Source organism: Micromonospora humidisoli (assembly GCF_016900955.1).
Taxonomy (GTDB): Bacteria; Actinomycetota; Actinomycetes; order Mycobacteriales; family Micromonosporaceae; genus Micromonospora; species Micromonospora wenchangensis.
In genome coordinates this window covers 459,840-516,618 of the sequence record NZ_JAFEUO010000004.1, presented here as the reverse complement: position 1 = coordinate 516,618, position 56,779 = coordinate 459,840, and the positions used below count along the sequence as shown (strand labels likewise).

Below are 56,779 nucleotides of genomic sequence, written 5' to 3'. Positions count from 1 at the left end.
GGGCGTGGGTGCGGGTGGACGGGTGCGCCCGTCACCCCGGGCGCCTGGGCGCCGCCGAGTGTCTGCGACTCAGGCGGCGGCGTGCGTACGCAGCAGCTCGGCGACCGTGGTGCCGGTGGTCACCGGGTCGAGCGGGTGCATCAGCACGCCGTCGACCTGCGCGTACGAGGCGAGCCATCGGTCGGCGGCCCGGGCGATGACCACGCACGTGGGCGGTGCGTCGTCCCGGTCGTCCTTGATCTGGCGGGCGATGCCGATGCCGCCGCCGGGGCTGGCCTCGCCGTCGAGCAGCATCAGGTCGATCTCGTAGTCGTCGACCAGCCGGACGCAGCCGAAGTAGTCGGACGCCTCGACGAACTCGATCTGGATGCCCGGCGCGGGACGGGTGCCGACGGCCAGCCGCATCCGGTCGCGGACCTGCTGGTCGTCGCTGTAGAGCAGGACGGTGCAGAGACGCTCGCTCATGCCGACACTCCGCTTCGCTCCGTGCCGTGATGAGGCACCGTCGCACTGAGCCTGACTCGCTCGCTGCGCTCACTCATGGGCTGTACTCCTCGTTGCTGCCCGTTGATCGTACCGGGCGGTGTGGCGTACCCGACATCCCGCCTGCCGGCCCCCGGCGGACCGGGTGTCCCGGCAGCTCAGGACGGGGTTCCGGGGGCCGTGGCGGGGGTGGCGGGCGGACCTGCGGGGGCGGTGGTCACGGCGTCGGAGGCGGGGACAGCGGTGGCCGCGGCGGCGCGGTCGCGGGCCTCCTGCCGGTCCAGTTCGCGGTCCACCCGGCGGGCCTCCCGCTCGGACTGCTTGATCCACTGGACCACCAGCACGGCGATCATCGTCACGCTGACGAACTCGCCACCGGCCCACAGGATGCCGCCGGCGACCACCTGGTCGTTCCACGGGTCCGACCAGGCCAGGCCCAGCGAGGGGTACCAGTCGCCGCCGAACAGCGTGGTGCTCTGCATGATGGTGAGCCCGAGCACGGTGTGGAACGGCACCGACAGCAGCATCAGCAGCGCCCGCGCCGGGTACGGCCAGCGGCCGGGCAGCGGGTCGAGCCCGAGCAGCGGCCAGAAGAACACGCAGCCGGTCATGATGAAGTGCGCGTGCACCAGCTCGTGCGCCCAGGCGTGTTCGAGGGTGTAGCGGTACAGGTCGGTGAAGTAGAGCGCGAACGGGTTGACCACGAAGATGGCGAACGCCACCAGCGGGAAGCCGTAGATCCGGGCGATCCGGCTGTGCACGACCGCCAGCAGCCGCTTGCGCGGGCCGACCGGCAGGGTGCGCAGCGCCAGGGTGACCGGCGCACCCAGGGCCAGGAAGATCGGGGAGATCATCGACAGCACCATGTGCTGCACCATGTGCACCGAGAGCAGGGCGGTGTCGTAGGCGTGCAGGCCGCTGACCGTGACCGCGGCGATGCCGCCCAGCCCCGGCCCGAGGAAGCAGACGGTACGGATGACCGGCCAGCGGTCGCCGCGCAGCCGTAGCCGGTGCACCCCGTAGAGGTAGAGGCCGGCGGCGAGGACCAGGCCCAGGGCGAGCCAGCTGTCCAGCCGGGTCTCGGTGAAGACCCGGGTGATGTCGAACGGCGGCGGTACCTCGACGCCGCCCGCCGCGAGGCTGATGGGCGGGGCCGTCGAGGTGGCGGCGAAGATCGAATCGACGTGCAGCACGCTTTTCAGGCTAGGCCAGGCGAACCGGACCGCCACGATCGGGCCATCCCTCACCCGGGTTTGGCCCCCCGCTGATCGCCCGCCCCGGTCAAGGGCAATAATGACCGCGTGACTGCGGCCCCAGCCATTGACAAGAGCCGGATCCACTCTCTGACGCGGCCCAACATGGTCAGCGTCGGGACGATCGTGTGGCTCTCCAGCGAACTCATGTTCTTCGCGGCGCTGTTCGCGATGTACTTCTCGATCCGCGCGGCGGCGCCGGAGCAGTGGGAGAAGCACACCGAGGTCCTCAACATCCCCTATGCGACCACCTTCACGGTGATCCTGGTGCTGTCCTCGGTGACCTGCCAGCTCGGTGTGTTCGCGGCCGAGAAGGGTGACGTGCACGCCCTGCGGCGCTGGTTCACTGTCACCTTCGTGATGGGCCTGATCTTCGTGCTCGGCCAGGCGAACGAGTACCTGACCCTGGTGCACGAGGGCGTGAAGATCAACGAAGACGGTTACGGGTCGATGTTCTACCTGACCACCGGCTTCCACGGCCTGCACGTGACCGGCGGTCTCATCGCCTTCATCATCTTCATGATCCGCACCACCATGGGCCGGTTCACCCCGGCCCAGGCCACGTCGGCGATCGTCGTGTCGTACTACTGGCACTTCGTCGACGTCGTGTGGATCGGGCTGTACGGCATGATCTACTGGCTTCAGTGATCTTGGCGTGTCACGTTCCGCGCCGCTGCTCCGTCCCCTGAGACAAGGTCCAACCGGTTAAGGACACAGGTCATGACTTCTGACAACGACCGCCGACGCGGTCTGCTCGCGCGCCTGCGCGGGCGGCCCGCGGCGCGCAGCAGGGGCCGCCGCCGGCTGGGCGCGGCGTTCCGGCTGATCGCCGCGTTGACGCTGGCCGGCGGCGCCTACACCGTCTTCGCCCCGGGCGTGCAGGCGCAGGAAAACCCGCCGCTGACCGGTGCCGCAGCCGAGGGTCGGGCGCTGTTCGACGTGAGCTGCGTGACCTGCCACGGCCGCAACGCCCAGGGCGTCGAGGGTCGGGGCCCGAGCCTGATCGGGGTCGGTGCCGCGTCGGTCGAGTTCCAGGTCGGCAGCGGTCGGATGCCGATGGCCCGGCAGGAGGCGCAGGCCATGCGCAAGCCGCCGGTCTTCACCGACGAGCAGGTGCGTCAGCTCGGTCAGTACATCCAGGAGCTCGGCGGGGGCCCGCAGGTCCCGCAGGGCAACCTCCGCGAGGGGGCCAACCTGGCCACCGGTGGCGAGCTGTTCCGGATCAACTGCTCGCAGTGCCACGCGTTCGGCGGTGGCGGCGGCGCGCTCTCCTCCGGCAAGTACGCCCCGAGCCTGAACCCGGCCAGCGACGCGCAGATCTACGCCGCGATGCTCAGCGGCCCGCAGAACATGCCGGTGTTCGGCGACAACCAGATCACCCCGGAGCAGAAGGCGGACATCATCGCCTACATCCAGGAGACCCTGAAGGCCGACCAGGACCAGGGCGGCTTCAACCTCGGCCGGTACGGCCCCTCCACCGAGGGCCTGGCGATCTTCCTGGTGGGCATCGTCGCGCTGGTCTTCGCGAGCCTGTGGATTGCGGGCAAGTCGTGACCGGGCGGATCGTCAACACCATTGCCGTGGTGCCGTGCGTCGGCACCGCCCGTAGCGAGGTGACGGCATGAGCACCACGACCGAGCAGCACGCCCCGCAGGACCGGGAGCCGCTCGACGTCCACGACCCCCGGCTGTCCCGGTTCGACATCGTCACCGAGGGTGCCCGCCGGGACGACATCGAGATCGTCCACTACGAGGAGCAGGTCGTCCCGGGCAGCAAGGCCGAGCGCCGGCTGACCCGTACGGTCGCGGCGATGTTCCTGCTCACCGGCCTGGCCGCCACCGCGTTCCTGGTGGTCTACATCTGGTGGCCCTGGGAGTACGAGCCGGGTCGCGGTGGCGACAAGTGGTACACCCCGCTGCTCGGCCTCACCCTGGGCGTCGCCCTGCTCGGCATCGGCTTCGGCATCCTCACCTGGGGCAAGAAGCTGCTGCCCAAGGAGGTCTCGATCCAGGACCGGCACGACGGTCCCGGGTCGGCGGAGGACCGGAAGATCACCGGCGAGACCATGCTCTACCTCGCCGACGAGATGGGGGTACGGCGTCGTCCGCTGCTCGGCGTCTCGCTGGTCGCCGGCCTGCTGCCGGTCGGCGCGGTCGCCGCGGCCCCGCTGGTCGGCGGGCTGATCTCCAACCCGCACAAGAACAACCAGATGTTCACCACCGGCTTCGCCCCGCAGGACGGCAAGAAGATCCGGCTGGTCCGCGAGGACGGCCGGCCGATCCGCCCGGCCGACGTCAGCGCCGGCGGCCAGCTCACCGTGTTCCCGGGCATCGAGCACGGGGTGAGCAACAAGCACGCCGACTCGCCGACCCTGCTGATCCACCTGCGGGAGACCGACGCGGAGAAGTCCCGGCAGGCCAACTCGCGGGTCGGCCACGGTGACTACATGTGGGGCAACTACGCGGCGTACTCCAAGATCTGCACCCACGCCGGTTGCCCGGCGAGCCTGTACGAGCAGCAGACCAACCGGCTGCTCTGCCCGTGTCACCAGAGCCAGTTCCTGATCACCGACAACGCCCGGCCGGTCTTCGGCCCGGCGAGCCGGCGGCTGCCCCAGCTGCCGATCGAGGTGGACGAGGAAGGCTTCTTCGTGGCGAAGTCCGACTACACCGAAACCGTCGGCCCCGACTTCTGGGAGCGGCCATGAAGCGCCGAAAGTTTGACGTAGCAGCGGTGCCGGGCAAGGCCGCCGGGGGAGTGGACGACCGCTTCCAGGTCGCCACCCCGCTGCGCAAGCTGCTGAACAAGGTCTTCCCGGACCACTGGTCGTTCCTGCTCGGCGAGATCGCGCTCTTCTCGTTCGTCGTGTTGCTGCTCACCGGGGTCTTCCTGACCTTCTTCTACGAGCCGGCGATGACCGAGGTGGTCTACAACGGCAGCTACGCCCCGCTGCGGGGCACCCCGATGTCCGCCGCGTACGCCTCCAGCCTGGACATCTCGTTCGATGTCCGGGGTGGCCTGATCATGCGGCAGATGCACCACTGGTCCGCGCTGCTGTTCATGGCCGCGATCGTGGTGCACATGATGCGGGTCTTCTTCACCGGCGCGTTCCGCAAGCCGCGGGAGACCAACTGGATCATCGGCTCGCTGCTGTTCTGGGTCGGCTTCCTGGCCGGCTTCACCGGCTACTCGCTGCCGGACGACGGCCTGTCCGGCACCGGCCTGCGGATCGCCTCCGGCATCATGCTGTCGATCCCGGTGATCGGCTCCTGGGTCACCTCGTCGGTCTTCGGCGGCGAGTTCCCCGGTGAGATCATCATCAGCCGGTTCTTCATCGCCCACGTGCTGCTGATCCCGGGTCTGCTGGTCGCGCTGATCAGCGCCCACCTGGGCCTGGTGTTCAAGCAGAAGCACACCCAGTGGCCCGGCCCCGGCCGGACCAACGACAACGTGGTCGGCGAGCGGATGTTCCCGCGCTACGCGCTCAAGCAGGGCGGCTTCTTCATGGTCGTCTTCGGCGTGATCGCGCTGATGGGCGGCCTGTTCCAGATCAACCCGATCTGGTACTTCGGCCCGTACGAGGCGTGGGTGGTCTCGGCCGCGAGCCAGCCCGACTGGTACGTCATGTTCCTCGACGGTTCGACCCGCCTGATGCCCGCCTGGGAGATCAACATCCCGATCGGCAACGGGTACGTCATCCCGCCGCTGTTCTGGCCGACGGTCGTGCTGCCCGGCATCCTGGTCGGCCTCTCCACGCTCTACCCGTTCGTGGAGGCGCGGCAGCTCAAGGACTACCGGCACCACAACCTGCTGCAACGCCCCCGGGACGTGCCGGCCCGGACCGCGGTGGGCGCGATGGCCGTCGCCTTCTACATCGTGCTGACCCTCTCCGGGGCCAACGACGTGATCGCCGACAAGTTCCACATCAGCCTGAACGCGATGACCTGGGCGGGCCGGATCGGTCTGCTGTTCGTCCCGCCGCTGGCGTACTACGTCACGTACCGGATCTGCCTCGGTCTGCAGCAGCACGACCGGGAGGTGCTGGCCCACGGCGTGGAGACCGGCATCATCAGGCGGCTGCCCGACGGCCGGTTCGAGGAGGTCCACCAGCCGCTCAGCGCCGGTGACGGCCACGGGCACGGCGAACTGGACTACGTCGGCTGGGTGGTGCCGAAGAAGATGAACCGGCTCGGGGCGCTCGGCCCGGCGATCCGGGGCTTCTTCTACCCGATCGAGAAGCCGGTCGAGGCGCCGGTCTCGCCGGGGCACCCGCCGGTGGAACCCCGCCCCGAGCGGGAGGAGATCGGCAGCGGGGATTCCCGCCGCTGACCTGCCCGTACCACTGCGCCGAAGCGCCCGCCGGAGTCCTCGGCGGGCGCTTCGTCCGTTCCGGCGGCTGCCCGCCCGGCGGTCGGTGGTGGCGTGACCGGCCACCAACGGGTGGAAAGCACAGGAATAACCCGCGCCAGCCGGGTATCCGTGCGGTCCAACGAAAACGGGGAGGGAACATGGTGGGTATCAAACGCCTGGGACTGCTGGCCACGCTGGTGGTGGTCGGCCTGGCTCCCGCGGCTGCCGCGCAGGCCGCCGCGCAGCCGTCGGCGCAGGACACCCAGTATCTGCAGGCGGTACACCAGGTCAACCTGGCGGAGATCGTCACCGGCAACCTGGCCCAGAAGAAGGGGCAGAACGAGCAGGTCAAGCAGCTGGGGCAGCAGTTCGTCACCGATCACACCCAGCTCGACCAGACGGTGAAGAGCACCGCCCAGCAGCTGAACGTGACCCTGCCGAACGCGCCGACGGCCGACCAGCAGAAGGTGATCGACAAGCTCAACGGTCTCAACGGTGCCGCGTTCGACAAGGCCTGGGTGACCGCTGAGCTGGCCGGTCACGTGCAGGCCATCCAGGCCACCCAGACCGAGATCTCGCAGGGCTCCGAGCAGTCGGTGGTCCAGCTCGCGCAGGACGCGCTGCCGGTGTTGCAGGCGCACTACGACGCGCTGGTCGCCCTGGCCCAGGAGTTGGGCGTTCCGGTCCCGCAGACCAGCGCCAGCGGCACCGCGAGCCCCGGTAACGGCACGCCGGCTCCGGGCGGCACGACCGAGTCCCCGGCCCCGGGCGGCACCACGGAGTCGCCGGAACCGGGTGGCACCACCGAGACGCCGGTGCCGGGTAACAGCTGACGTCCCGTACCACCTGACGGTGGCCGGTCCCCGACGGGGCCGGCCACCGTCGCCTGTCGGGCGTCGGTCAGTCGGCGCTGGCCAGGCCGATCGCGAACGCCTCCTCCAGGTCGTGCTGGGAGTAGGCGCGGAAGGCGATGTGCGACTCGGTGTTGAGCACCCCGGGGACCTTGGAGATGCTGCCGGCGATGACCTTGGCGATCTGCTCGAACTCCCGCACCCGGACGATGGCGATCAGGTCGACGTGCCCGGCCACCGAGTAGACCTCGCTGACCCCGGGCAGGTTGGCCAGGTTCTCGGCCACCTCGGGGATCGAGTCGGTGGCGCAGTCGATCAGGACGATCGCGGTGATCACTTGACGATTCTCCGTTCGTCGTGCCCGGCGCGACGCCGGCCTGGTGTCGTCGACCATGCTAGTGCCGCACGACGTCGGTCAGAGCAGCATGGTGCGGGGGTCGGCGGCCATGGCGCGCAGCCAGCCGGCCGCCTCGGCCGCTCCCGGGCAGCGGGCGGTGTCCAGCGCGGCGGCCAGGGCGTACATCTCGGGCGGCGGGATGAGCAGGCTCTCCCTGCTGCGCAGCCCCAGCTTGACCGTGCCGGTGTCGGTGGTGACGGTGAGCACCGGGGTCCGGGTGACCGCTCCGGTGGCGACCAGCGAACCGTCGCTGGAGACGCCCGTGTGCGCGACGGCCGCCGCGTGCAACGACACCGACCGGGCGGCCCGCAGATCGACGCTCCTCGTCGTCAGCCCGACCACGGTGAGCCGGGTGCCCTCCAGCCAGGCACCGGCGCGCACGATGCTGGTCACCAGCAGGCCGACCAGGAGCATGACCAGCGCGGCCGACAGCAGCGCGACGAGCGCCGGCACCGCCGGGTTGCCGTCACCGGCCGCCGCGTTCAGGCCGGTGCCGAGGAACGCGCCGACACAACCGCAGGCGACCGTCAGGATGACACCCAGCACCAGCAACGAGACGACCCGGCCGGTACGGCCCGATTGGTAGCCGACCGACAGGGGGATTCGGGGCGCGGAGGGCTGCATGCCGGTGATTCTGACACCGGTGATCAACCTTTGCCTGGTGAGGCGGCCACGGTGAGCCCGTCGTCGGCCCGGATCGCGTCGCACAGCCGTTCGCCCGGGGCGACCGTCGCGCCGGGCCAGACCACCACGCGTTCCACGTCACCGCGTACCACCGCACCCGCGCCGACCACCGCGTGCCGGGCGTGGCCGGTGACGGTGGCGTCCGGGGCGACCAGCGTGCCGTCGCCTGCGGCGTGCAGGTTGGCCGCCAGGTAGTCGGCGGGCGTGCCGGTGTCGAAGAACGTGCCCGGGTACGGCACCACGGTCAGCTCACCGGCCGCCTCCGCCGGCCGCCACACCGTGCGGACCAGGTCACCGAAGCTGGCCGGCAGCTCCCGCACCCGGTGCCAGGGCAACAGCGAGAAACCGGTGAAGACGTGCCCGTCGAAGGTGCCGGGGGCGTGCGGGTCGGGTGCCGGCCGCCCCAGCAGGCGTACGGACCGGAAGTCCCAGCCGGCCAGCAACGCCGCGACGTCCGGGCCGGGGTCGACACCCGGATCGGCCAGGTACGCGTCGGCGTTGCCGACCAGCACCCCCCGGCCGGCGATCCAGTCCCGCAGGTTGCCCAACCCGCCGGCGGTGCCCAACGGGTCACCCGGCTCCACCGACAGGTGTGCCCGGTCGCCGACGTGCGTCACCACCTGGTCGGCCAGGTAACAGGCGTTCACCGCGACCCGGTCCGGCCCGGTCAGGCCCAGGCCGGCGAGCCGGTGCAGGGCCCGGTCCAGCAGCGGCACGTTACCGACCGGGCAGAGCGCCTTGGGTACCCGGGCGGTCAGCGGACGCAGCCGGGTGCCCTCACCGGCGGCCAGCACCACCGCGCACAGGCCGTCCGGGGCGGTCACGTCGTCGGCCGGCCGGCCTGCGGCCCGATGCCGTAGTGGCCGAGCAGGTTGGCGGTGGCCCGGCTGAGCCGGGGCAGGTCGTCCAGCGGGTGCCAGGCCGCCTCGAAGACCTCCGCGCCGTCCACCTTCAGGGTGGTGGTGTCGGCGGGCACCTCCGCCTCGAAGACCATGTCCACCCAGCCCCGGGCGTGCACCACGGCGTTCGGCACGGCCGGGCGGAGCTGCTCCGGGGCGAGCCGGACGCCGGATTCCTCGTACAGCTCGCGGGCCGCGCCGACGACCGGGGCCTCACCGCGCTGGAGCAGGCCGGCGGGCAGCGTCCAGCTGTGCCCGGGGGGCTGGCGCAGCAGCAGGAGCCGGCCGGCCCCGGCGGCCCCGCTGTCCCGGACCAGGGCCACCGCGCCGACGACGTACTTCGGGCCGGCGAGCCGGACCAGGCGGCGACGCACCGAGACCGGCAGCCGGTAGAAGACCTTGTACGCGACGGCCCGGCCGGTGGCGCGGGAACGGAGGATCATGGCCTCCAGGCTAGGCCGTCGGCGCGGCGTGGTGGGGTGCGGGGCGACCGGTCACCCGGCCAGGGCTCACTGTCGATGGTCGACCAGGTCGATGAGCTGGCGGACCACGGTGTCCGGTTCGACGGCCCGGTCGAAGACCGCGACCAGCAGGGTCTCCAGGTCGGGATAGCCGAGTTCCTCCGACAGCCGCAGCAGCGGCAGGTCGCTGGCCAGGCCCCGGTCGTGCTTGCGCAGCGCCAGGCCGATGGTGGCCCGCCCGAGGCGGACCTTGTCGGCGATGGAGATGCCGGGCTCGGTGTGCTCGGTGAACCAGCGGCTGATCTGCATCTGCGCGTGCGGCGACTTGACGAAGTCGAGCCACTCGCGGCGGGGGCCCCGGGGAGCGACGTCAGCCTCGAGGCCGCTCTCGACGCTGCTCTCCGAGTAGATCTCCACCACGTCGCCCTCGTCCAGTTCGGACGCCAGCGGGGCGAGCCGGCCGTTGATCCGCGCGGCGAGGCAGTGGTCGCCCCGCTCGGTGCCCAGCTCGTAGGCCAGGTCGACCGGGGTGGCCCCGGCCGGGAGCACCACCTGCCGGCCGTCGGCGACCACCTGGATCTGCGCCTCGGCCAGGTCGCACCGCAGCGACTGGAGGAACTGGGCCGGGTCGGGGGCCTCCTGCTCCCAGTCGAGCACCCGACGCAGCCAGGAGAGCTGGTCGGTGTTGCTGGCCCCGGTGGCGGCCCCGGGGAAGCGGAAGTCGGCGGCCACGCCGTACTCGGCGCAGCGGTGCATCTCCCGGGTCCGGATCAGCACCTCGACGGTGCGGTCCTGCGGGCCGCAGACGCTGGTGTGCAGGGAGCGGTAGAGGTTGTTCTTGGGGGAGGCGATGAAGTCCTTGAACCGGCCGGGGACCGGCCGCCAGCGGCCGTGCACCGCGCCGAGGGCGGCGTAACAGTCGGTCGCCGGGCCGTCCACCACGATCACGATCCGGGGCAGGTCGTACGGCTGGGCGTGCCCGCCGGCCACGGTGTCCTTCCAGATCGAGTAGAGGTGCCGGGGCCGGGCGCTCACCTCGGCGTCGACCCGGCTGCGCCGCAGCGCCACCTTGGCCTGGGCCACCACGTCGTCGAGGTAGGCGTCCCAGCCGGGCCGGTCGTGCACGTGGCGGGCCAGCCGGGCGTGCTCGTCGGGTTCCAGGTGCAGCAGCACCACGTCGTCCAGGTCACGCTTGAGGGTCTGGATGCCGAGCCGGTCGCAGAGCGGGACCAGGACCTCCTGGGTCTTGCGGGCGATCCGCTCCCGGGAGGCGGCCGAGCGGACCCCGAGGGTACGCATGTTGTGCAGCCGGTCGGCCAGCTTGATGATCAGCACCCGGACGTCCTTGCCGGCCGCGATGATCATCTTGCGGATCGTCTCCGCCTCGGCGGCCTTGCCGTAGAACGCCTTGTCGAACTTCGTCACCCCGTCGACCAGGTGCGCCACCTCGTGGCCGAAGTCCTCGCTGAGCGCCTGGAGGGTGTAGCGGGTGTCCTCCACCGTGTCGTGCAGCAGCGCCGCGACCAGGGTGGTGGTGTCCATCCCGAGGTCGGCGCAGATCTGGGCGACCGCCAGCGGGTGGGTGATGTACGGCTCGCCGCTCTTGCGGAACTGCCCGCGGTGCATGTTCTCGGCGATCGTGTACGCCCGGCGCAGCACCGAGGCGTCCGCGCTCGAATGGATGCCCCGGTGGGTACGCACCAACTGGGTCACCGGGTCGGCATCGTTGGCCGGCCAACTCAACAGGGACCGTAGCCGACGGGCCAGGGGAAGCTCACCCGGCTGGGCCGGGAGCGCACCCCCCAGGGCGGCGCCGTGTCCGGCGTCGACGTCCACGAGGGACACCTCCTCACCCCGGCTCCTCGGTCACCGTCGCCGGCAACCGGAAGCAGGCCCACGAAACGGGCAGGACTGCACTCCCTTAACAGACTAAGCGAGGCGGGGTCGTCCGATCGGACACTTGCTCATGAGCGTTCGGTCGAGAGTTGGTGGGACCCCCCGCCCTCGGCCTTCGCCAGCAGGTCACGGAACCGGCCCGCGCCGGCCACCGGGGACGACCAAACGGAGGTCATCTCCACCAGCCGGGTCTCCGGTCGTTCCAACCAGGACAGGATGCGCTCGGTCTCCTCGGCGGTGGCCCGGGGCACCGGCCCGTGCCCGCCCGGCTCCACCGTCTCGGCGGTCGCCCGGATCGCGGTGATCGTCGGTCGGGGATGGACGCCCGGCGGAGACACCCCGGCCCCGGCGAGCCGCCCGTGCCGGACCAGCGCCAGCTCCCAGCCGCCCCCGGCGGCGGGCCGGGCGGCGGCCACCTCGGCGATCCGGGTCAACCCCGCCAGCCGCTGCATCCGGACGGTGGCCCGCAGCACCGCCGCCAGCCGGGAACGCACCACCGCCGCCTCCTCGTAGCGCTGCGCGGCGGCCAGCGCCTCGATCCGGGCCAGCAGGGCGTCCACCACCACCTGCGGGTCGCTGGTGGTGGCGGTGCGGAACGGGGCGACCGCGCGGTCGTCGTACTCCTGCGGGGTGATCCGGTGCTCGCAGGGTGCCGGGCAGCGGCCCAGCTCGGCCAGCGCGCAGGCCGGCGTGACGGTGCGCAGCGACAGCCGGTGGGTGCACTGGCGCAGCGGCACCGCGTCGTGGAACCCGGCGGCGGCCAGCTCGGCGGCCCGGGTCGAGCGGAACGGGCCGAGGAAGGCGGTGTCGCCGGGGGCCAGGCCGCGCACCACCGACAACCGGGGGTACGGCCCGCCGGTCAGCTTGAGCCACACCATCCGTTCCGGATACTTCGACCGCCTGTTGTACGGCGGCGCGTGCGCGGCGATCAGCCGCAGCTCGCGGACCTCCGCCTCCAGCGGGTGGGCGCACGGGACCGCCTCCACCCGCTCGGCGGCGGCCAGCATCTCCGACATCCGGGCCCGCTTCTCGGCGGCGGTGAAGTAGCTGCGGACCCGGGTGGCGATGTCGCCCGACGTGCCGACGTAGAGCGGCCGGTCGTCGGCGGCCCGGAAGATGTAGACCCCGGGCCCCTTGGGCAGACCGTCGGCGAGGTGCCGCTTGCGCCGCTGGGTGGGGCTGACCGCGCGGGTGAACTCGATCGCCTCGCCGACGGTGTCGACCCGGTGCCCACCGAGCCGGGCGATCAGCCCGTGCAGCACGTCCACGGTGGCCTTGGCGTCGTCGAGCGCGCGGTGGGTGGGCTGGGTGGCGGTGCGGAAGTAGGCGGCCAGGGTGCCCAGCTTGCGGTTGGGCACCTCGTCGCGGCTGAGCACCCGCCGGGCCAGCGCCGCCGTGTCCAGCACCCGGGGGTTGGGCCAGCGGTAACCGTGCCTGGCGCAGGCGGCCTTGAGGAACCCCACGTCGTACGGCGCGTTGTGGGCCACCAGCACGGCGTCGGTGATGAACTCCAGGAAGCTCGGCAGCACCTGCTCGACCGGCGGGGCGGGCACCAGCATGGCCTGGGTGATGCCGGTCAGCACGGTGATGAACGGCGGGATCGGCACCCCCGGGTTGACCAGGGTGGCGAGCACCCCCAGCTCCTCTCCGCCGCGCACCTTGACCGCGCCGATCTCGGTGATCCCCCCGCCGTCGGGCGAGCCGCCGGTGGTCTCCAGGTCGACCACCACGAACGTCGTCGCGTACAGCGGCAGGGCCGGATCGACGCCACCGGCCGACCGGTCCAGACCGGCCAGGGTCTGCTGGACGTACTCCCCAGGTGCCACGGGCGGCAGGCTAACCGTTCGGTGCGACACTCCCGTCACCGCAGCCCCAGGGGCCCCTGGCGGCGTAGGATGAGAGATCGGCTCACTCATCCGGCGGTGGGCCCGGTCGCGGTGGGAGACTTGCCCCATGCCCCTCACCGACCCGCACGACGACCACCTCCCGCTGGAGGGGTCGTCCACCGCCGCGCCCGGGGCCGGCGGGGACCTGGGTGCGGGGGCGCCCGAGCCGGCCCGGCCCGATCCCGACGTCCTGCCCGACGCCGTCCCGACCGGGGGCGACCCGGTGCCGGCGACCGGTGCCGGGGCGGCCGGATCCGACGCGGACCCGCCCGGCGACGGTGCAGCCGACACGGACGCCGCCGAGGCGACGCCGCCGGAACCGGAGCCCGTCCTGCCCGAGCCGGTCCGGCAGCGGATCGTGGCGCTGACCGCCGCCGTCCTGCCCGGCCTACCCGCCGACGAGGTGCCGGTGCCGCTGCGCCGGGTGGCCAAGTTCGCCCCCAACCGGCGGGCCCGGCTCGGTGGCTCGGTGATCGCCGCCCAGCTCACCGCCGACCCGCTGTTCCGGCAGCGGGTCACCGCCCGGGTGCTGACCGACGCCGGTGACCTCGGCGCGGCAGTGGTCGAGGGCACCGCGCCGGCCGCCGCCGACCCGGTCGAGGTGGCTGCCCTGGCCTATCTGGTCCGCCCCCGGGGCTGGCGGGAGCTGATCGACGCCAGCGGCGCGGCGGTCCGCGCCGAGGCGGACAGCGCGGTCGTCGCCGAGCTGGTCCGGGAGGCCGAGCAGCGGGCCACCCGCGCCGAGCACGACCGGGCGGTGGCCCGGGTGGAGGCGGAGAAGCTCCGCGACGAGTTGGCCCGGGTCCGCGAGGAACTGGGTCAGCTCCGGGAGGAGAGCCGCCAGCTCCAGCGCAGCCTGCGGGAGACCCAGGTCCGGGAGCGCCGGGCCAACGAGCTGCTCGCCACCGAACGCGGCCGGGCCGCCCGGGCCGCCGCCGACAGCGACGCCGAGCTGCGCCGGGCGCGGGCCCGACTGGCCGAGGCCGAGGCGGCGGCGGGGGTGGCCAAGGCCAGCGCGAAGGAGGCCCGCTCGGTCGACGACGCCCGGCTGTGGCTGCTGCTGGAGACGATCGGTCAGGCCGCCGTGGGGCTGCGCCGGGAACTGGCTCTGGACCCGGTGGACAAGCTCCCCGCCGACTTCGTGGCCGACGCCTTCACCGACGCCCCGGTCACCAGCCAGGGCGGGCCGGCCGCCCGCGCCCGGGACACCGACGACCCGGCCCGGCTGGACCAGCTGCTCGCCCTGCCCCGCGCCCACCTGGTGGTGGACGGCTACAACGTCACCAAGCGCGGGTTCGGGGAGATGTCCCTGGAGCAGCAGCGCAAGCGGTTGATCACCGGGCTCGGCGGGATCGCCGCGCAGACCGGCGACGAGGTGACCGTGGTCTTCGACGGGGCGGAGCGGATGCACGGCCTGCCGCCCACCCCGCGCGGGGTGCGGGTGCTCTTCTCCCGCAAGGGTGAGACCGCCGACGAGCTGATCCGCCGGCTGGTCCGGGCCGAACCGCCAGGCCGCCCGGTGGTCGTGGTCTCCTCCGACCGGGAGGTCGCCGACGGGGTACGCCGGCACGGGGCGTACCCACTGGGGGCCGACTCGCTGCTGCGCCGGCTGGCCCGCTCCTGAACCGGGCGGATCGCGGCGGTCCCGTGCCGACCGGCAGCCGCAGCACCGCGGCGCGCGGCGGTGGTCAGGTCGTCGGGGACGGGCTGAGCACCGCGCAGGCGGCCAACGCCTCGCCGGTCTTCGGGTCGCTGTCGACGAGCCGGTCCGGATCCTGGCCCCGGTCGGTGAGGCAGGTGCGGTAGGCGGTGGACCGCCCGTCGTCCGAGCCAGCCGGACGTGCGCCCGGTGCGCCGGATGCGCCGGGGCCGCCCGGCCGGCCGCTGGGCTGCACCGACGCACACGCCTGCTGCGCCTTCTGCCAGGTCTGTTCGTCGACCCCCTCGGGTCGGCCGCCGCCCGGGAAGCCGCGCCGCGCGCCCCGCGACGGGTCGGCGCTGCCGGTCGGGAAGCCCGACGGTCGGGCGGTCGGGCGGTCGGTCGGGAAGCCCGACGGCAGGCCGGACGGGCGTGCGCCGCCGGGGCCGCGGGACGGGCCCATCGTCGGCAGCGCCACACCGTTGTTCCGCAGGCACTCCTGGTAGGCCGCGAAGGAGTTCCCGGTCCCACCCGCGTCACCCGGCCCGTCGTCGTCGGACCCACCGCCGCAGGCGGCCAGCAGCAACGTGGCCGAGGCGGCGGCGGTCATCACGGTCGCCAACCGACGGAACCTCTTGGTCAACGGCACGGGCCCTCCTCAGGCTTCATCCGGTAGCTGCTCAGCGAACCCGTCGTACCTCGTCGGCGGCTCGGACCCGGCTCGGAGTTCCCTCGGAGCGCGACCCGGGGCACCTGCCGCAGGAGTCCGGTTCCGAGCGAACTCTGAGGTGCGGTCGAGCCGACCGCGAGGCGGGCTGCGCAGACTGCCCGACCATGGGGATCGGTCTGAGACGACGCTGGCGTACCCGGCGGACCCGGTGGTGGGCGGCCGGTGCCGCCGGTCTGCTGCTGCTCGGCGCGGCCGGCGTACGCATCTGGACGGCGGACACCCCGCACGCGCCGACCCGACCGGTGACGGTGGCCGTCGACCGGGGGCCGGTCGTCGTCGAGGTGGCCACCACGGGCACCGTCCAGCCGGCCACCACCCGCGGCCTCAGCTTCACCGTCGCCGGCACAGTGCAGACGGTCAGCGTGCGGCCGGGCAGCGTGGTCACGGTCGGCCAGCAGCTCGCCACGCTCGCCGAGGCCGACACGGCCGACGCGGCGGACACCGTCCAGGACGCCAGGACCGAGCTGGCCGAGGCGCGGGACGCGCTGACCACGGCATGGGACGCGGCCGACGACCCGGCACCGGACTGCGCCACCGGCACCGGGTCCGGCGCCGGGGCACGACCGGTGCTCTGGCACTCGCCGGAGCCCACCGGCACGACCGGGGCGACACCGACCACCGGCACGCCCACCACCGGCGGCAGCCCCACGTCCCGACCCACCGCGAGCTCGGCCTCGCCGAGCCGTACGCCAGGTGGCCCCGTGCCGACCGCCACCGGTGGACCGGGCGCGGCCCCGGCCCCGGCAGGCCCCGGGAGCGGTGGCGCGGACTGCGGCGCGGACGCCGGGGACGCTGCCCGGGGCACCGACCCGATCCTGGCCGCCCAACGCCGGGTCAACCGGGCCGAGGCCGCCCTCGCGCAGGCGCAGGAGGCCCTCGATGGTGCGACCATCAGCGCGCCGATGGCCGGCACCGTGCTCTCCGTGGCCGGGCCGGTGGGCAGCCGGGTGAACCGGGACAGCACCTTCATCACCCTGGCCGACACGTACGCCATGCAGGTGGTGGCGACGTTCCCGGAGGCCGACGCCGGGGCGCTCGCGGTCGGGCAGAGCGCCACACTGGCCCTGGCCGGCCGGCCCGAGCAGCCGTTCGAGGCGAGCGTGGTGCAGGTCGATCCGGTCGGCACCACCGACGGCACGATGGTCCGCTACGGCGTCGTGTTGTCCTTCACCACCGCCCCGGAGGACCTGCTGGTCGGGCAGAGCGCCGCCGTGACGGTGCAGACCGGTGCGGTGCAGGACGCGGTGCGCGTGCCGTCCACCGCCGTACACGAGGGGCCCGACCGTACCGGCAGGGTGCTGCCGGCGGACGGCGGTCCGGCCCGCACCGTCACCGTCGGGCTGCGCGGTGGCCGGTACACCGAGATCACCTCCGGGGTCGACGCCGGTGAACTGGTGCGGCGCTCCTGGTGACAGCCGGCGCACAGGTCCGGCACAGCAGGCGTGAAGGCTCGTCCGATACGCAGTTCGGGTGCACACCGACATCCTCCGGCCGCCCACGGCCGGCCCCATCCCGAGCGTCGAGGGCGAACCCGCCCGTGCCCGCCTGCTGGTGGTCGACGACGAGCCGAACATCTGCACCCTGCTGGCCGCCACCCTGCGGTTGGTCGCGTACGACGTGCGGGTGGCGGGATCCGGGAGGGCCGCGCTGGCCGGTGTGGAGGAGTTCTCTCCGGACCTGGTGATCCTCGACGTGATGCTGCCCGACCTGGACGGCTTCGAGGTGGCCCGGCGGCTGCGCGCCGCCGGCCGGCCGGTGCCGGTGCTCTTCCTGACCGCCCGGGACACCGTCGAGGACCGGGTCGCCGGGCTGGTGGCCGGTGCGGACGACTACGTGGCCAAGCCCTTCAGCCTGGAGGAGGTGGTGCTGCGGATCCGGGCGATCCTGCGGCGTACCCGGGCGGAGCTGCCGCCGGCACTGGGCAGCCGGCTGCTGCGCTACGCCGACCTGGAGCTGGACGACGACGCCCACGAGGTACGCCGGGCCGGGCGGCCGGTCGACCTGTCGCCCACCGAGTTCCGGCTGCTGCGCTACCTGCTGATCAACGCCGGTCGGGTGGTGAGCAAGGCGCAGATCCTGGAGCAGGTCTGGAACTACGACTTCGGGGGCGACGGGCGGGTCGTCGAGTCGTACGTCTACTACCTGCGGCGCAAGGTCGACCGCGCTGATCCCCCGTTGATCCACACGGTGCGCGGCGTGGGCTACACCCTGCGGCTGCCGCGCGGCAACGAGTGAGGCGGCTGGCCCGGGTGCGCCCCTGGTCGCACTGGACGCTGCGGTCCCGACTGGTCCTGGTCGTCGGGGCGCTCGCCACGCTGGCCCTGCTCGGGGCGAACACCGCCGGCCTGCTGCTGCTGCGCAGCTACCTGGTGGACCGGGTCGACGAGCGACTCGCCGGACAGGTCCGCCCGTTCACCGGCGAGCCCCGCCCGGTCACCGGGTCACCGGGCAGCGGGTCGGCGGCCAGCGGGTCGGCGGGTGCGCCGGCCGGACGGCTCGCCCGGCTCGGGCCGGACCAACTCGTGCTGTTCTACCGCGCCGACGGCACCCGCGACGCCGCGCACAGCAGCACCCCCAGCGCGACGGCACCGGACCCGGGCACGCTGGCCGAGGTGACCGCCCGGGCCCGTACCGGCCGGCCGTACACCGTCGCGGGTGCTCACGGCGACGACGACTGGCGGCTGTTCGCGGTGCCGGCGGACGGCACCGGCGCGGTCGTGGTGGTCGGTGCCTCGCTGGCCGAGGTGAACCGGACCGCCGACCGGTTGCTGCTCATCGACGTCGCGGTCACCGGCGGGGTGCTGCTCGGCCTCGGGCTGCTGGCCGCTTCGGTGGTGCGGCTCGGGCTGCGCCCGTTGACCCGGATGGAGCGGGTCGTCGCCGGCATCACCGGCGGCGACCTGACCCACCGGGTGGACGACACCGACCCGCACACCGAGCCCGGTCGGCTCGGTGCCGCGGTCAACCTGATGCTGGACCGGATCGGCACCGAGATGAGCGCCCGCGCCGCCTCCGAACGCCGGCTGCGGCAGTTCGTCGCGGACGCGTCGCACGAGCTGCGGACGCCGCTGACCTCGATCCGCGGCTTCGCCGAGCTGTACCGGCGCGGGGGCGCCCCACCCGGTGCCGTGCTGGACGAGACGATGGGCCGGATCGAGAGCGAGGCGGCCCGGATGGGTGTGCTGGTGGAGGACCTGCTCCTGCTCGCCCGACTGGACCGGCAGCGCACCCCCGCGCGGCGTCCGGTGGATCTGCTGGGGATCGCCGCCGACACCATCCGCGACGCGCACGCCCGGACGCCGGGCCGGCCCGTGCGGCTGAGCACCCTCGTCGAGCACGACCCGACCTTCGAGACACCGACCGTGCTCGGCGACGAGCACCGGCTGCGCCAGGTCGCCGCGAACCTGGTCGACAACGCGGTACAGCACACCGGGCCGACGGTCCGGGTGACCGTCCGCGTCGGTCGGCTCGCCCTCCCGCCGGCCGGGCCGGTCGTCCGCTCGGGGCCGGTGCCCGCGTCGGACGCGGACGGATACGCCGTGCTGGAGGTGCACGACGACGGGCCGGGCATCCCCGCCGGGCACGCCGGTCGGGTCTTCGAGCGGCTGTACCGGGCCGACCCGAGCCGGGGCCGGGCCGGCGGGGGCGGCTCCGGCCTGGGACTGTCCATCGCCGCGTCGATCGTGCACGCGCACGGCGGCTGGATCGAGCTGGACACCGGTCCGGGTGCGGGGACGACCTTCCGGGTGCTGCTGCCCGCCGTACCGTCGCCGCCGACCTCGTCGCGCGACGACCCGGCGGCGTCGATTCCGAGCCAGCTCTGAGCTTGCGCCGAAGCTTCTCCCAGCCGTGCCGGCGAAGCTGACCGCCATGCGAGTGCGCCTGCCGGCCGTCCTGCGCCGACCTCCCGTCGCGGTCAACGCCGCCCTGGTGCTGCTGTTGGCCGGCGGCGGCTGCTGGGCGTGGCTGTCGGTGCGCGGCGACGCGGCGGCGGACGCCCGGCCCACCGGCACCCGGACCGTCAGTGTGTCCCGGGGCACGGTGACCGCCACCGTCACCGCCGACGGCTCGGTGCGCAGCGCCTCGACGGCCAGTGCCAGCTTCGCCACCGCCGGCACCGTCACCGCCGTCCGGGTGCGGGTGGGCGACCGGGTGAAGAAGGGCCAACTGCTGGCCACCGTCGACCCGGCCGCCGCGCAACGCGACCTCGACGTGGCGACGGCGGACCTGACCGCCGCGCGGGACGCCCTGGACCGCGCCGAGGACGCCGGTTCGGACACCTCGTCGGCGCAGACCTCGGTCACCCAGGCCGAGTTGGCGGTGTCTGAGGCCGAGGCCGCGGTGACCGGCACCCGGCTGACCGCGCCGATGGCCGGTACGGTCGTCGCGGTCAACGGCACCGTGGGCAGTTCCTCCGGCGGGTCGGCCACCGGCGGCGGCTCGACCGGGCAGCAGGGTGGCAGCGGTTCGACGGGTGCCAGCGGCTCCGGGTCCACCTCCGCCAGCGGGTTCGTCGAGCTGGCCGACCTGACGAAGCTCCAGGTCAGCGCCGGTTTCGCCGAGGCGGACGCGACCCGGCTCAAGGACGGTCAGGCGGCCACCGTCACGTGGAACGCGTTGCCGGGGGCCCAGGCCGGCGGGCAGGTCGTCGCGATCGACCCGCAGGCCACCACCACCAACAACGTGGTCACCTACGGCGTCACGGTCAGCGTCGACGAGCTGCCCGCCGGGGCCAGGCCGGGGCAGACCGTACGGGTCTCGGTGGTCACCGGCACCGCCGCGGACGTCCTGACGGTCAGCTCGGCGGCGATCAGCGGCACCGGCGACCGGCGCACCGCCACCGTGCTCACCGAGACGGGGCAGGAGAGCCGGCGGGTCACCGTGGGCCTCGCCGGCGACCAGGCGTACGAGGTCACCTCGGGGCTGACCGAGGGGGAGCGGGTGGTGCTGCCGCAGAGCACCGGCACGGGCAGCACCGGCGGCGGAATCCCCGGCGGAGGCGGTCTGCCCGGCGGGGGTGGCTTCCCGGGCGGTGGCCTGCCCGGCGGGGGCGCCGGCCCCGGCGGCGGCGTCCGGGGCGGGAACGGAACCCGCTGATGACCCCGGCACCCGCCCGCCGGCCGGTCCTGGACGTCCGGATGCTGACCAAGGTGTACGGCGAGGGTCCGGCCGCCGTGCACGCCCTGCGCGGTGTCTCGCTGACCGTCGCCGCCGGTGACTACGTGGCCATCATGGGCTCCTCCGGTTCGGGCAAGTCCACCCTGATGAACATCCTCGGCTGCCTCGACGTGCCCTCCGGCGGGCAGTACCTGCTGGACGGGGTGGACGTGGGCAGCCTCGCCGACCGTCAGCTCGCCCTGGTCCGCAACCGCCTGATCGGCTTCGTCTTCCAGGCGTTCAACCTGATCCCCCGGACCAGTGCGCTGGCCAACGTCGAGCTGCCGCTGGCGTACGCCGGGGTGCGGGCCGGCCGGCGGCGGCAGCGGGCGCTCGCCGCGCTGGACGCGGTGGGGCTGGCCGATCGCGCCGACCACCAGCCCAACCAGCTCTCCGGTGGTCAGCAGCAGCGGGTCGCGGTGGCCCGGGCGCTGGTCACCGAGCCGGCACTGGTGCTCGCCGACGAGCCGACCGGCAACCTCGACAGCACGTCCACCGAGGACATCCTGGCCGTCTTCGACCAGCTCAACGCGGCCGGGCGGACGATCGTGCTGATCACCCACGAGCCGGAGGTGGGTGCCCGGGCCGGGCGGCTGATCCGGCTGCTCGACGGTCAGGTCCGCTCGGACGTCCGCCAGGGCGGGCGGCACGCGGTGCCGGGGGCGGGCCGATGAGCTTCACCGAGACCGTCCGGTTCGCGCTGCGTGGCGTGGCCGCCAACAAGCTGCGCTCGGCGTTGACCATGCTCGGCATCCTGATCGGTGTCGCCGCGGTGATCCTGCTGGTCGCGGTCGGCAACGGCTCGGCCCAGGCGGTCAACGACCGGATCGAGGCGCTGGGCACCAACACGCTGACCGTCACCGGCACCAACCGGGGCGGCAGCGGCGGCGGGCTGACCCTGGAGGTCGCCGACGCGCTCGCCGACCCGGTGCTCGCGCCCGACGTACGGTCGGTCTCGCCGCTGGCCACCACGAGCACCACCCTGACCTTCGAGGGGGCCGACCACGAGGTGCCGCAGTTCGTGGGTACCCGGCCGAGCTGGTTCGCCGCGTCGAACTCGCCGCTGGCCGCCGGCACGGCGTTCAGCGCCGACGACGAGGCGCAGGGCCGCCGGGTGGTGGTCCTCGGTCGGACCGTGGCCGACGAGCTGTTCGCCGGGGTGGACCCGGTGGGCCGGCAGGTGACCGCGGGCGGCGCGCTGTTCACCGTGGTCGGGGTGTTGGCGGCGAAGTCCTCGACCGGCTTCCAGGACGCCAACGACACCGCGATCGCGCCACTGCGGGCGGTACGCGAGGTGCTCACCGGGTACGGGTCGCTGAGCTCGATCCTGGTGGAGGCGGGTGATCCGGACCGGGTGTCGGCGGTGCAGGGGCAGATCTCCACCGTGCTCGCCCAGCGCCTGCCGACGTCGGCCTCGGGCAGCACCCTGTACCGGATCCAGAACGCCGCGCAGCTGTTGCAGACCCAGTCCGAGACGGCCGACACGTTCACCGTGCTGCTGGGCGCGGTGGCCGCGATCAGCCTGCTGGTCGGCGGCATCGGCATCACCAACATCATGTTGGTGACGGTGACCGAACGGACCCGGGAGATCGGCATCCGCAAGGCGCTGGGCGCCCGTCGGCGTACGGTGCTGACCCAGTTCCTGCTGGAGGCGACCCTGCTGAGCCTGCTCGGTGGGGCGCTCGGGGTGGCGGCGGCCCTGATCGGTGCCCGGTTCACCATCGTCGGGGTCCACCCGGTGATCGTGCCCAGCTCGGTGGGGCTGGCCCTCGGGGTCTCGGTCGCGATCGGCCTGTTCTTCGGTGGTCTTCCGGCGGCCCGGGCGGCCCGGCTGCGCCCCATCGACGCCCTGCGCTACGAGTAGGCCGACATGCGAGGAACCGACATGGACAGCAGCGACACCGTCGTCTTCGACCGGGTCGACGACCAACCACCGGTCCCGGCGGATGCCACGGACCGGGAGCTGACCGCCGCGCTCGCCGCGGCGGCACCGCGCCGCTGGTGGGACCGGACCACCCTGGCGCTCGGTGTGCTGGTGCTGGTGTTGGCCGGCTTCCTGGGCGGGGTTCACGTGCAACAGCGCTGGGGTGGTGCGGAGTCGGGCACCGCCGGGGCGGGGAGGGCAGGATTCCCGGGTGGTGTGCCCACCGCCTTTCCCGGCGTCGGCGGGCGTGGCCAGAGCGGCGTCGGGCCGGGCGGCGCAGGTCAGCCTGGTGGCGCGACCGCTGCGGCGACGACCACCGGCACGGTGAAGCTGGTCGAGGGTGGGACGCTCTACGTGGAGACCGCCGACGGCACCGTGATCACGGTGCGCACCACCGACGCCACCGCGGTCCGCACCGCCAGGGCCAGCACGTTGAGCGCGCTCAAGGCCGGACAGAGCGTCACCGTGCAGGGCGGCCCGGCGACCGACGGCACGGTCACCGCCACGACGGTCACCGCCGGGGGATGACCGCGTCGAGCCCCGCCGAGCCCGGTCGGCCACCCGGTGCGCCAGGGTGACGCTCTGCACGCTTCGACGCCGTTCTCCACCGGTTCGGCTCTGGTTGATCACCGGTTGTCCGGTTGTGTCGTACCCGATGGTTAGTGTCCGACCTGACCGACGGTGCTCGGGTGGTGACGAGGTCCTCCGCCCGACGCCGCACAGCGTCAGGAGGCACGATGCTCATCGACTGCGACGGTTGCCGGGTCCGGGGCGCGGGCTGCGCCGGCTGCCTGGTGACGGCCCTGCTCGACACCGACTCGCCGGCCGCCGGCCTGGGTGCCGCCGAGCACCGGGCGATCGAGGTGCTCACCCGCTCCGGCTTCGAGGTGGAGGTGCTGGCCCACGAGACCCGTCGGCCCCGGTCGACCCACCGCCGGGTCGCCTGACCGCCGCCGCGCCGGCGGGCCATAGGATGGGCGCTCACGGCGGGAGGAGCGGCGGCATGACACGGGTACGACGCCACGCCCGCGGACCCGACGCCGGGGCGTCCCGGTGACCCCGCGCGGCTGGGCGGTGCTCACCCTGGCGGCGCTGGTGCTGGCCCTGGTCGTCCTCGGTGCCCTGCTGGTGCCGTGGAGCCGGCCCCCGGCCCCCCGCGCCGACCAGCTCGCCGCCCTGCGTGACCTGCCCGCCGACCAGGTGGCCCGGGGGCGCGCGTTGCAGGCCGCCCTGCGCCCCGGCCGCTACACCGGGCTGGCCGTCGGCCTGCTGGTGGCCCTGCTGCTCGGGCTGACCCCGCTCGGCGCTCGGTTGGTCGAGCTGGCCGGTAGGCCGTTCGGTGACCACTGGATCGCCCGCGCGGTGCTCGGCGGGATCGCCGTGGTGCTCGTGGCCGACCTGCTCACCCTCCCGTTCGCCGCCTGGCGGCAGTCGGTGCTGACCCGGTACGGGCTCGCCACCCAGGGCTGGGGCGGCTGGACGGTCGACCTGCTCAAGTCGTACGCGCTCAGCGCGGTGCTCGCCGCGACCGTGCTGCTCGGCTTCTACACCGTCACCCGGCTCGCCCCGCGCTGGTGGTGGGCGTTCGGGGCGGCCGGCGCGGCCGGGCTGGTGGTGCTGCTGTCCTTCGTGCTGCCGGTGCTGGTGGAGCCGGTGTTCAACAGGTTCACCCCGATGGAGCAGGGGCCGCTGCGCACCGAGCTGACCGCACTGGCGGCGCGCGACGGCGTACCGGTGCGGGACGTGCTGGTCGCCGACGCCTCCCGCCGCACCCGGGCGGTCAACGCGTACGTCTCCGGCCTGGGGCCGACCCGGCGGGTGGTGGTCTACGACACCCTGCTGCGCGAGGCCACCCCGGCCGAGGTGACCAGCGTGGTGGCGCACGAGCTGGGCCACGCCAAGGACCGCGACGTCTGGACCGGCACGCTGACCGGTGCGCTCGGGGCCGCCGCCGCGGTCGTCGCGCTCTACCTGGTCGGCTCCTGGACGCCGCTGCTGCGCCGGGCCGGCGTCGACTCGATCGCCGAGCCCCGGGCGTTCGCGCTGCTGATCGCCCTGGTGACGGTCGTCGGGCTGGTCGCCGGCCCGGTGCAGGCGCTGGTGTCGCGCCGGGTCGAGGCACGGGCCGACGCGCACGCGCTGGCGCTCACCGGTGACCCGGCCACCTTCGAGGCGATGCAACGCCGGCTCGCCGGGGTCAACCTGGCCGATCCCGACCCGCCCCGGGCGGAGTACCTCTGGTTCGCCTCGCATCCGTCCACGGTGGAGCGGATGGCCGCCGCCCGCGCGTACGCCCGGGAGGCCGGCCGGTGACCCGGACCCTGCTGATCACCAACGACTTCCCGCCCCGCCCCGGCGGCATCCAGTCGTTCGTGCACCACCTGGCGGTCCGTCAGCCGCCCGGCTCGGTGGTGGTCTACGCCTCCAGTTGGCGCGACACCGCCGGGTTCGACGCCGCGCAGCCCTTCCCGGTGGTCCGGGACGCCACCCGGGTGCTGCTGCCCACGCCCCGGGTCGCCCGCCGGGCCGCCCGGCTGGCCCGGGAGCACGACTGCGACACCGTCTGGTTCGGTGCCGCCGCCCCGCTGGGTCTGCTCGCCGGGGGGTTGCGCCGCCGGGCCGGCATCCGCCGCGCGGTGGCGCTGACCCACGGCCACGAGGCCGGCTGGGCGACGCTGCCGGGGGCCCGCGCCGCGCTGCGCCGGATCGGCCGGGACACCGACGTGGTCACCTACCTCGGCGACTACACCCGGGTACGGCTGGAACGCGCCCTGCGCGGCGTCACCGAGCTGCACCGGCTCGCCCCGGGGGTCGACGTGGACACCTACCACCCGGGGGTGGATGGTGCGCCGGTGCGGGCCCGGCTCGGGCTGGCCGACCGGCCGGTGGTGGTCTGCGTCTCCCGGCTGGTCCCGCGCAAGGGCCAGGACATGCTGATCCGGGCCCTGCCGGCGATCCGCCGCCGGGTGCCCGACGCGGCGCTGCTGGTGGTCGGCGGCGGGCCCTACCGGGCGACGCTGGAGAAGCTGGCCCGGTCCACCGGCGTGGAACGTGACGTGGTGTTCACCGGCTCGGTGCCGTGGGAGGCGCTGCCCGCCCACTACGCGGCCGGTGACGTCTACGCGATGCCCTGCCGTACCCGCAACCGGGGGCTGGACGTCGAAGGGCTCGGCATCGTCTACCTGGAGGCGTCGGCGACCGGGCTGCCGGTGGTGGCCGGTGACTCCGGCGGCGCACCGGACGCGGTCCGTGAGGGCGAGACCGGGTACGTCGTCCCGGGGCGGGACGTCGCCGTGCTCGCCGACCGGGTGGCCACCCTGCTCGCCGACCGGGACCTGGCCCGCCAGCTCGGCGCGGCCGGTCGGGCCTGGGTGGAGAAGGAGTGGCGCTGGGAGACCCAGGCCCGCCGCCTGACGGACCTGCTCACCGGCACCACCGCCCCCGGCTGAACCGTCGGCCGGTCCGCGTGACAGGTCAGCGGATCTGTTCGAGGATGCGGGCGGCGGGGGCGGGCTTGCCGAAGTGCCAGCCCTGGCCGGCGTCGCAGCCGATGGCGCGCAGCAGGTCGGCCTGGTCGGCGGTCTCCACCCCCTCGGCGGTGACGGTCAGGTCCAGCGCGTGGGCCAGCGACACCAGCGAGGCCAGGATCTGCTCGTCGTTGCGGCTGGCCGGGTCGACCTGCGGGCTGCGCAGCCGGGTCACGAACTCGCCGGCCACCTTCAGCTCGGTCACCGGCAGGTCCCGCAGGTAGACCAGGTTGCTGTAGCCGGTGCCGAAGTCGTCGATGGCGATCCGGACACCCAGGTCGTTGAGCATCCGCAGGGCCCGGACCGGGTCCTCCCCGCCGGTGCTCATCATGGTGCTCTCGGTGATCTCCAACTGGAGCCGTTGCGGCGGCAGCCCGGTCTGCGCCAGCAGCCCGCGTACCTCCTGCACCAGGCCGGGGCGGTGGACCTGCCGGACGGCGAGGTTGACGCTGACGAACGGGGCGGGCCCGCCGCCGGCCGCCCAGCTCTCCGCCTCCCGGCACGCCTCGGCGAGCACCCAACCGCCGAGCCGGACGATCAGCCCGGTCTCCTCGGCCAGGCCGATGAAGCTGTCCGGGCCGAGCACCCCCAGCTCGGGATGCCGCCAGCGGACCAGCGCCTCCACCCCGACCACGGTGCCGTCCCGCAGCGACGTCAGCGGCTGGTAGTCGAGGAAGAACTCACCCCGGTCGAGGGCGGCGGGGATGGCCGCCGACAGGGCGTACCGGGCCAGCTCGGTGCGGTGCCGGGCCGGATCGAACAGCGCCCAGCGGGCGCCGCCGGCCGCCTTGGCCCAGTGCAGGGTGCTGTCGGCGGCGCGCATCAGCTCACCCGGGGTGGTGCCGGCCACCGGCCGCTCCACGATCCCCGCGCTGGCGGTGACGGTCAGCTCGTGTCCCTCGACCAGCGCCGGCTCGGCGACCGCGGCGAGCGCCGCCTCCGCCACCTTCACCACGTCGTCGGTGCCGTCGGTGCGCTCGACGAGGACGACGAACTCGTCACCGCCGAGGCGGGCCACCAGATGCTCGCCGACCGCCCGGCTCAGCCGCTGCGCCACCTGCACCAGCAGCGCGTCGCCGAGCTGGTGGCCGAGGGAGTCGTTGACCACCTTGAACCGGTCGAGGTCGAGGAAACACACCCCCACCCGGGCGGAACCCCGACCCGGGGCGGCGATGGCGGTGGCGAGCCGCTCGGTGAACAGGGTGCGGTTGGGCAGGTCGGTGAGCGGGTCGTGGGTGGCCTGGTGGCGGAATCGGGACTCGCTGTCGCGCAGCGCCCGTTCGGCCTGGGCGCGGGCCACCATCGCCGCCCGCCTGATGGACTCCTGCTCGTCGAGGGTCCGGTCACGCAGCGCGCGGGCGTACCCGGTGGTGATGGTGGCGAGCAACCGGGCCAGCCGGTCGGAGATGTCGTCGCCGACCAGCCCGAGGTCGCGCAGCAGGCGGAGCTGGACGACCTCGACGGTGCGCCCCAGGCCCTCCGCCGAGGCGATGTGTGCGGCCACCAGCTCCGCGCCCACCTGGTGGCCGACGCGCGGGTCGAACGGCTCGGCGCGCAGCGCGGCGGCCAGCCGGACGGTGAGCCGTTGCAGCAGCTCCTCCAGCTGGGCCTGGGTCATCGGCAGGTAGCTGGTGCCGGAGACCGCCTTGGCCCAGGCGCGGGCGAACGTGTCCGGGCAGGACACCCGGGGGCTCGGCGGGTCACCCATCGAGACGCCCGACGCCACCGAGGAACACGGCCTGCTCGGCGTTCTCGGCGCTCTCCGGCGTCTCGGGCCGCCACTGCGGCACCCAGACCACCCCGGGATCGACGATCGTGAAGCCGTCGAAGAATGCGGTCAGCTCGGTTCGGCTGCGGATGCACAGCGGGTTGTCGGTCCGCCGGTAGACCCGTTCCGCCTCGGTCCGTTCGGCCCCGCCGCGGGTGTCGTCGCTGGCCTGGGAGAGGACCAGGTAGCTGCCCGGGGCCAGCGCGGCGCGCAAGGTCCGCAGGATGTCCTCGGGATGGTCGGAGTGCGGGATGAAGTGCAGCACCGCCACGATCAGCACGGCCACCGGCAGGGAGAAGTCGACCAGCCGGGTCACCTCGGGGTGCGCCAGGATCGCCTCCGGCCGGCGCAGGTCCTCCTGTACGACCGTGGCGGCGGGGTTGCCGGCCAGGATCTCCTTGCTGTGCGCGACGGCGATCGGGTCGACGTCGACGTAGACCACCCGGGCCCGGGGGTCGGCCCGCTGGGCGATCTCGTGCACGTTGCCGACGGTGGGGATGCCGGAGCCGATGTCGAGGAACTGGCGGACGCCGGAGTCGACCAGGTGCTGCACCACCCGGCGCAGGAAGGCCCGGTTGGCCTGGGCCATCAGCGGCGCGTCGGGCACCGCCTCCACCATCGCCCGGGCGGCGACCCGGTCGGCGGCGAAGTTGTGCGAGCCGCCGAGGTAGTAGTCGTACATGCGGGCGACACTGGGGCGTTCGATGTCGATGTCGTCGGGTGCCCAGTTCGGTCGCTGCATCCCCAACCCCTTTGTCGAGTACCACCGCGAACATGGTCGACCGTGCGGTTCACCCGGGTATTCTGCCCGTCCGCTGCCCGGGTGCAAAGACCGCGATCAGTGCGCGACCGCTTCCTCACCGGGCGCAGTCGAACCGGTGGTGGGTGCCGAGGGCAGGCCCGGGTCCACGGCGGACCCGGGCCTGACCTCGGGCGGGGTGCCCCGCCTCAGAACTTGGGGGCGTCCGGTGCCTCAAGCAGGCCCAGCCGCAGGGCGGTCATCAGCGCCTGCGCCCGGTTGGCCGCGCCCAGCTTCTCGTAGAGCTTCGAGATGTGGGTCTTGGCCGTCGACTCGCTGACGAAGAGCTGCTTGGCGATGCCGGCCACGCTCATGCCGTCGGCGAGCAGCCGCAGCACCTGACCCTCGCGGGGGGAGAGCTGCGGGCCGGACGGGGCCAGCCGGCGCTTCATCGCCTCGGCCAGGTCGGCCGCGGTGAACGCGCTGGGCGAGGAGGCGGCGTGCCGGGCGGCGGCGACCACCTCGTCGGCCGGCGCGGTCTTCGGCACGAACGCGCTCGCCCCCGCCTCCAACGCGCCGAAGAGCTGGTCGTCACCGGCGTACATGGTGAGCACCACGATGCCCATCGACGCGCTGGACTTGCGCAGCGCCCGGGTGGCCTCCAGGCCGCTGCCGTCGGGAAGCCGCAGATCCATGATCACGACGTCCGGTTGCAGCGCGCCGGCCTGGCGCACGCCCTCCGCCGCCGTGGCGGCCTCGCCGACGACCTCGAACTGACGGTCCCGCTCGAAGGCGTGCCGCAGCCCCTTGCGGATCAGATCGTGATCGTCGACAAGGAGGACCTTGGTACGGGTGGCCGGTGTAGGGCTTGTGGTCATCCTGGAATTACTCCACTTCTGCTGCTGCGCTGCCACGCACGTTATCGCGCCGGGGCGACGAACCCACCACCACCGCCACGGTCGTACCACTGGGTTGCCGGGGACTGATCTCCAACCGGCCCCGGATACGTTCCGCCCTCTCCGCCATGATCGCAAGGCCGTAGTGACCGTCGGTGCGCTGGTCACCGATGCCGTGACCGTCATCCGACACTTCAATTTGTGCGTATGGGGGGTCCACCTCGCAGGTGACCCAGAGATTCGACGCCCCGGCGTGCTTGCGGGCGTTGGTCACCGCCTCCTGGGCGATGCGCAGCAACTCGGCCTCGGTGGCCGCCGGCAGCCGGGCGGTCGACTCGTCGAGCGACAGGTGCACCCGCAGCCCGCCCGACGCGCCGACGGTACGGGCGTACTCGGCGATCGCCGCCGCCAGGCCGCCGTGCCGGTCCACCTCGCTGCGCAGCTCGAACAGGCTCAGCCGCAGCTCGGTGATCACCCGGGTCACCTCGCCGCGCAGGGTGCGCAGCGCCTCGGCGGTCTCCTTCGGGTCCTCGTCGACGTAGGCCAGCGCGTTGTCGATGCCGTAGCCGACCATCACCAGCTCCTGCGCCACCCCGTCGTGGATCTCCCGGGCCAGCCGCTGCCGCTCCTCGTTGGTGGCCAGCGACCGCACCTCGTCGAAGAGCAGCGCCGCCTCCAGGCGTAGCGCCGCCGGGCCGGTCAGCGCGGTCACCCGGGACACCACCGGTGGCGGGTAGGCGTGCGCCGCGTCCGCCTCCAGCACCACCAGGCCGACCGTGCGGACCCCGGCGACCAGCGGCACGATCAGCGCCGAGACGTCCCCGCCGGTGTGCGAGCGGGCCTGTGAGCGGGCCGAGGTCTGCGGCTGCTGGCTGGCCCAGGCGTCGGCGATCGCCGAGTCGGCGTCCAGCGTCGTCTCCCAGTCGACCCGGTCCACCCCGACCTGGGCGAGCACCACCAGCCGCCCGCCGCCGCTGGCCGACAGCACCGCCCCCCGGCTGACGGGGGCGACGGTCCGCAGTTCCTCCAGCAGGTGCTCGGAGATGCCGCCCGGGTCGAGGGTGGCCCCGGGCAGCTGCCTGGCGACCGTACGCAGCTGGGTCAGCAGCCGGGTCGCCTCGGCGTACGGCTGGGGCTTGCCCTCGGCCCGGACCCGCATCACCTGGTGCAGCGTGCCGGCGGCGTAGAGGCCGAGCCCGGCGAGGATCAGCCACTGCGCGCAGACCGCCAGGTAGCCGGGCTGGCCGAGCTGCCGCCCACCGTCGACCTCGGTGAAGGCGCCCGCCACCAGCAGGGTGGCCGCGGTGACCCCGAGCAGCACCGCGCCCTCGCGGAACTGTCGGCGCAGCGCGGTCACGGTCACCGGCACCGCCAGGTAGGGCAGCACCGCCGAGGCGCCCAGCCCGCCGACCGACGAGCCGAGGTCGGCCTCGACGGCGACCTGGCTGGCGGCCAGCCCGATCACCACCGCCTCGGCGAGCCGGCTCAACGGGCCGAGCAGCCGGTGCTCGGGGGCGAACAGGGCGGGCGCTCCGGCGACCGCCAGCAGGGCGATCCACCAGAGCTGGGCGGGTTCGCGGGTGGCGATCAGGGTCAGTGCGCCGACCAGCGCGAGCATCACCGCACGCGCGGCGGCGGCGACGGGACGCGTCTGGGGGCGGACGGCTGTGGAGGCGGACACGTGACGGATCGTAGTCAGCCTTGGTAGATCTCCGCGATCTCGGCCGCGTACGTCTTGTGGACGACCTGTCGCTTGACCTTGAGCGAGGGGGTCAGCTCACCGGTTGCCTCGGTGAAGTCGCGGGGCAGGATGCGGAACACCTTGATCGCCTCGGCCTTGGAGACGGCCAGGTTGGCGGTGTCCACCGCGCCCTGGATCTCGGCGCGCAGCGCGTCGTGCGTCACGAGCTGACCGACCGGGGTGTCCTCGGGCAGGCCGTGCGCGGCCAGCCACTTCGGCAGCGCCTCCTCGTCGACGGTGACCAGGGCGGCGATGAACGGCTGCCGGTCGCCGACCACCAGGCACTGACTGACCAGCGGATGGGCCCGGACCTGGTCCTCCAGCACGGCCGGGGCGACGTTCTTGCCGGCGGCCGTCACGATGATCTCCTTCTTGCGGCCGGTGATGCGCAGGAAACCGTCGTCGTCGAGGTGCCCCAGGTCGCCGGTGCGGAACCAGCCGTCGGCGAGCGCCTCGGCGGTGGCCGCCTCGTTCTTCCAGTACCCCTGGAAGACCAGGTCACCGGCGATCAGGATCTCGCCGTCGTCGGCGATCCTGATGGTCACGCCGGGCAGCGGCCGGCCGACCGTGCCGATCTTCGTGCCGGTGGGCAGGTTGGCCGCGGCGGCGGGGGAGGTCTCGGTGAGGCCGTACCCCTCGCAGATGGTCACCCCGATGCCCCGGAAGAAGTGCCCGAGCCGGGCACCGAGCGGGGCGCCGCCGGAGATCGCGTCCCGGCAGCGGCCCCCGAGGGCGGCCCGCAGCTTGCGGTAGACCAGCCGGTCGAAGACGGCGTGCTGGGCGCGCAGTGCGAACCCGGGACCGCCCGCGGTCTCCTGCGCCTCGCTCCAGGCGATGGCGACCTTCTCGGCCCGGTCGAAGATCGCGCCCTTGCCGTCGGCCTCGGCCTTCTGCCGGGCGCCGTTGTAGACCTTCTCGAAGACCCGGGGCACCGAGAGCACGAACGTCGGCCGGAACTCCTGGAGCTGGGCGACCAGGTCCCGGGTGTCGGCGCAGTGCGCCATGGCGACGCGGGCCTGCACCACCCCGATCTGGATGAGCCGGGCGAAGGCGTGCGCCAGCGGCAGGAACAGCAGGGTCGAGGCACCCGGCCGGAACAGGTTCGGCAGCACCGGCACCGCGTTGGCGATGTCGGCGTACATGTTGCGGTGGGTCAGCACGCAGCCCTTGGGACGGCCGGTGGTGCCGCTGGTGTAGATGATCGTGGCGATGTCGGTGGCGTGGACGGAGGTGCGGCGGCGCTCGATCTCGTCCGGGTCGACCGACGCGCCGGCGGCGACGATCTCGTCGACCCCGCCCAACTCGATCTGCCAGATCTCGCGCAGCTCGGGCAGCCGGTCGCGGACCCCGGCGACCAGGGTGGCGTGGCTGTTGGTCTCCACCACCAGGGCGACCGCGCCGGAGTCGGCCAGGATCCAGGCGGCCTGTTCGGCGCTGGAGGTCTCGTAGATCGGCACGGTGACCGCGCCGGCGGCCCAGATGGCGTAGTCGAGCAGGGTCCACTCGTAACGGGTGCGGCTCATCAGGGCGACCCGGTCGCCGGGGGCCACGCCCGCGCCGGCCAGCCCCCGGGCCACCGCCACCACCTCGTCGCGGAACTGCCGGCAGGTGACGTCGACAGCGGCGCGGCCCTCGGCGGCGGGCCGGACGAACTGCACCGCGTCCGGCGCGGCCTCGGCGTTGTCCCAGACCGGGTCGGTCAGGTTTGCCGCGTCGCCGATGGTGACGATCGGCGGGACGGAGAACTCGCGCACCTGCACTCCCTCGTGCTCGCACTGGCCGGGCCGACCACGGGCCGGCATGGTCGAAACCTACCCGGCCGGGCGGGCGGTTGCGCCAGCCAGGTTGCCCGCCCACCGGCCCGACCCCTGCCCGGGGGGTGGAGCGGGGCATCCGTCGCCCGCGCCGGGTAGCCTCCCCCCATGGCGGACTCCTCCACCCAGTCGATCATCATCGGCGCGTCACCGGATCGCGTCGCGGCGGTCGTCTGCGACTTCGCGCGCTACCCCGAGTGGACCGAGGCGGTGCGGCGCACCGAGATCGTCGAGGAGTACGAGGACGGCTACGCCAGCCAGGTCCGGTTCACCATCGACGCCGGGGTGATGGCCGACGAGTACGTGCTGGCCTACGAGTACGCCGAGGACCTGTCCCGCATCGAGTGGCACCTGGTGACGCCCTCGACGATGCAGAAGTCCCAGCGTGGCTCGTACGACCTGGTCGGCAACCCGGACGGCACCTGCACGGTGACCTACACGCTGGAGGTCGAGTTGTCGGTGGGCATGCTCGGCATGTTTCGCCGAAAGGCGGAGAAAATGATCATGGATACGGCGTTGAAGCAGCTCAAGCGCCGGGTAGAAGCAACCGGTGCGGCGTAACGACGCGACGGCCGGCGACACGACGAGGGAGCCGACCATGGGCGCAACGGAACCGGGCTCGGCCCGGGAGGAAGCGGAACGGCTGGTCGCCACGCTGCTCGCGACGGCCCGGCTGGCGTCCGCCGGCGGTGGCCCGGGGGTGGGACCGTGGGGTCCGCTCGGTGGGATCGTCTCGGGTGTCCTCGGTCACAGTGCCGGCGTGTCCCGGCCGGCGGGCGGCAGCCACCGGGCTGAGGGTTTCGCCACCGGATCACCCGAGTGCTGCATCTGTCCGGTCTGCCGGGCCGTCGCCGCACTGCGCGATCCCAGTCCCGAATTCGCCGAGCGGCTCGCCACCGGCGCCGGGGATCTGGCGGCCGGCGTCGCCAGTCTGATGCGCGCGTTCGCCCCGCCCGCAACAGGGGAAGCAACCCCCGGGACGTCAGGTGACGCCACCGCGCCGACCAGCCCTTCCGATTCCGGTGCCGATCATGTGTGGCGCGAGGCCACCCGCACCGGGCATGATTCTGCGTCGGCGCCGGAGCGGGACGTCTGGTCCGCCGCCACCCGGGCGGAGGACACGGTCGAACCGGCCGTCGCCGCACCGCCCGTCGACGACGCCGGGCCGGCCGCGCCGGCCCAGCAGGTCCGGCCCGCGGCCGACGGTCCCGTGGTGCCCGCCTCGCGCGCGCCGGCCGGCGCGGACGGGGACGCACCAGGCGACGGGGCCTGACCACCGGACATCCCGGCAGCGTACGGCCGGTTTCGGCCGATGTCGGGCAGCACAGCAGAGGGGAGTGGCCGCGGTGACGCTGACCATCGGAGTCGACGTCGGTGGCACGAAGGTGGCCGGCGGTGTCGTGGACGACACCGGCAGGGTGCTCGTGCAGGCCCGGCGGGACACCCCCGCGGACGACGTCGGCAAGACCCGCGACGTCATCATCGAACTGGTCACCCAGCTCGCGACCGGCCACCAGGTCGACGCGGTGGGGATCGGCGCAGCGGGTTGGATCGACGCGTCCCGCTCCACCGTGCTGTTCGCCCCCAACCTGGCCTGGCGCGACGAACCGCTGCGCGACTACGTCAGCGCCGCCACCGGCCTTCCGGTGATCGTGGAGAACGACGGCAACGTGGCGGCCTGGGCCGAGTTCCGGCACGGCGCGGCCCGCGACGCCGACGACTCCATGGTCATGTTCACCATCGGCACCGGCGTCGGCGGCGGCATCGTCCTCGGCGGCGAGCTGGTGCGCGGCGCCCACGGCATCGCCGCCGAGCTGGGACACATGCTCACCGTCCCCGACGGCCACCAGTGCGGCTGCGGCCGGCTCGGCTGCATCGAGCAGTACGCCAGCGGCAGCGCCCTGGTCCGGTTCGCCCGCGCCGGCGCCCGGCAGGAACCGCAACGCGCCACCGCCCTGCTGGAGCTGGCCGGCGGTGAGGCCGAGGCGATCACCGGCCCGATGGTCACCACCGCCGCCCAGGCCGGCGACCCGATCTCGGCCGAGGCGTTCGCGCAGATCGGCCGCTGGCTCGGCACCAGCCTCGCCGACATGGCCCAGATCCTCGACCCGCAGGTGCTGGTGGTCGGCGGCGGCGTGGTCGACGCCGGTGACCTGCTGCTCGGCCCGACCCGGCGGTCCTTCGCCGACGCGTTGGCCCAGCGCAGCCGGCTCCCGGTGGCCGAGGTGCGTCCCGCCGAACTGGGCAACAGCGCCGGCGTCATCGGCGCCGCCGACCTGGCCCGCCGTCGATGAGCGCCGCGCCGACCGGGCCGCGCCCGGCCGCCCCCGCGCCCGCCGATGCCGCCGCAGGGGCCGCCGCTGCGCCGGCCGACGCCGCCGCAGGGACCGCCGCCGCGCCGCCGGCACCGGCCCCGACGGGAGCGGCCGGGTCCGGCCCGGCCGACGCCGGCCGGGTGCCGCTGCGGGTGGTGTCGTACAACATCCACAGCCAGCGCGACGACACGGCGGCGCTGGCCAGCGTGGTCCGCGAGGCCGCCCCCGACGTGGTGATCGTGCAGGAGGCGCCGCGCCGGTTCCGGTGGCGGCAGAAGTGCGCCACGCTGGCCGACTCGTTCGGCCTGGTGGTGGCCGCCGGTGGGCTGCCCTCGCTGGGCAACCTGCTGCTGACCAGCCTGCGGGTCCGGGTGACCGGGACGCACTGCCAGCGGTTCCCGCTGACCCCGGGCCGGCACCTGCGCGGCGCGGCGTACGCCCGCTGCCAGGTCGGCGGGGCCCGGTTCCTGCTGGCCGGCTCGCACCTGTCCACCGACCCGGCCGAGCGGCCCGGCCAGGCGGCGCTGCTGCGGCGGGAGCTGTCCGCAAGCGACCTGCCGGTGGTCTTCGGGGCCGACCTCAACGAGGGGCCTGACGGCCCGGCCTGGGGCACCGTGGCGGCCGGCCTGACCGACGCCGCGATCGCCGCCGACGCGGCCGACCGGCACACCTACTCGTGCACCAACCCGCGCCGCCGCATCGACGCCCTCTTCGTCGACCCCCGGGTCGAGGTGGTCGGCTACGACGTGGTGGACACCCCGACCACCCGCCGGGCCAGCGACCACTTCCCGGTCCTGGTCGACCTGCTGCTGCCGGTCACCGACTGACCGGCAGCAGCGTCCCCGGGCCGGCCGCCACGGCCGGCCGGGGGTCGCTCCGCGACGCGCCGCGACACCTCCGCGAGCCGGGCTGGACAACGGGTCGGGGGCCCGGAAGGATGCCGGTCGAACCGGCGTACCTGGCCGCACATAAGGAGATTCCCGGTGTCCCCCTCCACCGAGCACGGCCGGCCCGAACCGGAGCCTACGACGCTCCCCGCGAACCGGGACGGCCGCCCGGTCTCCGACCGGGGCGACACGGTCTGCGTGATCGGGGCCGGGGCCAGCGGCCTGACCGCCGTCAAGAACCTCACCGAACACGGCTTCGGCGTCGACTGCTACGAACGCGAGACCGGCGTCGGTGGCGCCTGGAACTGGCGGCACGACCGCAGCCCGGTGTACGCCAGCACCCACCTGATCTCGTCGCGGCCGTTCACCCAGTTCCCCGACTTCCCGATGCCGGACTCCTGGCCGGACTACCCGCACCACAGTCAGCTGCTGTCCTACTTCGAGCGGTACGCCGACCACTTCGACCTGCGCCGGCACATCTGGTTCGGCACCGAGGTGGTGCGGGTGGTGCCGGTCGACGGTGACCGGTGGGACGTCACCACCCGCAGCACCGGCGGGTACGGCCCGGAACGCACCTCCCGGTACGCCGCCGTGCTGGTCGCCAACGGGCACAACTGGTCGCCGAAGCTGCCCCGCTACGAGGGGCTGGAGGAGTTCCGGGGCGAGGTCATGCACGCCTCGTCCTACAAGGACCCCGCCCAGCTGCGCGGCAAGCGGGTGCTGGTGGTCGGGGCCGGCAACACCGGCTGCGACCTGGCGGTCGAGGCGGCCCAGCAGGCGTCGCGTTGCTGGCACTCCACCCGGCGCGGCTACTGGTACGCCCCGAAGTACGTCCTCGGCCGCCCCGCCGACCAGGTCAACGACGCACTGCTGGCGCTGCGGGTGCCGCTGCGGCTGCGGCAGTGGCTCTACCACTGGACGCTGCGGCTGACCGTCGGCGACCTGACCCGGTTCGGGCTGCCGAAGCCCGACCACCGGGTCTACGAGACGCACCCGATCGCCAACAGCCAACTCGTCTACTACGTCGGCCACGGCGAGATCACCCCCGTGCCGGAGCCGGCCCGGTTCCACTCCGGCGGGGTGACCCTCACCGACGGCCGGGAGATCGACCCGGAGCTGGTCGTCTTCGCCACCGGCTATCTGCCCCGCTTCGAGTTCCTCGACCCGGGTGTCCTCGGCGACGCCGACGGCTCGGGCCGTCCCCGGCTGTGGCTGCACGCGTTCCCGCCGGGCCACCCGACGCTGGCGGTGGCCGGGCTGTTGCAGCCCGACTCGGGGCTGTTCACCCTGGCGCACTGGCAGACCGTGCTGTTCGCCAGGTCGCTGCGGCTGCGCCGCGAGCAGCCGCAGCGGGCCGCCGCGTTCGCCTCCCGGGCGGCGGCCGGCGCGGGCGAGCGGTACGCGGGGAAGGTCAAGGACAGCAGCCGGCACTGGTTCGAGGTGGGCCACGTCGACTACCTGCGCGCGGTGCAGCGCGCCCTCGACGAGCTGGAGGGCAAGTGACCGGCACGACCGATCAGCGGGTCCGGATCATGCGGGGCCGGGAGTGGGCACGCCCGGTCCGTCCGGCCCGCCGCGAGGTGCTCGGCGTCGACCCGGAGCTGGAGGAGGGGCGACCGCCGCTGCTGTTCGTCCCCGGGTTCGGGCACGGGGCATGGGCGTTCGCCGAACACTGGCTGGAGCACGCCGCGTCGCGCGGTTTCCCCGCGTACGCGATGAGTCTGCGCGGGCACGGCGGCAGCGAACCGGCGTCGGGGGCGACGCTGCGGGCGTACACCCATGACGTGGTCCAGGTGGCGGCGGGGCTGCCCCGGCAGGCGGTGCTGGTGGGGCACGGCGCGGGCGCCCTGGTGGTGTCGCACGCGTTGGCGCGGTACCCGGCCCGGGCGGCGGTGCTGGTCGCGCCGGTGCTCGGCGGTGCGGCCACGGCCGTCGCGGCGTTGCGGGCCAACCCGCTGGGCACCCTGCCCGCCCTGTTCGGTGGCGCGCTGCGGCTGCACCGCCGGCAACTGTTCAGCCGGGAACTGCCCGAGGCGGACGCCCGCCGGCACCTGGCCCGGCTGGGCCGGGCCGGCCGGCGGGCGCAGTGGCAGCTACTCGCCGGCCGGGCGGCGGAGCCGGCGGTCGGTCGCCCGCCGGTGCTGGTGCTGGGCAGCCCGGACGACCGGGTCGTCCCGCCGGCCGTGCTGACCCGGGCGGCCCGCCGGTACGGTGCGGCCCCGCTGCTCTTCCCCGGCATGGGACACGACCTGATGCTCGACACCCGCTGGCGGGAGCCGCTGGACGCGCTCCTGGACTGGCTGGTCAAGGACCCGGCCCGGAGCTGACCGCCGGGACCGCACCGGGCGGCGGCCCGCCGCCCGGGGTAGGTCCCGGCGGTCGGTGCGGTCAGCCGCTGCTGCTGAGCCGGGTGAGCAGCGAGCCGGTGTCGTCCAGGGCGCTGAGGTACGAGCGGGCCCAGGCCCGGATGTCGTGCCGGTGCAGGTGGTCGCGCATCGCCCGCATTCGGTCACCGGCGTCGGCGGGCCCGGCCCGCAGCGCCGACAGCAGCCCCTGCTTGAGCCCGTCCAGGTCGTGCGGGTTCACCAGGTATGCCCGGTCCAGCTCGGCCGCCGCACCGGCGAACTCGCTGAGCAGCAGCGCGCCGGTGTCGTCGACCCGGGCGGCCACGTACTCCTTGGCGACCAGGTTCATCCCGTCGCGCAGCGGGGTCACCGCCATGACGTCGGCGACCCGGTAGAGCGCCGCCAGTTCGGCCCGGTCGAAGGGCTGGCTGAGGTAGTGGATGGCCGGTTCGCCGACCCGGCCGAACTCGCCGTTGATCCGGCCGACCTCGCGTTCGATCCGGTCCCGCAGGATCTGGTACTGGCCGACCCGCTCCCGGCTCGGCATGGCGACCTGCACCAGCACCGTGTCCCGGACCTTGACGTCACCGCTGGCGAGCAGCTCGCTGTAGGCCTTCAGCCGCTGCTCGATGCCCTTGGTGTAGTCCATCCGGTCGAGGCTGAGGATGACCCGCTCGGGATCGCCCAGGTCGTGCCGGAGCCGGCGGGCCCGTGCGGTGACGTCCGGCCGGGCGGCCAGCGCCGCCATCTCGGCGGTGTCGATCGAGACGGGGTACGCCCCGATCCGCACCACCCGGTCCTGCACGCCGATCCGCCTGTCGGTGGCCGGCAGGCCGAGGACCTTGGTGGCGAGCTGGGCGAAGTTGTGCGCCGCCTGGGCCCGCTGGAATCCGATCAGGTCGGCGCCGAGCATCCCGCGCAGCAGTTCCGCCCGGCGGGGGAGCTGCATGAACAGCTCCGGCGGCGGGAACGGCACGTGCAGGAAGAAGCCGATCCGCAGGTCGGGCCGCAGCTCGCGGAGCAGGCCGGGGACCAGTTGCAGGTGGTAGTCCTGCACCCAGACCACCGCGCCCGGGTCGGCCACCTCGGCGGTCGCCTCGGCGAACCGCTGGTTGACCCGCTGGTACGCCTCCCACCAGCGGCGGTGGTACTCGGGCTGCTCCACCGCGTCGTGGTAGAGCGGCCAGAGCGTCGCGTTGGCGAAGCCCTCGTAGTGGTCACGCAGGTCGTCGGCGCTGAGCGGGACGGTCCGCATGTGCACACCGTCCACGTCGGGCAGCACGGGAGCGGGCCCGGTGCCGCCGGCCCAGCCGACCCAGGTGGCCGGGGTCTGCCGGAGCAGGGGATGTAGCGCGCTGACCAGCCCGCCGGGGCTGCGCCGCCACTCACAGGCGCCGTCGGGCGCCACGCTGTCGTCGATGGGGAGCCGGTTGGCCACCACCACCAGTGAACTCTGTCGCATCTCGGGCATTCCGATCGGCAGGGGACCGACCACGCGAGCAAGGAACAACCGGGCAGTCGGTGGGTGAAGTGACCTACAACGGTATTCCTACTGACCGTAAGTTACACCACTGTTACGCCAGGCGTCAGGGCTGCGGTGTCCCGGGATGCGGGCGGGTGGCGGGACGCCCCCGACGGGGTGCCGCAGGGGTCAGACGACCGCGCCGTCGTCGGGGTCGTGATCGTCGTCGTCGCCGGGGCGCAGCCGCCAGATCAACGTGACGAACCCGGCGAGGATGCCGGTGAAACCGAGCAGGGTGACCACCGAGGCGTCCACCGGCAGCAGCGACGGGTTGAGGAAGAGCACGAAACCGAGCACGATCCCCAGCACCCCGACCACCGCGTACTTCGAGATCCGGGGCAGCGGCGGAGGCGGCGGCGGGGTGTAGCCCTCCTCCGGGTCGTCCGGCAGGTCGGCCCCGAACGTGTCCAGGCCGTCCAGCAGCGACGGCTCGTCCTGCTGCCGGCCCCGGGGGGTCACCGAGATGCCGGAGATGTCGGCCGCGTACGGCAACCGGCGTACGTCGGTGGCGGTCGGACCCGTTGGCTCGTCCGCCCTGGTCGTCGGCCCGCCCGCGCGGGCGGCCGGACCGTCGTCGTCGATGTCCTCGGACGCCGGCCAGGGATGGCTGCCGGCGGCCGGCGCGGTGTGGAAGGCGGCGACGAGCCGCTCCCACTCGGCGTCGACGTCCGGCTCGGCGCGGGCCGGCTCCGGCGTCGCCTCGTCGGCGAGCTGGGTCAGGTAGTCGCGGGCGGTGGTCAGGTGCGAGCGGTCGACGTAGAGCCGGTCCACCGGCCGGGACGGCACGGTGGTGGTCCGGGTGATCGGGTTCAGGTCGGCGGAGGGCTGGAGGTAGGCGGCGATCCCGCCCGCGGCGAGCACGTCGAGCAGGTGCTCACCGACCCGCGGGTCGACGTCGCCCGCGACGGCGTACTCGCTCGCGTCGAGCCCGTTGTCCCGCCGTCCCCGGCGGGCGCCACCCGCTGACACCGGACATCCTCCTCCGCGCACCTGCCGGTGCGGTCGTGTCGGCGCCCCGTACGCCGTGCTCTGAATCGTGACACGTCGGCACCCGGTTCCGGGAGTGCGTTGTGGCGCGCCGCTCGTGGTTCGTCGGCCGCGCCGTCGGCGGGCGGGCCCGGCGACGGCCCTCCGGGCGGGCCACCCACCACCCCCGCGACCTGCCCGGACGGCCCCCGACCCGGGGCCTTCGGCGGCGGGCGGGGCGGGAATCCGGTGCCGTACCGGCTGGTAGTGCCGTTGACCGGCGGTCCGCCGCACCCGACGGGCGTGCCGGCTCCGGCGCGCGGCGTGCCGGAGCTGCCCGCCGACGGGCCGGTGCCCCCGGCCGGCGGCCGGCCCGGTCGCCGCCGCCCGCCGCGTGGCCGCCCCCCACCCGCAAGAAGTCACATTCGACGCGAAAGTGGAATACCTCTCCCGGGCCCCGCCCGGCGGGCTCGCTGCCCCCCGGCGGGCGACCCGTCGCGGCCGTGACCGCCCCGGGGCCGTCGCTCACGGGTGATCGACTCCTGTGGGCCCGAACAGCGCCATCAGGTCTTCCGGACACCGCGTTGTCGGCCCAGGCGGGTCGATCACCGACCCCGGTCAGCTCCGGTCGGGCGTCGCCCGGGTGGCCAGCCGGAGCAGACCGGGCATGGCGTTGCGGTCGGCGAAGTCGCGTACCCGGTCGAGGGTGGCCGTGGCCTGGGCGGGCTCGGCCACGGTCAGCGCCGGCACCGACAGCGCGGTGGTCAGCACGTGGTCGGTGGTGTCGGGCATCCCGGCGTAGCGCTGCGCCGCCGCCGCGAACAACCGGGCGGCCCGCCGGGCGTCCCCGTCGCCGAGGGCCAGAGTGGCGTCGGCGGCCTGCCCGGCCGCCTCCACCCAGGGGGTCACCCGGGGCGACCGGGCGAGCATGTCGTGCACCAGCCGGGCGGCGTCCGGGCCGAGCACCGCGGCGACGTGACCCACCGCCGGCACCCACTCGGCGAACGGGATCATCCGGGTCCGGCTCCAGTCCTCGTCCAGTTCCACCAGCAGTCGCATCGCCTCGTCCCGGCGACCCCGGACCGCCCGGCAGAGCGCCGCGTGCGCCAGCGTCGACTGCAACACCCGGTGGAAACCACTGCGCCGCGCGGCGACCAGCGCCTGGACCACCAGATCGTGATCCCCGCCCGCTTCCCCCGCGCCCGGTGCGGGGTCGGCCCGCAGCGCCCGCATCCAGCCGGAGACCGCCACGATGTGCAGGTCCCACTCGGCGGTCGGCAGCCGGGTCGACTCGGTGCCCAGCTCCAGCGCCGCCACCCAGTCACCGGCGTAGTACGCCCGCGCCCACTTGTCGGCGAAGCTGGTCGCCAGGCTGTGCCCGCCCCCCGGGTCGAGCGAACGCCCCTCGTCGACCAGCCGGGCCGAGCGGGCCAGGTCACCCTCCTCCTGCGCCGCCCAGGCGAGGTTGTGCACCGCCCGGCGTCGGCTGACCAGCCGGTCCACCCGGCACTGCTCGGCCACCTCGGCCAGTTCCGCGTACGCCTGCTCCTCGCCGGCCATGTAGCGGGCCACCGCCAGGGTGATCCGGGCGTTGGCCCGTACCTCGGGCAGCCGCAGCCGCTCGGCCAGCTCGGCCGCCGCGGAGGCCGCCACGCAGGCCGGATCGGTCTCGGCGTTGAGCATCCGGACCCGGGCCAGTTCCAGCAGCGCCTCGGCCTTCTCCTCGGACTCCGGCAACTCGGCGTAGATCGCGTTGGCCCGGTCCAGGCAGCGCAGCGTCTCGGACCGGTCGGCCCGGCTCCAGGCGGCGGTGGCGAGCAGGGTCCAGGCGCGGGCCGCGCCGGACCGGTCCCCGACGGCGGCCAACCGTTCGGTGAGCCCGGTCAACGCCTCGGTCCCCCCGTCGACCAGGAACGCGTCGCCGTCCCGGAAAAGGGCCAACTGGGCGGCGAACAGCTCCAGCCCCGGGTCGGGCGCCCCACCGACCTGCAACGCCCGGCCGACGAGCGTGGCCGCGTTCTCCAGCGCGTGCAACTCGTACGCCCGGCGGGCCGCCCGGTGCAGCGCGGTGCGGGCCGCCACCGCGTACGGCATGGGGTCGAGCCCGACCGTCCGGGCGATCTCGTGGGCGGTCCAGCGGTGGTTGGCCAGCACCTCGGCCAGGTCCTGCTGGCCGGCCTGGGTGAGCTGGGCCAGCCAGTCGGCGGTGCGCTGGTGGCGCAGCACCCGTTCGGCCCGGGGCAGCCGCTGGTAGCACACGTCACGGACCAGGATGTGCCGGAAGCGGTACTCCGGCTGACCGGCCATGGTGGAGGTGGGCAGCTCGAAGACCATGTCCCGGCGCTGCAACCGGTCCAGCGCCCGCTCCACCCACTCGACGGTCCGGCCGAGGGCGGCGGCCACGGGCGCCGGCCAGAACTGGACCCCGACCACGGCGGCGGCCTGGAGCACCGCCCGGTCCGCCGGGTCGAGCAGGTCGAGCCGGTTGGCGATGACCGCCTGCACGGTACGCGGCATGTCGGTGGTGCCGGCCGGATCGAAGGCGGCGCTCGGCTCCAGCAGCCCGCCGTCCATCAGCATCCGGGCGTACTCCTGGGCGTAGAGCGGGTTGCCGTCGGCGAACTCGATCAGCGGTGCCCGCGACGCGGCCGGCAGGGTGGCCTGGCCGAGCAGCAGGGAATAGAGGGTGTCGATGTCCGTGTCGTGCATCGGCGGCACCGAGATGGACATCGCGCCGCTGATCGTGCCGGTCCAGGCCGGTTGCCGCTCCCGTAGCTCGGGCCGCGCGGTCGCCACCACCAGCAGCGGTACGCCCCGGGCCGCCGCGCCGAGCTGCTCGACGAAGGTGAGCATCGCCTGGTCGGCCCAGTGCATGTCCTCGAAGACCAGCACCGTCGGCCCGCGCCCGGCGAGGGTCAGCAGGAACCGTCGCCAGGCCGCCTCGGTCTCACCCGGGGTGAGCCGTTCCCCGGTCATCCCGAGCAGCGGCCCGAGCGCGCCGGCCAACCGCATGGCGTGCGGGTCGTCGAGCTGCCGCAGCCGGTCGCGGAGCCGGTCGCGCAGCGGTTCCGGGTCGTCGGTGTCCGGCGCGCCCAGCCAACCCTTGACGATGTCCGCCAGCGCGGCGTAGGTGACGTTCTCGCCGAACGGCGGGCACTGCCCCACCAGCCAGGTGACCCGCTGGCCGGGCAGGTTGGCGGCGTGCCGGGACAGCTCCCGCAGCAGCCGGCTCTTGCCCACCCCGGCCGGCCCGAAGACGGTCACCAACTGTGAGGTGCGTTCGGTGACCGTCCGGTGCAGGGCGCTGACCAGCAGGCCGCGTTCGTGTTCCCGGTCGACCATCGGGGTCAGCTCGGCGGCCTGCGGGTCGGTCCGGGGCCGGGCCCGTACGGCGAGCCAGATCCGGCTCACCGTGGACCGTCCCCGCAGGGTGACCGGCGGCCGGTCGACGTACTCCAGTTCGTGCCGGGTGGCCGACCAGGTGCTCTCGTCGACGACCACCCCGCCGGTGGGGGCCAGTGCCTGCAACCGGGAGGCGGTGTTCACCACGTCGCCGGTGACGAACGCCTGGCCGCCGTCGCGGGTCGCGGAGAGGTCGACGAGCGCCTCACCGGTGGCCACGCCGACCCGGAAACCCAGCGGCGGGTGCGGGCCGGCGGCCTGCCGGGCCAGGTTCCGTTGCAGCTCCAACCCGGCCCGTACGCAGCGCAGCGCGTCGTTGTCGGTGGCGACCGGGGCGCCGAACAGCGCCATCACCGCGTCGCCGATGTACTTCTCCACCACCCCGCCGTACTGGTGGACCAGCCTGCGGACGGTGGCGAAGTACGCCTGCTGGAGGCTGCGCGCCTGCTCCGGGTCGGCCCGTTCGGCGTACGTGGTGAAGTCGACGATGTCGATGAACAGCACGCTGACCTGGCGGCGGTCCTCCTGCACGGTGACCGCGTGATCGCGCAGCGGCTGCCCGCAACTGGTGCAGAAGTTGGCCTCGGGACTGTTGCCGTGCCCGCAGGAGGCACAGTTGAGCGTCAGCGCCTGTCCGCAGCCGCCGCAGAAGCGGTCGTCCGGTCCCGCCGCCCGTGAGCAGTGTCCACACTTGAGGTCGATGACGAACTCCGTACGTGAGGAGATCCCATTATCCCGCCGCGGAGGGCCAGTCGGGTACCCGACGTGCGGGCGGACCCTGCGGCTGGTCGGCCGCCACTAGTGTTCCTCACGAGGAAAACTCACTGTCAGGAGAGTGCCGTGCAGGTGCGATTGTCCGCCTACTGGACCGATCCGGACGGCACCGTCCGGTCCCCCGGGGAGACGGTCGACGTCGACGCGGTCACTCTCGCCAGAATGGAGGAGCACGGCATGGTGGAGAACCCCGACAGCAAGACGACTTCGGACACGACCACGACCACGACGTCGAAGCCACAGAAGATCGGGCCCGGGCCGGGTACACCGCCGGACCAGATCGGACCGGGGCCGGGCGCCCCGCCGGCCGACGACAGCGGCAAGTGAACGACCGGCGCGGCCGGCGGACCTCGGTCCGCCGGCCGCGCCGCTGTGGCGTTCCCGGTCACCCCCGGGGCGTCACCGCCCGGGGAAACCCCTGCTCAGCGGTCGCTCATGCCGGCGCGTCGGCGCAGCGCCGCCACGTCGGTGACCACGATCCGACGACCTTCGGTACGCAGCCAGCCACGGCTGGCGAAGGAACCGATCGCCTGGTTGACGCTCTGCCGGGAACCGCCTGCCATCTCGGCCAGCTGGCTCTGGTTGAGCTCGATGGTGATCATCGGGGCCTGGCTCTCACCGGCCAGCCGGACCAGCGTCTTGGCCACCCGACCGGGCAGGTCGAGGAAGACGTGGTCGGCGTTCTGCTCGGTGAGCCGCCGGATCAGGGCACCCAGCGAGCGCATCACCGCATCCAGGATGCGCGGGTTGGAGTGCACCAGCTCCATGAAGGCCGGGCGGGACAGGGCGAGCGCCGCGCAGTCCTCGATCGCCTCGGCCGACGCGGAACGGGTGGAGGCGTCCAGCAGGGACACCTCGCCCAACACGTCGGGTGGTCGGATGACCGACAGCACCGCGCGTTCCCCGGTCGGCGCGGTGCGGAACACCGCCACCGCCCCCCGGCGGAGCACGATCAGCGACTCGCCGGGATCGTTCTCGACGAAAAGCAACTGACCTTTGCGATAGGTGCGCGGCACGGCCGCGGCGATCACCCGCTGGCGCACCTCCGGCTCCAGCCCGGCGAACATCTCCACCCCCGTGAGGGCGTCACCCGGCTCCGGCAGGCGCATTTCCACGGCCCCACCCCTCCCCGGTCACGGACCACAATTTTCGCTCACCGGGTGAACCCTGACGGCCCCGCAAGAGGTGAACTGACACCGCTTCGGCGTCCGGTAGCGGTACACATCAGATCATGACGGCCCAGTCGCTTGCTGTACACCCCTGTAAACCTTTCCGTGACCCTGCGCCAGCTGCGGCGGACCGCCGGACCGGGGGCCGGCGGGGTTCCGGGCGGGTGGGCGACGCCGCCGGTGCCCGCCCCGCCCGCCGACGGTCACCGGCGGTGGGCGAGGATGGACGGCGATGGTCTACCGCTACTTCTACGACTGCGAATTCATCGAGGACGGCCGGCTGGTCGACCTGGTGTCGATCGGTGTCGTCGACGAGTACGGCCGCGAGTTCTACGCGGTCTCCACCGAGTTCGACGACTCCCGCGCCGTGCCCTGGGTCCGCCGTAACGTGCTGGACAAGCTCCCCTCGCCGGCCGACCGGGCCTGGCGTTCCCGGGCGCGTATCCGCGACGACCTGCACGAGTTCCTGCTGGAGCCGATCCGGGACCGGCCGGGCGAGCAACTGGAGCTGTGGGCCTGGTACGCCGCGTACGACCACGTGGTGCTGGCGCAGCTCTGGGGGGCGATGCCGGCGCTGCCCCGGGAGATCCCCCGGTTCACCAAGGAGTTGCGGCAGCTCTGGGACGACCTCGGCCGGCCACGGCTGCCCGAGGCGGCGGCCGAGCGGCACGACGCGCTGGTCGACGCCCGGCACAACCTGGCCCGCTGGCGGGCGATGACGGCCCGCCCGGGGTGACCCCGGTCTCGGTGGCCCGGCGCCGGTGTTTCCGGCCTCGGTGGCCCGGTGCCGGGGGCCGGCCGTCGGTGATGACAGCCGGTGACGATCGGCAGGTTTGACAGGTCCCGTCGGGGGCACCGGATTCGGGCGAGCCGATCCGAGGGAGTGCGCCATGGCCGACGACGCGACCACCATCACCGACGCCCGGCGGCGGGTGACCGAGTTGATCCGGGACGCCCGGATCTGCATGTTGACCACCATCGGGGTGGACGGCCGGATGCTCAGCCGGCCGATGGGCCTCCAGGCGGCCGAGTTCGACGGGGACCTGTGGTTCTTCGCCTACGCCGACTCGGCCAAGATGCGCCAGGTCCGGGTCAACCCGGAGGTCAACGTCGCCTTCTCCGACCAGCGTCACCACGCCTGGGTGTCGATCTCCGGCACCGCCCAGGAGGCCTACGACCGGGCGCGGGCCGAGCAGCTGTGGAACCCGGTGCTGAAGGCGTGGTTCCCGGACGGGTTGGACACCCCCGGGCTGACCCTGCTCAAGGTGCACGCCAGCTCGGCCGAGTACTGGGACTCCCCGGGTGGCACGGTGGTCAACCTGCTCGGTTTCGCCAAGGCGGCGGTGACCGGGACGCCGCCGAAGCTGGGGGAGAACCACGAGGTCAGCTACTGACCGGTAGTCGCCCGGGTGGGCGGGACCGGCCGGGGCGCGGTGTCGGCGTACACCCGAGCCGACTACAGTGCGCACTGACGGCCCGCCCCGGGCCGGCAACGACGCCGATGGTCTGAGCGGACACATATCCTGGGGCTTATCCGGGCTTCACCTGACGTTCCAGGAGGATGAGCAGATCATGCGTATCGGCGTGCTCACCGGCGGCGGCGACTGCCCAGGTCTCAACGCGGTCATTCGGGCGGTGGTCCGTAAGGGCGTCGCTACTTACGGTCACGAGTTCGTGGGTTTCCGGGACGGCTGGAAGGGTCCGCTGGAGGGCCTGTCCAAGCCGCTCGGCATTCCCGAGGTGCGGGGCATCCTCCCGCGCGGCGGCACCATCCTCGGTTCGTCCCGCACCAACCCGTTCAAGATCGAGAACGGCGTGGAGCGGATCAAGGAGAACCTCGCCGCGCAGGGCGTGGACGCGCTGGTCGCGATCGGCGGCGAGGACACCCTGGGCGTCGCCACCAAGCTGCACGAGCTGGGCGTCAACGTGGTCGGCGTGCCGAAGACGATCGACAACGACCTGGGTGCCACCGACTACACGTTCGGCTTCGACACCGCCGTCAACATCGCCATGGAGGCGATCGACCGGCTGCACACCACCGCGGAGAGCCACCACCGCACCCTCGTCGTCGAGGTGATGGGCCGGCACGCCGGCTGGATCGCCCTGCACGCCGGCCTCGCCGGCGGCGCCAACGTGATCCTGCTGCCCGAGCGCAAGTTCGACGTCGACCAGGTCGCCGGCTACGTCGAGAAGCGCTTCCAGCACCAGTACGCCCCGATCGTCGTGGTCGCCGAGGGTGCCCAGCCGCTGGACGGCCAGATGGTCCTGCACAACCAGGAGCTGGACGCCTTCGGGCACGTCCGGCTCGGCGGCATCGGCCAGTGGCTGGCCGAGCAGCTGGAGGCAAAGACCGGCAAGGAGGCCCGCACCGTCGTGCTCGGGCACATCCAGCGCGGTGGCACCCCGACCGCGTTCGACCGGGTGCTCGCCACCCGGCTCGGCCTGCAGGCCATCGACGCCGCCCACGAGGGCGACTGGGGCAAGATGGTCGCGATGCAGAGCACGGACATCGTCCGGGTGCCGCTGGCCGAGGCCACCCGCGAGCTGAAGACCGTCCCGATCGAGCGTTACGACGAGGCCGAGGTCTTCTTCGGCAGCTGACCGCAGCCCACCCCCTTCCCCTCCGCTACGCCGGAGGGGAAGGGGCACGGGACCGGACGAGCGGGACGGAAGGGTGACATGGGGGCGGCGAGACACACCGTCGCGGTGATCGGGGCGGGAAAGATCGGCGAGCTGATGCTCTCCGGGCTGTTGCGGTCCGGCTGGCCGGCACAGCGACTGCTGGCGACCGCCCGCCGACCCGTCCGGGCCGAGGAACTGGCCACCCGGTACGGCGTACGGGTGGTCGACAACCTGACCGCCGTCGAGGAGGCGGCGGTGCTGGCGATCGCGGTGAAACCCCAGGATGCGGGCGTCCTGCTGGACGAGATCGGCCCCAAGGTGCCGGCCGACAAGCTGGTCGTCTCGCTCTGCGCCGGGCTGCCCACCAGCTTCTTCAGCCGTCGGCTGCCCGAGGGCACCCCCGTGGTGCGGGTGATGACCAACACCCCGGCCCTGGTCGACCAGGCGATGAGCGCCATCTCGGCCGGCGCGCACGCCACCGGCGAACACCTGGCCCTGGCCGAGGAGATGTTCGCCCCGCTCGGGGCGACCCTGCGGGTGCCCGAGTCGCAGCAGGACGCGGTCACCGCGCTCTCCGGCTCCGGCCCGGCCTACTTCTACCTGCTGGTCGAGGCCATGATCGACGCCGGCATCCTGCTCGGCCTGCCCCGGCAGGTGGCGCACGAGTTGATCGTGCAGACCGCGATCGGCTCGGCCGTGATGCTGCGCGACTCCGGCGAACACCCGGTCAAGCTCCGCGAGGCCGTCACCTCCCCGGCCGGCACCACCATCTCCGCCGTCCGCGAGCTGGAGAAGCACGGGGTACGCGCGGCGCTGCTGGCGGCGCTGGAGGCGGCCCGCGACCGCGCCCGCGAACTCGCCGCCCAGGCCGACTGACCCGGCAGGGATGTCCGACGCGGGGGTCGACGGCATTCCGGATCTCGGCCCGCCACCCGAACGCGTCGTCGTCGACGTGGCGCAGGTGCGCCGCCTCGTCGCCACCCAGTTCCCACACTGGGCCGACCTGCCGGTCGAGCCGGTCGCCAACGGCGGCTGGGACAACTGGACCTTCCACCTCGGCTCCACCATGTCGGTACGCCTGCCGAGCGCAGCCGAGTACGCCGAGGCGGTCGACAAGGAACACCGGTGGCTTCCCCTGCTCGCCCGCCACCTCCCGGTGCCCGTCCCCATCCCGCTGGCGAAGGGTGGGCCCGGCGAGGGCTACCCGTACGCGTGGTCGGTCTACCGGTGGCTCGACGGAGAAACCGCGCGGTTCGAGCGGATCGCCGACCCGGTGCGGTTCGCGCTCGACCTGGCCGGGTTCGTCGCGGCACTGCACGAGATCGACACCACTGGTGGCCCCCGACCCGGTCGACACAACTGGTACCGGGGTGGCCCACTGCACACCTACCACCGGCAGGCCCGCCGAGGAATCAGGGCTCTCGACGGCCGTCTCGACGCCGTCCGGGCCGACGAGATCTGGGAATGCGCCCTGGACGCGCGCTGGGACGGTACCGAGCGCTGGTTCCACGGTGATCTGGCGCAGGGGAACCTCCTGCTCGACGGGGGACACCTCGCCGGGGTCATCGACTTCGGCACCTGCGGCGTCGGTGATCCCTCCTGCGACCTGGCTGTCGCCTGGACGCTGCTGACCGCCGACGGTCGGCGGGTGTTCCGGGAGCGGCTGTCGGTCGACGACGCGACCTGGGCGCGCGGACGTGGCTGGGCGCTCTGGAAGACGCTTGTCACCTACGCCAACGCGCCGGACGGCAGCGATGCCGCGGTGAACTCACGGAGGATCCTCGGCGAGATCCTCGGCGAGTAGACCGACGGCGAACAGTCGGCGGGGTCCACGCCGCGTGGGCGAGGACGCGAACGACGCCGACGATGCCTTGGGCCGGGGAGGCGAGCGGGCTGGTCGGTTGTCGGGCGACCCGGTACGCGTACCGGGTCGCCCGACAACCGACCGAGGAAAATCAGTCCTGGTCAGGGGCGGAGTTGTCGGCCTGTCGGCGTCGCCTGGTCTCCAGCGGCCATTCCAGTCCGACCGTCTCGGCGATGCCCCGCCGGTCGAAGTACGCCTGGAGTTTGCGCTTCTGCGCGGCGTACCAGGTGACCTGCGCCCGGTGGAGGTCGTCGGGGAGCATCCGGGCGATCCGCTCGTGCCGGGCCGCGATCGACAGCGCCATCCCGACGGCGGCGCGGGCGTCGCTCGTGGCGTCGTGGGCGGAGCTGAGCTGCACCTCGTAGTACCGGCACAGGTCACCGAGCTGCCGGCCGACGAACCGGTACGGCTCGACCTCCTGGTGCAGGATCGAGGGGTCGACGATGACGGCGCGGTCCCAGTCCAGCGCCGGCAGGGCGTGCCGGGCCAGCTCGGCGTGCAACGTCGTGACGTCGAAGTGGGCGCAGAATGCGACGAGCGGCGTCCCGTCGGCGATCACCTTCCCGACGGCCGCGCCCAGCTCGGCCAGCGCCTCCCCGGCCGGCCGGCCGGCGCTGCGCACCATCTCGTCGGTGATCCCGTGGATCTCGGTGGTGCGGGGCGGGATCGGCACGCCCGGGTTGACGAGCCACCCTGCGGTCGTGCCGTCGGAGTACACCAGCGCGGCGGAGACGATCCGGGCGTCCAACGGCTCGTTGCCGGTGGTCTCGATGTCGAAGCCCACCACCGGCAGGTCGTGCCATCCACTGTGGTCCCCCGGCGGCGGTGCCGCCTCCACCGGCGCACAGTCGTCATGGTACGTGGTCCAGCCGACGCCGAGCCTGAGCGCCTGTCCGGCCCCGGCCTCCACCCGGCCTCGACAGGTGCCACAGGTGCCCGGGTACCTGTTGATCACGATGGGTACTCCTGGTTAGTTCTCGCGGGATGCACTGGCGCGTGCGGCGACGGGACGGAGAGACGAGGGACCGCGCGCCTGAAGATCTTGATCCATCGGCCGCGTCGTCGGCACCCGCCGGCCGGACCACCGTCAGACCTATGTGGACAGTTGATGGTGACCCTTCATCCCCCGGGTCGACGTCGGCACCCGACCCCGCCGCCTGCACCACCGGCCGCCTGTGGCCCGCATCGGGCCCCTGCCCGACGGGTCACCTGGGAGCATCGTGGCCCGGCCCGGACGTTCCGGACCGGCCGAAGCCGGCGGACGGGTCGGTGCGGATCACGCGGGTGCCCCATACTGGCCCCGTGTTCACTCTCGCCCAGGCGCGGTACCTGGTCGCCACCCTGCATCCCCGCATCCACGAGCTGATCGCCATCCGGGCCGACCTGGCCGAGCTGCGGGCCGATCTGGCCGGCTCGGGAATGTCGGCGCTGGGCGGCCGGGCCGAGGTCAAGGCCCTGGAGGCCCGGCTGCACGGCGTGCTGGAGGAGCTGAACTCGCACGACATCCAGGTCAAGGGGATCGCCCCGGTGCTGCTCGACTTCCCCGGCGAGCACGAGGGCCGGGCGGTGCTCTGGTGCTGGCTGGAGGGCGACCCCGACGTGCGCTGGTACCACCGCGTCGAGTGCGGCTTCGCCGGCCGCCGCCCCCTCCGCTAACCCCACCCCACCCTCCCCACCCCACCCCCACCCCTGAGTCGATCATGGAGTTGTGGTGGGCGCAAAAGGGTGCATATGAATGCGAATTCGGCACCACAAGTTCAAGATCGTGTGACGGGTCGGGCGGGGGCCGTGCGACGGGTCCGGCGGGGGCCGCGCGACGGGTCTGGCGAGGGCTGGGCGGGGGGTTGGGGCGGGGGGTTGGTGGGGTGGGGGGTCAGGGCAGGGTGGACAGGTGGGTGGGGGAGACGTTGCCGCCACTGAGGACCAGGATCGTGCGGGTGCCCGGGGTGGCGGTCACCCGGCCGGTGCGCAGCGCGGCGAGGGTGACCGCGGCCGCCGGTTCGAGCAGCAGCCTGGTGGCCGCCATCAGGTCCCACCAGGCGGCCCGGATGTCCGCCTCGGTGACCTCCACCAGGTCGTCCACCAGGTCCCGGACGTGGGCCAGGGTGAGCCGGCCGGCGAACGGTGCGGCCAGCCCGTCGGCCATCGAGACCGGCCGGGTCGCCGGGGTCCCGCCGCCGGTGCGCAGCGCGTGGCCGACGACGTTGGCGGTGGCCGGCTCGACGCCGACGATCCGGGCGGACGGGACGGCGGCCCGGACGGCGGCGGCCACCCCGCTGATCAGTCCGCCGCCGCCGACCGGGACCAGCACCAGGCCCGGCGGTGGACCGTCGGCGAGCAGTTCCCGCCCCAGGGTGGCCTGGCCGGCGATGACGTCCGGGTCGTCGAACGGCGGCAGCAGGTGGTAGCCGCGTTCGGCGGTGATCTGCTCGCAGGTGGCGAGCAGGTCGTCGGTGAGCACGACCTCCCCACCCCACCGGCGGACCGCTTCGATCTTGGTGGACACCGCGTGCGGGGGCATGCAGACGACGGTCGGCAGGCCGAACGTACGCCCGGCGAAGGCCACCGCCATGGCGTGGTTGCCGGCCGAGAAGGCGGTCAGCCCGGTGGGAGTCGCCTGTCGTTCGGTCAGGGCGAGCAGCGCGTTCAACGCGCCCCGGACCTTGAAGCTGCCGGTGTGCTGGAGGTTCTCCGCCTTCACCGCGACGTCGAGCGCGAACTCGTCGCCGAGTTGCGGGCAGGGCAGGAGCGGGGTCCGCACGATCCGCCCGGCGAGCCGGCGTTCGGCGGCCAGGACGTCGTCCACGCTGGTCAGTCGCACCGCAGGAGCCTAGCGGGGTGGGCGGGGCCGTGCCGGTGGGCGGGTCAGTCGGCGGCGGACCGGGGGAGGGGGTCGACCGGCGGGTCGGCGACGGCGAAGACCACCACGTTGTCCCGGTAGTGGCCGACCCGCCTGTCGAAGTCGCCCCCGCAGGTGATCAGCCGCAGCTCCGGGCCGGGCGTCGGGCCGTACACGGTGGCGGTGGGGAAGGCGTCCTTGGGCGTACGCAGCGTGCCGGTGACCCGGAACGTCACCAGGCGGTCGCCCCGCCACACCTCGACCCGGTCGCCGGGGCGCAACTCGCCGAGCCGGGCGAAGACGGCCGGGCCGCGCCGTGAGTCCAGGTGACCGGCGATCACCGCCGGACCCGGGTCGCCGGGCGTCGGGCCGCCGCCGTACCAGCCGGCCCGGGTGAAGTCCGCCGGGGGGACCAGGGCACCGGCCCCGTCCAGCCCGAGGGCGGTGAGCGGGGAGTCGACGCCGATCCGCGCGACGCGTACCCGGGTGGGGGAGGCCGGGGTGGCGCGCGGGGTGCCGGCCCCGGTGGCGCAACCGGTCACGCACCCGGGCTGCCAGGCCCCGGCCGCCGCGACCGGCCGGGGTGCTCCGCCCGGCCCGCCGAGGCCGGTGGCGGCGGTCAGCACGACGCCGACGCCGGCGGCGAGGCAGCACGCCGCGCCGGCCGCGACCAGGACGGCGGCCGGCGCGGGCCGGGCCCGGTGCCGGCGGACCGCGAAGCCGGGCCGGGTCACCAGACCGGTCGCCGCCGACGCCGCACCAGCACCGTCGTGCCCACCACCACGGCCCCCGCGAGCACCCCGCCGGCCATCACCGGGTACGCCCCGAGCCCGCCCCCGGCCAGCCCGCCGGCCCCCGCCGGCACCCCGCCCGCAGGTGCGGTCCCGCCGTCCCGGGCGTCCTCGCGCAGTTCGACTGTCAACCCGCCCTGTTTGCCGTCGAGCACCAGCAGCGAGTAGACCCGTCCCCCGGTGAGGGTCACCTCGGCGTCGGTGCCCGGCCCGCCGCCCCCACCGAGGCGCAGACGCCAACGTCCCGGCTCGATCTGCCGGTAGTCGGTGGTGGTGGCGAACCGGACGGCGTCGGCGATGGCCGGCCCGTCGTCGGCGGCCACGTCGACCACCGGGGCGCGCACGGACGCCTGGACGACCCGCACCTTCGCCCGCCCGGCCGCCGGGGCGCTGAGGTCGTCGGCGAGCACCCGCAGGCCGAGGTCGGCGTACCGGCCCACCCCGGCCACCGTGTACGCCTCGCCCGCGCGCAGGGCCACCTCGGTGGTGAGCACCGGTGGTTCGCTGGCCGGGGCGCCGGCCTGCCGCATCGCCACCGCGTACCGGCCGACGGCCAGCGGCAGGTAACGGGAGACGACGCCGTAGCCGACGGCGGGGAAGACCTGCGGCGTCGCCGCGCCCGGGGCGGAGAGGTAGACGTCCACGGCCGGGGTGTCGGGGGAGAGGTGGGCGAGCCGGACGTAGCCGACGTCGCCGGCCGCCGCCCCGGCCGGCGTGCCGCCGACGGTGGCCAGTGCGGTGCCGAGCAGGAGGGTGCCGGCGGCGGCGAGCAGCCGGCGCGGCGCGGTACGGAGCTGGGGCATCTCGCCTCCGGGCGTGGTGTCGGTGCCGACCCTCAGCGTCCCGTGGACGGGACCCGATCGCAAGTTGGCCGGCCGTCGTGTCCTCTCGTTTCCGATCAGCCCGGTGCGGTCCGGGGACCCGTCCCCGCCATCCGGTACCGTCCGTTCGTGATCAACGTTCGACGGGCCGTGGTCGCCGACGCCGGTGAGATCGTTCGCCTGCGTGGGGTGATGCTGGCCGACATCGACCACATGACGCCCGCCCCGGGACCCTGGCAGCAGGCGGCCCGGGAGGTGCTGCACCGGCGGCTGGCCGAGCCGGTCGACCTGATGGCGGTCTTCGTCGTCGACGACCCGGACCGGCCCGGTGCCCTGGCGGCCTGCGCGACCGGCACCATCGAGCAGCGACTCGGCGGCCCCGGCAACCCCGACGGCCTGACCGGGTACGTGTTCAACGTGGTCACCGAGCCGGTGCACAGGCGGCGCGGCTACTCCCGGGCCTGCCTGGAGGCGCTGCTCGACTGGTACCGGCAGCGCGGGGTCGGCAAGGTCGACCTGCGGGCCTCCACCGACGGGGAGCCGCTCTACCGGTCGTTGGGCTTCGTCGCCACCCCCGGGCCCACACTGCGGCTGAGCCTGCCCGTCACGGACCGGAGGAACTGACCGATGTTCGCGCTGGCGCTGACCGGGGACGCCGAGCTGCGCCCGCTCGCACCGTGGCAGGCCGAGGAGTTCCTGGCCCACCTGGACCGGGCCCGGGAACACATCGCCCCGTGGGTGGGTGCGTCCTTCGTGGCCACCGACCTGGAGTCGGCCCGCCGGGTGCTGCGCCGGTCCGCCGACAAGTGGGCCGACGACGCCGGGGGCATCTGGGGGATCTGGCTCGACGGCACCCTGGTCGGCGGGGTGCTGTTCGTGTCGTTCAGCACCGCGACCGGGGTTGCCGAGGCGGGCTGCTGGCTGGAGCCGGCCGCCGAGGGGCGGGGCCTGGTCACCCGGGCGGCGACCCGGATCGTGGACTGGGCGATCCGGGAACGCGGCATCCGCCGGGTCGAGTGGCGGACCAGCGTCGGTAACGTCCGCAGCATCGCGGTGGCCCGGCGGCTCGGCATGCGGCACGAGGGCACCCTGCGGCAGGTCGCCCTGGGGCCGGCGGGCCCGGTGGACATGGAGATCTGGGCGGTGCTGGCCGACGAGTGGCACCCGGCCCGCTGACCACGGTGGGCCGGCGGCCAGGGCGTCGCGCAGCGTCGGGGCCGGCGAACCCCTAGCTACCCCTGTTGCCCATCGACAATCTTCCCTAAACGCATGATCGAGTGATATCTATCTCCCACCACCACTTCCCCACCCCCAGGAGTGCGACGTGCGGAGATCCCGACTCGTGACCCTCGCCGTGAGTCTCGCGG

At 73.9% G+C, this 56,779-nt stretch carries 54 protein-coding genes (1 of these 54 running past the window's edge); 32 read left to right on the top strand and 22 right to left on the bottom strand.

All coding sequences use genetic code 11. The features are described from left to right. Positions 1-69: 69 nt before the first annotated feature. The gene (locus JQN84_RS17100) at positions 70-465 is read right to left on the bottom strand and encodes a hypothetical protein (protein WP_204959349.1); all 396 of its coding nucleotides are present in this window, start codon (positions 463-465) and stop codon (positions 70-72) included. A gap of 176 nt (positions 466-641) precedes the next feature. Continuing rightward, complete coding sequence (locus tag JQN84_RS17095) at positions 642-1,676, bottom strand: cytochrome c oxidase assembly protein (protein WP_204959348.1); 1,035 nt, start codon at positions 1,674-1,676, stop codon at positions 642-644. A 108-nt stretch (positions 1,677-1,784) separates the two neighbouring features. On the opposite strand from JQN84_RS17095, the gene ctaE reads away from it, so the two are divergent. The 5 genes from ctaE to JQN84_RS17070 all read left to right on the top strand — a co-directional run bounded on the left by ctaE (position 1,785) and on the right by JQN84_RS17070 (position 6,919). After that, entirely contained in the window at positions 1,785-2,384 is a 600-nt protein-coding gene (ctaE, locus tag JQN84_RS17090) for an aa3-type cytochrome oxidase subunit III (RefSeq protein WP_204959347.1), read from the top strand. Positions 2,385-2,456: 72 nt separating this feature from the next. Beyond that, a complete protein-coding gene (qcrC, locus tag JQN84_RS17085; protein ID WP_204959346.1) occupies positions 2,457-3,290 on the top strand; it encodes a cytochrome bc1 complex diheme cytochrome c subunit in 834 nt (277 codons plus the stop codon). A 67-nt stretch (positions 3,291-3,357) separates the two neighbouring features. Beyond that, the gene (gene qcrA / locus JQN84_RS17080; RefSeq protein WP_204959345.1) at positions 3,358-4,443 is read left to right on the top strand and encodes a cytochrome bc1 complex Rieske iron-sulfur subunit; all 1,086 of its coding nucleotides are present in this window, start codon (positions 3,358-3,360) and stop codon (positions 4,441-4,443) included. Then, positions 4,440-6,065 (top strand): cytochrome bc1 complex cytochrome b subunit, encoded by a 1,626-nt coding sequence (gene qcrB / locus JQN84_RS17075; RefSeq protein ID WP_204959344.1) that lies wholly within the window; start codon positions 4,440-4,442, stop codon positions 6,063-6,065. The genes qcrA and qcrB overlap by 4 nt, the downstream gene beginning before the upstream one ends. Before the next feature lie 179 nt (positions 6,066-6,244). Beyond that, a complete protein-coding gene (locus JQN84_RS17070) occupies positions 6,245-6,919 on the top strand; it encodes a DUF4142 domain-containing protein (RefSeq protein ID WP_204959343.1) in 675 nt (224 codons plus the stop codon). A 67-nt stretch (positions 6,920-6,986) separates the two neighbouring features. Here JQN84_RS17070 and JQN84_RS17065 read toward each other — a convergent pair whose 3' ends face one another. The 6 genes from JQN84_RS17065 to JQN84_RS17040 form a co-directional block, all read right to left on the bottom strand. Then, positions 6,987-7,274 carry an Lrp/AsnC family transcriptional regulator gene (locus JQN84_RS17065; RefSeq protein WP_088644676.1) on the bottom strand — a complete coding sequence of 96 codons (288 nt, stop codon included), beginning with the start codon at positions 7,272-7,274 and terminating at the stop codon, positions 6,987-6,989. Between the two features lie 78 nt (positions 7,275-7,352). Continuing rightward, positions 7,353-7,958: a hypothetical protein gene (locus JQN84_RS17060; RefSeq protein WP_204959342.1), complete on the bottom strand. Its 606-nt coding sequence runs from the start codon at positions 7,956-7,958 to the stop codon at positions 7,353-7,355. A gap of 23 nt (positions 7,959-7,981) precedes the next feature. Further along, the gene (locus JQN84_RS17055) at positions 7,982-8,842 is read right to left on the bottom strand and encodes a sugar phosphate nucleotidyltransferase (protein ID WP_204959341.1); all 861 of its coding nucleotides are present in this window, start codon (positions 8,840-8,842) and stop codon (positions 7,982-7,984) included. Further along, on the bottom strand, positions 8,839-9,360 hold the full coding sequence (locus JQN84_RS17050; protein ID WP_204959340.1) for an NUDIX hydrolase: 522 nt from the start codon (positions 9,358-9,360) through the stop codon (positions 8,839-8,841). The genes JQN84_RS17055 and JQN84_RS17050 overlap by 4 nt, the downstream gene beginning before the upstream one ends. A gap of 66 nt (positions 9,361-9,426) precedes the next feature. Continuing rightward, positions 9,427-11,214, bottom strand: coding sequence for a RelA/SpoT family protein (locus JQN84_RS17045; protein ID WP_204959645.1), 1,788 nt, complete (start codon positions 11,212-11,214; stop codon positions 9,427-9,429). Between the two features lie 128 nt (positions 11,215-11,342). Beyond that, entirely contained in the window at positions 11,343-13,100 is a 1,758-nt protein-coding gene (locus tag JQN84_RS17040) for a DEDD exonuclease domain-containing protein (RefSeq protein ID WP_204959339.1), read from the bottom strand. 127 nt (positions 13,101-13,227) lie between these two features. Here JQN84_RS17040 and JQN84_RS17035 point away from each other — a divergent pair, with 127 nt between their 5' ends. Then, the gene (locus tag JQN84_RS17035; RefSeq protein ID WP_204959338.1) at positions 13,228-14,784 is read left to right on the top strand and encodes an NYN domain-containing protein; all 1,557 of its coding nucleotides are present in this window, start codon (positions 13,228-13,230) and stop codon (positions 14,782-14,784) included. 64 nt (positions 14,785-14,848) lie between these two features. On the opposite strand, the gene JQN84_RS17030 is transcribed toward JQN84_RS17035, so the two are convergent. Then, complete coding sequence (locus JQN84_RS17030; protein ID WP_307821267.1) at positions 14,849-15,448, bottom strand: hypothetical protein; 600 nt, start codon at positions 15,446-15,448, stop codon at positions 14,849-14,851. A gap of 185 nt (positions 15,449-15,633) precedes the next feature. Between JQN84_RS17030 and JQN84_RS17025 the strand changes: the two genes are divergently transcribed. The 10 genes from JQN84_RS17025 to JQN84_RS16980 all read left to right on the top strand — a co-directional run bounded on the left by JQN84_RS17025 (position 15,634) and on the right by JQN84_RS16980 (position 26,059). Then, the gene (locus JQN84_RS17025; RefSeq protein WP_204959337.1) at positions 15,634-16,941 is read left to right on the top strand and encodes an efflux RND transporter periplasmic adaptor subunit; all 1,308 of its coding nucleotides are present in this window, start codon (positions 15,634-15,636) and stop codon (positions 16,939-16,941) included. Positions 16,942-17,038: 97 nt separating this feature from the next. Beyond that, positions 17,039-17,764 carry a response regulator transcription factor gene (locus tag JQN84_RS17020; RefSeq protein WP_204959643.1) on the top strand — a complete coding sequence of 242 codons (726 nt, stop codon included), beginning with the start codon at positions 17,039-17,041 and terminating at the stop codon, positions 17,762-17,764. Between the two features lie 14 nt (positions 17,765-17,778). Continuing rightward, complete coding sequence (locus JQN84_RS17015) at positions 17,779-19,353, top strand: sensor histidine kinase (RefSeq protein WP_421487751.1); 1,575 nt, start codon at positions 17,779-17,781, stop codon at positions 19,351-19,353. A 46-nt stretch (positions 19,354-19,399) separates the two neighbouring features. Further along, complete coding sequence (locus JQN84_RS17010) at positions 19,400-20,626, top strand: efflux RND transporter periplasmic adaptor subunit (protein ID WP_204959335.1); 1,227 nt, start codon at positions 19,400-19,402, stop codon at positions 20,624-20,626. Next, on the top strand, positions 20,626-21,360 hold the full coding sequence (locus JQN84_RS17005; protein WP_239485523.1) for an ABC transporter ATP-binding protein: 735 nt from the start codon (positions 20,626-20,628) through the stop codon (positions 21,358-21,360). The genes JQN84_RS17010 and JQN84_RS17005 overlap by 1 nt, the downstream gene beginning before the upstream one ends. Further along, complete coding sequence (locus JQN84_RS17000; protein WP_204959334.1) at positions 21,357-22,550, top strand: ABC transporter permease; 1,194 nt, start codon at positions 21,357-21,359, stop codon at positions 22,548-22,550. The genes JQN84_RS17005 and JQN84_RS17000 overlap by 4 nt, the downstream gene beginning before the upstream one ends. 21 nt (positions 22,551-22,571) lie before the next feature. After that, positions 22,572-23,138: a hypothetical protein gene (locus JQN84_RS16995; protein ID WP_204959333.1), complete on the top strand. Its 567-nt coding sequence runs from the start codon at positions 22,572-22,574 to the stop codon at positions 23,136-23,138. Positions 23,139-23,347: 209 nt separating this feature from the next. Further along, a complete protein-coding gene (locus tag JQN84_RS16990) occupies positions 23,348-23,557 on the top strand; it encodes a hypothetical protein (protein WP_204959332.1) in 210 nt (69 codons plus the stop codon). A 106-nt stretch (positions 23,558-23,663) separates the two neighbouring features. Continuing rightward, on the top strand, positions 23,664-24,923 hold the full coding sequence (locus tag JQN84_RS16985; protein ID WP_204959331.1) for a M48 family metallopeptidase: 1,260 nt from the start codon (positions 23,664-23,666) through the stop codon (positions 24,921-24,923). Further along, complete coding sequence (locus JQN84_RS16980) at positions 24,920-26,059, top strand: glycosyltransferase family 4 protein (RefSeq protein WP_204959330.1); 1,140 nt, start codon at positions 24,920-24,922, stop codon at positions 26,057-26,059. The genes JQN84_RS16985 and JQN84_RS16980 overlap by 4 nt, the downstream gene beginning before the upstream one ends. A 25-nt stretch (positions 26,060-26,084) precedes the next feature. Here JQN84_RS16980 and JQN84_RS16975 read toward each other — a convergent pair whose 3' ends face one another. From JQN84_RS16975 to JQN84_RS16955, 5 genes are all read right to left on the bottom strand, one after another. After that, positions 26,085-27,845: a putative bifunctional diguanylate cyclase/phosphodiesterase gene (locus JQN84_RS16975; RefSeq protein WP_204959329.1), complete on the bottom strand. Its 1,761-nt coding sequence runs from the start codon at positions 27,843-27,845 to the stop codon at positions 26,085-26,087. Then, the gene (locus tag JQN84_RS16970) at positions 27,838-28,647 is read right to left on the bottom strand and encodes an SAM-dependent methyltransferase (protein ID WP_204959328.1); all 810 of its coding nucleotides are present in this window, start codon (positions 28,645-28,647) and stop codon (positions 27,838-27,840) included. The genes JQN84_RS16975 and JQN84_RS16970 overlap by 8 nt, the downstream gene beginning before the upstream one ends. 206 nt (positions 28,648-28,853) lie before the next feature. Next, the gene (locus tag JQN84_RS16965) at positions 28,854-29,522 is read right to left on the bottom strand and encodes a response regulator transcription factor (RefSeq protein WP_007072219.1); all 669 of its coding nucleotides are present in this window, start codon (positions 29,520-29,522) and stop codon (positions 28,854-28,856) included. A gap of 7 nt (positions 29,523-29,529) precedes the next feature. Further along, the gene (locus JQN84_RS16960) at positions 29,530-31,221 is read right to left on the bottom strand and encodes a sensor histidine kinase (RefSeq protein ID WP_204959327.1); all 1,692 of its coding nucleotides are present in this window, start codon (positions 31,219-31,221) and stop codon (positions 29,530-29,532) included. 14 nt (positions 31,222-31,235) lie between these two features. After that, positions 31,236-33,035 (bottom strand): AMP-dependent synthetase/ligase, encoded by a 1,800-nt coding sequence (locus JQN84_RS16955; RefSeq protein WP_204959326.1) that lies wholly within the window; start codon positions 33,033-33,035, stop codon positions 31,236-31,238. A gap of 168 nt (positions 33,036-33,203) precedes the next feature. Between JQN84_RS16955 and JQN84_RS16950 the strand changes: the two genes are divergently transcribed. The 6 genes from JQN84_RS16950 to JQN84_RS16925 all read left to right on the top strand — a co-directional run bounded on the left by JQN84_RS16950 (position 33,204) and on the right by JQN84_RS16925 (position 38,624). After that, entirely contained in the window at positions 33,204-33,656 is a 453-nt protein-coding gene (locus tag JQN84_RS16950) for an SRPBCC family protein (protein WP_204959325.1), read from the top strand. A gap of 37 nt (positions 33,657-33,693) precedes the next feature. Continuing rightward, positions 33,694-34,368, top strand: a complete 675-nt coding sequence (locus JQN84_RS16945) for a hypothetical protein (protein WP_204959324.1) — start codon at positions 33,694-33,696, stop codon at positions 34,366-34,368. Positions 34,369-34,441: 73 nt separating this feature from the next. Further along, complete coding sequence (locus JQN84_RS16940; protein ID WP_204927818.1) at positions 34,442-35,389, top strand: ROK family glucokinase; 948 nt, start codon at positions 34,442-34,444, stop codon at positions 35,387-35,389. A gap of 161 nt (positions 35,390-35,550) precedes the next feature. Beyond that, on the top strand, positions 35,551-36,237 hold the full coding sequence (locus tag JQN84_RS16935) for an endonuclease/exonuclease/phosphatase family protein (protein WP_204959641.1): 687 nt from the start codon (positions 35,551-35,553) through the stop codon (positions 36,235-36,237). Between the two features lie 156 nt (positions 36,238-36,393). Beyond that, a complete protein-coding gene (locus JQN84_RS16930; protein WP_204959323.1) occupies positions 36,394-37,800 on the top strand; it encodes a flavin-containing monooxygenase in 1,407 nt (468 codons plus the stop codon). A gap of 29 nt (positions 37,801-37,829) precedes the next feature. Beyond that, positions 37,830-38,624, top strand: a complete 795-nt coding sequence (locus JQN84_RS16925) for an alpha/beta hydrolase (protein WP_204959640.1) — start codon at positions 37,830-37,832, stop codon at positions 38,622-38,624. Positions 38,625-38,685: 61 nt separating this feature from the next. Here JQN84_RS16925 and JQN84_RS16920 read toward each other — a convergent pair whose 3' ends face one another. From JQN84_RS16920 to JQN84_RS16910, 3 genes are all read right to left on the bottom strand, one after another. Then, positions 38,686-40,104, bottom strand: coding sequence for an alpha,alpha-trehalose-phosphate synthase (UDP-forming) (locus JQN84_RS16920; RefSeq protein ID WP_204959322.1), 1,419 nt, complete (start codon positions 40,102-40,104; stop codon positions 38,686-38,688). 189 nt (positions 40,105-40,293) lie between these two features. Then, positions 40,294-41,133, bottom strand: a complete 840-nt coding sequence (locus JQN84_RS16915) for a DUF308 domain-containing protein (RefSeq protein WP_204959321.1) — start codon at positions 41,131-41,133, stop codon at positions 40,294-40,296. Between the two features lie 615 nt (positions 41,134-41,748). Then, positions 41,749-45,258, bottom strand: a complete 3,510-nt coding sequence (locus tag JQN84_RS16910; protein WP_372445997.1) for an AAA family ATPase — start codon at positions 45,256-45,258, stop codon at positions 41,749-41,751. A gap of 114 nt (positions 45,259-45,372) precedes the next feature. Here JQN84_RS16910 and JQN84_RS16905 point away from each other — a divergent pair, with 114 nt between their 5' ends. After that, the gene (locus tag JQN84_RS16905; protein ID WP_204959320.1) at positions 45,373-45,633 is read left to right on the top strand and encodes a hypothetical protein; all 261 of its coding nucleotides are present in this window, start codon (positions 45,373-45,375) and stop codon (positions 45,631-45,633) included. Positions 45,634-45,728: 95 nt separating this feature from the next. Here JQN84_RS16905 and JQN84_RS16900 read toward each other — a convergent pair whose 3' ends face one another. Continuing rightward, on the bottom strand, positions 45,729-46,421 hold the full coding sequence (locus JQN84_RS16900) for a Crp/Fnr family transcriptional regulator (protein ID WP_204959319.1): 693 nt from the start codon (positions 46,419-46,421) through the stop codon (positions 45,729-45,731). A 286-nt stretch (positions 46,422-46,707) separates the two neighbouring features. Here JQN84_RS16900 and JQN84_RS16895 point away from each other — a divergent pair, with 286 nt between their 5' ends. From JQN84_RS16895 to JQN84_RS16875, 5 genes are all read left to right on the top strand, one after another. Further along, positions 46,708-47,211: a polyadenylate-specific 3'-exoribonuclease AS gene (locus tag JQN84_RS16895; protein ID WP_204959318.1), complete on the top strand. Its 504-nt coding sequence runs from the start codon at positions 46,708-46,710 to the stop codon at positions 47,209-47,211. A gap of 154 nt (positions 47,212-47,365) precedes the next feature. Beyond that, positions 47,366-47,869 (top strand): pyridoxamine 5'-phosphate oxidase family protein, encoded by a 504-nt coding sequence (locus tag JQN84_RS16890; RefSeq protein ID WP_145921026.1) that lies wholly within the window; start codon positions 47,366-47,368, stop codon positions 47,867-47,869. Positions 47,870-48,047: 178 nt separating this feature from the next. Next, positions 48,048-49,076, top strand: a complete 1,029-nt coding sequence (locus JQN84_RS16885; protein WP_067313555.1) for a 6-phosphofructokinase — start codon at positions 48,048-48,050, stop codon at positions 49,074-49,076. A gap of 78 nt (positions 49,077-49,154) precedes the next feature. Next, complete coding sequence (proC, locus tag JQN84_RS16880; protein ID WP_204959317.1) at positions 49,155-49,973, top strand: pyrroline-5-carboxylate reductase; 819 nt, start codon at positions 49,155-49,157, stop codon at positions 49,971-49,973. A gap of 10 nt (positions 49,974-49,983) precedes the next feature. Then, positions 49,984-50,901: an aminoglycoside phosphotransferase family protein gene (locus tag JQN84_RS16875; RefSeq protein WP_204959316.1), complete on the top strand. Its 918-nt coding sequence runs from the start codon at positions 49,984-49,986 to the stop codon at positions 50,899-50,901. A gap of 151 nt (positions 50,902-51,052) precedes the next feature. Here JQN84_RS16875 and JQN84_RS16870 read toward each other — a convergent pair whose 3' ends face one another. Beyond that, complete coding sequence (locus JQN84_RS16870) at positions 51,053-51,916, bottom strand: exonuclease domain-containing protein (protein WP_204959315.1); 864 nt, start codon at positions 51,914-51,916, stop codon at positions 51,053-51,055. Positions 51,917-52,263: 347 nt separating this feature from the next. On the opposite strand from JQN84_RS16870, the gene JQN84_RS32295 reads away from it, so the two are divergent. Further along, positions 52,264-52,617 (top strand): DUF2203 domain-containing protein, encoded by a 354-nt coding sequence (locus JQN84_RS32295; protein ID WP_204959314.1) that lies wholly within the window; start codon positions 52,264-52,266, stop codon positions 52,615-52,617. Between the two features lie 217 nt (positions 52,618-52,834). Here JQN84_RS32295 and JQN84_RS16860 read toward each other — a convergent pair whose 3' ends face one another. The 3 genes from JQN84_RS16860 to JQN84_RS16850 are packed head-to-tail and all read right to left on the bottom strand — an operon-like array spanning position 52,835 to position 55,394. Further along, positions 52,835-53,782 carry a threonine ammonia-lyase gene (locus JQN84_RS16860; protein ID WP_204959313.1) on the bottom strand — a complete coding sequence of 316 codons (948 nt, stop codon included), beginning with the start codon at positions 53,780-53,782 and terminating at the stop codon, positions 52,835-52,837. A gap of 44 nt (positions 53,783-53,826) precedes the next feature. Continuing rightward, positions 53,827-54,534, bottom strand: a complete 708-nt coding sequence (locus JQN84_RS16855) for a class F sortase (RefSeq protein ID WP_307821263.1) — start codon at positions 54,532-54,534, stop codon at positions 53,827-53,829. Continuing rightward, complete coding sequence (locus JQN84_RS16850; RefSeq protein ID WP_204959312.1) at positions 54,531-55,394, bottom strand: DUF4397 domain-containing protein; 864 nt, start codon at positions 55,392-55,394, stop codon at positions 54,531-54,533. The genes JQN84_RS16855 and JQN84_RS16850 overlap by 4 nt, the downstream gene beginning before the upstream one ends. A gap of 147 nt (positions 55,395-55,541) precedes the next feature. Here JQN84_RS16850 and JQN84_RS16845 point away from each other — a divergent pair, with 147 nt between their 5' ends. The 3 genes from JQN84_RS16845 to JQN84_RS16835 form a co-directional block, all read left to right on the top strand. Next, entirely contained in the window at positions 55,542-56,036 is a 495-nt protein-coding gene (locus JQN84_RS16845; protein ID WP_307821261.1) for a GNAT family N-acetyltransferase, read from the top strand. A gap of 3 nt (positions 56,037-56,039) precedes the next feature. Continuing rightward, on the top strand, positions 56,040-56,588 hold the full coding sequence (locus JQN84_RS16840; RefSeq protein WP_204959311.1) for a GNAT family N-acetyltransferase: 549 nt from the start codon (positions 56,040-56,042) through the stop codon (positions 56,586-56,588). Between the two features lie 148 nt (positions 56,589-56,736). Further along, positions 56,737-56,779, top strand: the 5' end (the start) of a protein-coding gene (locus tag JQN84_RS16835; RefSeq protein ID WP_204959310.1) for an SGNH/GDSL hydrolase family protein. 761 nt of this gene lie beyond the right edge of the window; 43 of the gene's 804 nt are visible here — the first part of the coding sequence; the start codon lies at positions 56,737-56,739; its stop codon lies off the right edge, out of view.

Excerpts from the sequence above, each read along its gene's own strand:
- JQN84_RS17050 (WP_204959340.1), bottom strand. The coding sequence starts at position 9,360 with ATGATCCTCCGTTCCCGCGCCACCGGCCGGGCCGTCGCGTACAAGGTC.
- qcrB (WP_204959344.1), top strand. The coding sequence starts at position 4,440 with ATGAAGCGCCGAAAGTTTGACGTAGCAGCGGTGCCGGGCAAGGCCGCC.
- JQN84_RS16995 (WP_204959333.1), top strand. The coding sequence starts at position 22,572 with ATGGACAGCAGCGACACCGTCGTCTTCGACCGGGTCGACGACCAACCA.
- JQN84_RS17000 (WP_204959334.1), top strand. The coding sequence starts at position 21,357 with ATGAGCTTCACCGAGACCGTCCGGTTCGCGCTGCGTGGCGTGGCCGCC.
- qcrA (WP_204959345.1), top strand. The coding sequence starts at position 3,358 with ATGAGCACCACGACCGAGCAGCACGCCCCGCAGGACCGGGAGCCGCTC.
- JQN84_RS16840 (WP_204959311.1), top strand. The coding sequence starts at position 56,040 with ATGTTCGCGCTGGCGCTGACCGGGGACGCCGAGCTGCGCCCGCTCGCA.
- JQN84_RS16945 (WP_204959324.1), top strand. The coding sequence starts at position 33,694 with ATGGGCGCAACGGAACCGGGCTCGGCCCGGGAGGAAGCGGAACGGCTG.
- qcrC (WP_204959346.1), top strand. The coding sequence starts at position 2,457 with ATGACTTCTGACAACGACCGCCGACGCGGTCTGCTCGCGCGCCTGCGC.
- JQN84_RS16875 (WP_204959316.1), top strand. The coding sequence starts at position 49,984 with ATGTCCGACGCGGGGGTCGACGGCATTCCGGATCTCGGCCCGCCACCC.
- JQN84_RS17100 (WP_204959349.1), bottom strand. The coding sequence starts at position 465 with ATGAGCGAGCGTCTCTGCACCGTCCTGCTCTACAGCGACGACCAGCAG.
- JQN84_RS16920 (WP_204959322.1), bottom strand. The coding sequence starts at position 40,104 with ATGCGACAGAGTTCACTGGTGGTGGTGGCCAACCGGCTCCCCATCGAC.
- JQN84_RS16890 (WP_145921026.1), top strand. The coding sequence starts at position 47,366 with ATGGCCGACGACGCGACCACCATCACCGACGCCCGGCGGCGGGTGACC.
- JQN84_RS16975 (WP_204959329.1), bottom strand. The coding sequence starts at position 27,845 with ATGGGTGACCCGCCGAGCCCCCGGGTGTCCTGCCCGGACACGTTCGCC.
- JQN84_RS16970 (WP_204959328.1), bottom strand. The coding sequence starts at position 28,647 with ATGCAGCGACCGAACTGGGCACCCGACGACATCGACATCGAACGCCCC.
- JQN84_RS16885 (WP_067313555.1), top strand. The coding sequence starts at position 48,048 with ATGCGTATCGGCGTGCTCACCGGCGGCGGCGACTGCCCAGGTCTCAAC.
- JQN84_RS17010 (WP_204959335.1), top strand. The coding sequence starts at position 19,400 with ATGCGAGTGCGCCTGCCGGCCGTCCTGCGCCGACCTCCCGTCGCGGTC.
- JQN84_RS16965 (WP_007072219.1), bottom strand. The coding sequence starts at position 29,522 with ATGACCACAAGCCCTACACCGGCCACCCGTACCAAGGTCCTCCTTGTC.
- JQN84_RS16990 (WP_204959332.1), top strand. The coding sequence starts at position 23,348 with ATGCTCATCGACTGCGACGGTTGCCGGGTCCGGGGCGCGGGCTGCGCC.
- JQN84_RS17025 (WP_204959337.1), top strand. The coding sequence starts at position 15,634 with ATGGGGATCGGTCTGAGACGACGCTGGCGTACCCGGCGGACCCGGTGG.
- JQN84_RS17005 (WP_239485523.1), top strand. The coding sequence starts at position 20,626 with ATGACCCCGGCACCCGCCCGCCGGCCGGTCCTGGACGTCCGGATGCTG.
- JQN84_RS16850 (WP_204959312.1), bottom strand. The coding sequence starts at position 55,394 with ATGCCCCAGCTCCGTACCGCGCCGCGCCGGCTGCTCGCCGCCGCCGGC.
- JQN84_RS16950 (WP_204959325.1), top strand. The coding sequence starts at position 33,204 with ATGGCGGACTCCTCCACCCAGTCGATCATCATCGGCGCGTCACCGGAT.
- JQN84_RS17070 (WP_204959343.1), top strand. The coding sequence starts at position 6,245 with ATGGTGGGTATCAAACGCCTGGGACTGCTGGCCACGCTGGTGGTGGTC.
- proC (WP_204959317.1), top strand. The coding sequence starts at position 49,155 with ATGGGGGCGGCGAGACACACCGTCGCGGTGATCGGGGCGGGAAAGATC.
- JQN84_RS16925 (WP_204959640.1), top strand. The coding sequence starts at position 37,830 with ATGCGGGGCCGGGAGTGGGCACGCCCGGTCCGTCCGGCCCGCCGCGAG.
- JQN84_RS16895 (WP_204959318.1), top strand. The coding sequence starts at position 46,708 with ATGGTCTACCGCTACTTCTACGACTGCGAATTCATCGAGGACGGCCGG.
- JQN84_RS17060 (WP_204959342.1), bottom strand. The coding sequence starts at position 7,958 with ATGCAGCCCTCCGCGCCCCGAATCCCCCTGTCGGTCGGCTACCAATCG.
- JQN84_RS17035 (WP_204959338.1), top strand. The coding sequence starts at position 13,228 with ATGCCCCTCACCGACCCGCACGACGACCACCTCCCGCTGGAGGGGTCG.